The following is a 57,671-nucleotide window of genomic DNA, read 5'->3' on the forward strand; positions in this document are numbered from 1 at the left end:
AGTGAATATTAGGTGCTCAAAAAACAACGGATAGCTTTTAGTTTTTGCTTATAACTTTACTTTGGTAAGTTTAAATAAAGTAAAATTTAACCAATATTATGACGCTTTTAAAGGGAACTATCGCTATAGGTACGAGCGAGCAAGAGACGATGCTCACCTTACTTTTATAATTCATCCGAAACAAAACAAACACTTAATATTTTATAATATAGAAATTAAAACATTATAAATTTATATTGTTCTATATTTACTAGCATGAAAGAAAACGTGATTACTTAAAATGTAATTACCTTATGACATGTTTGCCGTGTAGGTCGAAAAAATACACGCTGCTATGCACTGCACAGTGAAAACTTAAAAAAAACAAGGTAACGGAGATAACTATGGCTCACCGAGTATCTAAATTACTTGCGGCAACAGGCGCAGTATTAACATGTATTTCTATTCCTTCGTATGCCGCTCTTAATGGGCTGACAGAACAAGATGAATTTAATATAAAACTTAGATCAATTTATTTTGACCGTGACTACGATAACGACGCAAGTGACGATTCAACTTTTGCTCAAGGTATAGAGCTCAATTACACATCGGGTTATATAAACGATTTAGTGAGTGTGGGTGTATCGACTTACACCGTGATGGATATTAATTCTACGGGTTCAGCCGCAGGTAATATTTTACCAGCGGGTAATGAGAGCGGTGGAGTTGACGATAGCTTTTCTAAATTTGGTCAATATTTTTTAGATTTTAAATTGGGCAACAACGGTCACGTTAAAGTGGGCGGGCAAAAAACCAAAAGTATGTTGCTTAAAAGCTCTGGGAGCCGGGCTATTCCTAATACTTTTAGAGGTGTTTTTGGTGATTACAAAATTGGCAACACTAAATTATACGGTTACGTTTACGACAAATGGAGCCGTCGACACGATGATAGATGGGAAGACTTTTCTACCGATCAATCGGCAACAGGCGCCATTAACGTAATTTGGGGCGTAGGTGCTACGCATAAAAAAGACAATCTAATATTAGAGGCTGAATATTTAAATTCTCACAATTATCTAAGTAAAATGGGATTAAAAATCAGTTACGACATTAAACTTGAGCAAAGTAAGTTAACCCTTTCAACTGGCATATTTACCTCACAAGATGATGGTGATTTATTTGTAACAGGCGCAGAGGGCGGCGATTTAGATGATGAAGATGCAACTGGCGCTTTAACAGGTTTAACTAAAAGTGAAAACGATGGATTTGCCTATTACTTAGATGCTGATTGGAAAAAAGATATTTGGAGTGTAGGTGCGGCATTTACTAAAGTAAGTGATGCTTGGATTGAAGATAATTTCAGTGGCGACCATGGTACAAACCCATTTCCAACTCGCTCATTGATTGGTGCCGATTTAACAAATCAAAACGAGGTAACGTGGCAGGCACGTTTTGGTATTGATTTAAAAGCAGTATCGCCAGGTTTAACAACAAAGTTTTACTACACAAGCGGTAGCGATGCTGAAAACTCTGCGCTGGGTAAGTTAGCTGGCACAGCTGACGAAAAATATTGGGCTGTAGATACGCGCTATAAAGTTGAGAAAATAAAAGGCTTAAGTTTGCGCTGGTTATTTGTAGATTATACAACCGAAAAGTTAGGCAGTGTTGATGGTGTTAAAGGCGACAGAGCCGACCACCGAGTTTATGTAGATTACACTATTAAATTTTAAAATGACGTTTAATAAGCCAATGCAAATTATACATTGGTTTTATTTCCTTTTTTAATTACCTTTATGATAAAACTAACAAATAAATAATAAAAATAAAGCTAATATATGTTTTCTCTTCAACAGTGGCAATCACAGGGTCAATTTACTCAAATTAGTGGCCATCAAATTTTTACTAAAACAGCTGGCGATATAAGTAAGCCTGCGCTGCTTTTGATACATGGCTTTCCAAGTGCTAGCTGGGATTGGGAAGGTATGTGGCAAACGCTTAGTGAACATTATTTTGTAATTACGCTCGATATGCTAGGTTTTGGTTTGTCAGATAAACCAATAAACGCTACTTATAAAATTACCGAACAAGCCGACTTATATACTCAATTTTTAAAAACGTTAAATATTAATGACGTACATATTTTAGCTCATGACTATGGCGATACAGTGGCTCAAGAGTTATTAGCAAGGCAAGTACATAATCAAAGTGCCATAACGATCAATAGTGTTTGCTTTTTAAATGGTGGACTGTTTCCAGAAGTGCACAAACCATTATTTATACAAAAGCTTTTACTTTCAAAGCTAGGTTGGATAGTGCCAAAATTAATGAATAAACAAAAATTTGGCAATAATCTACTTACTATTTTTGGTAAGAGTACACCGCCTTCAAAACAAGTGGTAGACACACTTTGGGAGCTGCTAATTTATAAAGATGGCTTAGCCGTAATGCCCAAACTCATTAGTTATATAAAGCAGAGGCAGCAAAACCGAGAACGCTGGGTTGGTGCCATCATAAATAGCAATATACCACTTACGTTTATAGCAGGCGCAGAAGACCCCATCTCTGGTAAGTACATGATTGAGCATTATAAAAAGCTTATTCCCAATGCGCGCGTACAAGAGTTTGTAGAGCTTGGGCATTATCCGCAAGTAGAAAATCCAGATGCAATTACGCAGGCTTATTTGAATTTTAGATATTGCAAATGAAAACGCGGCTACTAAATTAAGTGCCGCGTTTATAAATTTTAGAACTCTGAGTATTTGGTCTCTGAGCCTTAATATTTTTGCTTTGGCGCTTTTAATTGTTTTTCAAACTCATCTGAAAACAATATCGTGCCATCATCTTCCTCTGTAGGGAAGGCAGCAATAAGTAAGTCATCTTCCTCAAGACCCGGTGTCCAGCGACTAAACCAGTCAGCAAGTGGGATTGCTTTAGCGCTGCAGCCAGCCCATTCGCCAGTTGCCCATGCTTCTGCAAATTCACGAGTTGGCCAAACTGGCACACAGTCGTCATCTTCGTTGGCAAGCATAACGCAGCCATCATCATCGTTTAAAATCCATACTTGCTTGAACTGTTGTACGGTTTCGAACATATAGGCTAGGCGTTTTTTTGCTCCAAGTCCTAAAATTACTGCGTGTTCTTCGCTTAAATTTGGCGTTGTCATAATTAGCTCACTCTTAATTACTATTGATATTAATATATCTAAATTATATGCACACAAGTATATCGAGTTATATGACAGAGTGTTGAAAAGTTGCTATTTAATTTCAGCAATGCAGATCTAATTTGTAGATTGATCAGTATAATTTCTCACTAATTTGAGCGATCATTCAAAAATAAACTTGAATGTTTGCAAAAAGGCCACATTGTAGTAAGCATATACTTAATGAAGGATTGAAAAATGACAACTGATCTACTTGCTCCGTTTAAATTAAATAACACGATTGAGCTTAAAAACCGCGTACTTATGGCGCCACTAACACGATGCATGGCTGATGATAACTTAGTGCCAACACAAGATATGGTTGAATATTATGCTCGCCGTGCCGAAACCGGTTTAATTATTAGCGAAGCAACTATTATTCGTCCAGACGGACAAGGTTACCCAAATACTCCGGGTTTATTTACCAGCGAGCAAATTCAAGGTTGGAAAAAAGTAACTGACGCTGTGCACGCTAATGGCGGCAAAATGTTTGCACAACTTTGGCATGTTGGCCGTGTTGCACACCCTCACTTTTTTGATGGCGATGTACTTGCTCCATCGGCAATTGGCGTTGAAGGTTCTGTTCCTCGTATGCGTGAGCTTACATACATAACACCAAAAGCAGCCACTACTGATGATATTAAAAGTCTAGTTGCTGATTTCGCAAAAGCTGCTGAAAACGCAATTGAAGCGGGTTTTGATGGGGTAGAGATTCACGGTGCTAACGGTTATTTAGTTGACCAATTTTTACATTACGCTGCAAATACACGCAGCGACGAGTACGGGCAAACGCCTGAAAATATGTCGCGTTTTGCACTAGAAGTAACCGATGCGGTTATTGCAGCTGTAGGCAGTGATCGTACTGCACTTAGATTAACACCGGGTGCTTACTTTAATATGAGCGAAGATAGCCGCGATAAAGCGGTATTTGATTACTTATTAACAGAACTTGAAAGCAGAGAATTAGCGTACTTACACGGCGGTATTTTTGACGACAGCATGCGCTTTGACTCGCTTGAAGGCAAAAGCATCTCTGAATTTTTACGTGCAGGCTACAAAGGTACATTAGTAGGCGTAGGTAGTTATAGTTTTGAGTCAGCAAAAGAGGCTATTAACGATGCTAAGTTTGACTTAATCGCTATTGGTCGCCCACTTATTGCAAACCCAGATTACATTAGCAAAATTGCAAACGGTGAAGAGTTAGTACCATACAGCGATGAAATGCTAGCTGAATTGAAATAAATTACTATTTGTAATAAGTTCTAGAAAATAATTAAGACACCCAAAGTTAAACCTTTGGGTGTCTTTTTTTGTACATATTCCCGCCATAAATCTTCCATATTTGTTTAATTTTTATGTAAATAAAGTTCATCCTCGTTGTCATATTTAAAATTCATACTGTCCGCGTTTTCATATTTCATAATTAAAATCAAACGGGACAACAATGTACGCTTTAAAAAACAAATCGCTTTTGAGCATGGCAATTGCCATGGCGGTATCAACATCTACTTATGCTAACGACAACACCATAGAAGAAGTAACCGTGGTTGCTAAACCAACCAGCTACGCTAACAATGTTATTGAGCCTGCAATGCTTGAGCAACAAAGTTCGGTATCGAGCATATTATCGGTTATTGATAACTTACCAGGTATTAGCATAAATGAAGGTGATGCATTTGGTGGCGACGATTGGTCTACTACAATCACCATGCGTGGTTTTAGTATTGATGGGAACCAACAACAATTAGGTATGACCGTTGATGGCATTCCCAATGGTGGCTCTAATTATGGCGGTGGTGCTAAAGCTAACCGTTACCTAGATAGCGAAAACCTGGCAACGGTTGAAGTTGGTCAAGGTACGTCTGATATTAAGTCGGCTTCACTTGAAGCACTAGGCGGGACATTTAACTTTGTAAGTAAAGACCCAAGCCTTGAAAAAGGCACTACCTTTGCTTATACCTCAGGCAGCCACGATGCCACGCGTTATTACTTTAGACACGAAACAGGCACTGTTTTTGATAACACACAAGCGTACGTAAGTTACTCGCAAACAGATACAAGCCGCTGGATTGGTTCTGGCAGTAATGGGGGTAAAGACAACCAACACGCTGAGCTTAAGTTTGTATCTAATTTTAACGACTTAACACTTACTGGTCGTTTATCTTACGATGATGTAAGCGAGACAAACTATAACAGCGTAAGCCTTGAGCAGTTTGAACAAACACCCGATTGGGATCAGCTAACATGGAATTGGACGGGAGTTCCGCACTTTGACCAAATGTTTGCAGAAGGTTGGGGGACGCTCCGTGAAAATACCTTAGGCTATTTAAAATTTGAATATGCGATTTCGCCAACTTCATTATTAACCGTCAGCCCTTATTACCATAAAAATTCAGGTCGTGGCGATTGGATCCCACCTTACTTAACAACGCCCGTTGATGAAAATGGCGACCCAACAACCGAGGGCGGTACTAATGCAGGCTCTTATGGTTTTGCTGATAGTGAAGGCAATCCGCTTGCACCAAATGCCGATTGTACGCAAAGTTTGAGCTGGCCATGGGAGTCGGGTCCTGGTTTAAATCCTGCGTGTTACGATGCAACAGCAACGCCGGTTATGTCTTACCGCCATACGCATTACAACAAAGATCGCTTAGGTGTAACGGCAAATTACCAAGCTACATTTGGTGATCACGATATAGAAGCGGGCTTTTGGTATGAGCAAAGCGAGCGTGACGAGTCGCGTGATTGGCACAAAGTAATTGATGCGCGTATTTATCATCACTTTGATAGCACGCCTTACTGGACACAATACAAAAACACTTTTGATACCGATACATTCAAATGGTACCTACAAGACTCGATTAATTTTGGTGACTTAACATTAAATATTGGTGCAAAACAGTATTTAGTTGAATTACAAAAGTACGACCACTTTGCTAACGAAAGATCAGATAAAGTAGATAGCGACTCAGACGTGTTATTTAGCGGGGGTGTATTGTATCAGCTAAATAACAGCACAGAATTATTTGCCAGTTACAGCGAGAATTTTTCCGCAATAAAAGACGGTGTACTTGAGCGAGATAGCTCAACACTTACAAACATAGAGCCAGAAACTGCCGACAATATCGACTTTGGTGTACGTTACCAAGCCGACAGATTAACCCTTACAGCAACGGCTTACAGTGTTAAGTTTGATAACCGCATTACCTTTATTGCGCCTGGTAGTGGCACAGACGGCATTGATTATACGATTGGTACAAATGGCTCGTACGTAAATGTAGGAGGTATTGACTCAAGTGGGCTTGAGCTTGCAGCAAGCTATATGTTAACACCAAGCTGGAGCGTGTACTCGTCGTATACTAATAGCAGTTCTGAGTATTCATCCGATGATCCAAATGCATACGATTCACAGGGCGTAATATTAAAAGATGAAAGTGGTAATGAGGTAGTACCAAGCTTTAGAAAAGGCGACAGCATAATAGATTCATCAGAGGATTTATTTGTGGTATCTACCGATTACTTTAGCGATGGCTTTCGTGTTGGTTTATCGGCTAAATACACCGGTGAGCGCTTAGGCGCATGGCAAGACGAAGACACTCGCACGCGTAATAAAGTAGACGGCTACACCGTACTTGATTTTAATGCAGGTTATTCAACTGACGTAGATGCAGGCCCGTTTAAAGCCATTGACGTATCGTTTGTTGTTTATAACGTTACTGACAAAAGCTACTTAGCAGGTGGTACCGGTAACGGCGCTACTTATTACATTGGTGCGCCTCGCACCGCAGCAGTTACATTTACCGCTGACTTTTAATTAGGTTTTAGTAATTGAATTAAAATAAAGCCCATCATTGATGGGCTTTATTATATGAAAGGGCGCAAACGCGATGAAAACAATTATAAAAGTAATACTATTTAGCTTAAGTGTATTAGCGAGCAACTTTGCAACAGCAGCGCAAAATGTAGTGCTGATAACGCTTGACGGAGTACGCTGGCAAGAAGTATTTAATGGGGCTGATAATAGCTTAATTAATAATACTGATTTTGTTGAAAAGCCTGAGCATTTAAAGACCCAATTTTGGGCAAAAACAGCAAATGAGCGCCAGCAATTACTTATGCCTTTTTTAACGCAAGTAGTGGCTAAACAAGGCGTAATTATTGGCGATAGGACTAACGGCTCTACTATGTCGGTAAGTAACCCGTGGTATTTTTCATACCCTGGTTATAACGAAATACTCACCGGTGAAGTTGACGAAAATATAAATAGTAACAACAAAGTGCTCAACCCAAATAAAACTATTTTAGAGCGTTTAGATAATTTACCTGAGTTTAAAGGTAGCACAGCCTTATTTGGTAGTTGGGATGTATTCCCATACATTGTAAATACTAAGCGCAGTAACGTGTATGTAAATGCAGGTTTTATGTCAATTGAAGAGAATTTATTCACCGATGCGCCGCTGTTAAATGCGCTACAAAATGAAATTCCCAGTCCTTGGTATAACGTACGACTAGATAGTTTTACATATCGCTTTGCTAAAGCGTATATGTTGGCTAAAAAGCCTAAGTTGTTAGTAATAAGTTTAGGCGAAACCGATGACTTTGCGCATGATGGTCATTACGATCAATACCTTAAATCGGCAAGGCAAAGTGACGCCTTTATAAAAGACTTATGGGCAACCATTCAAACTACAGCGGGTTATAAAAATAACACCACACTAATTATTACTACTGATCACGGCCGTGGCAATAAGGCCAATGATTGGCAACATCACAGCTCTAAACGTGCACTTGCTGAACTAGAGTTAGGTGAAAATACCTACCCAGAAGGAATTGTTGGCTCTGAACATATTTGGCTTGCAGCCATTGGCCCCGCAATAAAAGGACGTGGCTTAATTAAAACTAAAAATGAGCTTAAACAAGCGCAAATAGCGGCTACCGTTTTAAAGGCTCTTGGGCAGAACCCAAATGAAATAAATTCAAATATGGCGCCTGCTATTAGCGAGATTTTAAAATGAAGAACCTATTAAAACCATTAACCCTATCTGCCTTGGTGCTGAGTTTGGTTATTAGCGCAAGTGTTACTGCTGCGCCATCTAAAATCCTGTTTGGTTCGTGTGGGCATCAAGATAAAAAAATACCCATATTTAATGCAATTAACAAAGAGCAGGGGGATTTGTTTATATTTTTGGGTGATAATATTTACGGCGATACCAACGATATGGATGTACTTGCCGATAAATACCAACGTTTAGGGGCAAAGGCTGGTTTTAAAACGTTGAAAGCGCAAACGCCTATTATTGCTATGTGGGATGACCACGATTATGGTCAAAACGATGCAGGTAAAGAGTATCCGCATAAAGAGCAATCACGCCAAATTATGCTTAATTTTTGGGATGAACCTGCAAACTCAGCGCGTCGCACTCGTCCTGATGGAATTTATACCTCGTACATGTATGGTGAAAATGAGCAAACCATACAAGTAATAATGCCTGATTTACGTTGGAACCGTGATGCGCTAAACCATGTAGGTGAGCTTGAATACTACACTAAGCGTAAGTTAAATAACCAAGGCCCGTATAGTCCTAGTGAAGTAAAGGGCGCATCAATGCTAGGTGAAGCCCAGTGGCAATGGCTTGAACAAGAGCTTAAAAAGCCTGCTGCAATAAAATTGATTGCCTCAAGCTTACAGCTTTTACCCGATTTTACAGGTTGGGAGTCATGGGCAAACTTTCCTGAAGATAGAAACCGTTTATTTGCATTGATTAAAAAGCATAAGGTAAATGGGGTAGTGATCATCAGCGGCGATACGCACTGGGGTGAAATATCAAAGTATCAGCAAAACCTTGATTACCCATTAATTGAGATGACCAGCTCTGGCTTAACTGAAAAGTGGAAAGATGTAAGCCCTAACAAACACCGAGTAGGGAATTTTACTCATAACGTAAATTATGGTGATTTAAGCATAGACTGGCAGCAAATTGACCCCACTATTTCACTTAAATTAAAAGGCATTGATGGCGAAGTAATAATGCAAAGTGACTTTAGTTTATCAAGTATTAGCCCTTATAAATAAACTCACTACTACGCACAGTATATAAAATAGATGCTGTGCGTATAAAATCTGTAAGTTAGTTCTTAACTCTCTGATTTATTAAAGCCAATTACCCGTTTGCGCTACCCCTAATATTGAAAATATCTTACACTGGTTTTATCTCAAGCAAGGTCAGTGTTATATGCTAAATATTATTCAATCAAACCGGATGGAAGCCCTGCAAGCGCAGTTCCACCAGCTATTAAAAATAAACCCATTGCAAAGTCCGTTCGACAAAGAGGTGGTGCTAGTGCAATCGCCGGGTATGTCGCAGTGGTTAAAAATAGGTTTGAGCGAAAACTTAGGGGTCGCAGCGCAGGTAGATTTTCCGCTGCCGTCGAGCTTTATTTGGCAGTTGTATCAGCAATTACTGCCAAATGTCCCTAAAGAGTCGGCGTTTAATAAACCTAACCTTGCTTGGAAACTGTTCGCAATTTTACCAATCTGCATTGATGAACCGCTGTATTTGCCGCTAAAAACTTATTTAGAGGGCGATATAGACGGGCAAAAAACCTTTGCACTGTGCGAAAAAATAGCCGATGTGTACGACCAATATTTAATGTACCGACCGCACTGGATAGCCACATGGGATAGCGGCAAAGATGAGCTTGATGACGTAGATGTAACCATTGCCCCATGGCAGCCTGACTTATGGCGACGCATTGTAAAACTAAGCCAAGAACTTGGGCAAAGCCAATTTCATCGCGCTAACATGCAAGGGCAATTACTTGCTGCACTTGAGACTATGGATAATAGCTTACTGCCACAACGCATTAGTTTATTTGGTATATCGGCGATTGCCAGCTCCCAGCTAGACGTATTTGAAGCGCTGAGTAAAAAAACCGAGGTTATATTATTCTTTTTTAACCCGAGTGAGCATTACTGGGGCGATATTATAGATGAAAAAACAGCAGCTAAAATAAGCGCTAAATACGCTAAAATGCCGCTGGTGGAAGCGCAACAAAAAAAACACACCAACCCAGATGAAGAATACTACTTTATAGGTAATCCGTTGTTATCGTCGTGGGGTAAATTAGGTCGCGACTATTTTGAGCAACTCGTACAGTTAGATGCCCGTTGGATTGATGGTTTTATTGATGTGTTTGACGACACCTTACTAGGGCAAGTACAAAGCGAGATTTATCAGCTTGCGTTTAAAGGTGAATCGCTGACCGATAACAAAGAGTGGTTTATAAACGACGAAGGTAAATTACCAATCAGCGCAACCGACACCAGCATTACGCTCAGCGATTGCCATACACCGCTCAGAGAAGTTGAGCGCTTGCACGACTACTTACTTAACTTATTTAATCAAAACCCAGCGCTTACCCCCAAAGACATAATTGTCATGATGCCCGATGTAGGCACTTACAGCCCTTACATTGAAGCCGTATTTGGCGGGGCACAAGGCAGCCGCTTTATTCCTTACGCATTGGCCGATTTAGCCATAGAGCAAGAAAAGCCTGTCCTTAGCTCATTTGCGAGTTTAGCTAACTTACCGTTTTCGCGCTTTGGTGTGTCGGATATTCTCGATTTATTACAAGTTACGCAAATAGCCGAAAAATTTGGGCTTGAAGCGCACGAATACGAGCAAATTCAATACTGGCTAGAACGTGTTGGGGTTAAATGGGGTATAAACGCAGCGCATAAAAGCAGCTTTGATTTACCCGCTATCGATTTAAATACCTGGCAACACGGGCTCAACCGTTTATTGCTTGGCATTGCCATGCGCGACGAACAATGCCCGTTTAACGGTATTTACAGCGCTGATGAAGTAGAAGGCATGGCGCTTGATACACTCAACAAGCTCGTGCACTTTATTGATGTACTGCAAAGCTTTAAAGAGCAGCTAACGCCTGATGACACGCTCACTAATAAAGCGCATATTTTAAGCGAGCTATTAAACGCCATATACGAAAGTGAAAGCGACGACAGCTGGGATTTATTAGTACTTCAAAACGTGCTCGAAGAGTTACAAAAACACCACGAAAACGGCGATTACAGCAAGGCGGTTTCGCAGCGTGTTGTTAGTTACTTAGTTAAACAAGGCATTCAAGAAAAAGGCGTAGGGCAGCGGTTTTTGGTTGGGCAAGTAAACTTTTGTACGCTTATGCCCATGCGCGCCGTACCATTTAAAGTGGTATGCATGCTGGGCTTAAACGATGCTGACTACCCGCGTAACGTACAACCCATTGGTTTTGACTTAGTGCCTTATTCTAAAAAGCAAAAAGGTGACCGATCACGTAAATTAGATGACCGCTACTTATTTTTAGAAGCGCTACTGAGTGCCCGCGACAACTTATACATGAGTTACATTGGTCGCTCGTGTTTTGATAACCAACCGCGCATGCCATCAACGCTTGTAAGTGAGCTGTTAGAATATATTGGCCGTAGTTTTGTATTAAACGAAAAGAGTGAAAAAACGCTGCCCGCATGTCTAATCAATCAGCAGCATTTACAGCCCTTTAATAGCCATTATTATTTAGCCGATGAGCAAGCTAATACTGTGCTGAGTAACCACAGTTACAACCCAATTTGGCTGCCAAGTGAGTCAATTAAACCAGAGCCAGTTATTGCACTTGATGTGACTGTGCCAGAGCAGCTAGATCTCGATGTGTTTATTAGAAGTGTGTGCAGCGCACAAGAGAGCTTTTATCAGCAAACATTAGGTTTACGCCTGCCACAATTTAACGAAGTAGCAAAAGACGAAGAACCATTTAGCCTAGATGCACTGCGCCGTTATTTTTACCTTGATGAAATACTTAAAGCCAATATAAACGAGCAACCACTGAGTACCGAGCAAATACTGCAGCGGGGTGAGTTACCTCAAGCCAATGTAGGCAGCCTCATATTTGAAAGTATGGAGCACCGAGTTGACGCGCTTGCAGGGCAAGTAAAAGAGCACATTAAAGGCGGGAAAAGTGAGCCGATAGAAGTTTTGCTTACCATTGAAGGCACCAAAATAGAGGGCTGGCTAAATCATGTTTATTTGCAAAAACAAGTGTTTTATCGCAGCGCCAGTATTAAAGCGAAAGATTTAATTAAAGGCTTTATTTATCACCTTGCAGCGCAAAGTATGGATCAACAAGTAGAAACATTGTTACTTGGGCTTGATAAGCAAATTACCTTTGCGCCCATAAGCAAAGCCGATGCCGATGCACTATTAGCCGATTGGTTTGAGTTATACAAAGCGCTGCGCGCAGAGCCTGTGCCGTTTTTTCCGGTAAGTGGTTATGAGTACGTTAAAAGCGGCGGCGATATAACAAAAGCAATGAGCAAATTTAGCCCGCAATACATTGGGCGAGGCGAGGGCGAAAATCCGTATATTCGCTTAACGGTGCAATCGCTAAACGATTGCCAAGACGAATTTATAAAATGGAGTGATAAATTGCTCACGCCTTTATTTGAACACGCAAAGGAGAGTGACCATGCAAGCGCTTAATCCTCTTACTATGCCGCTCATTGGTCAAAGTTTAATAGAAGCCAGTGCGGGTACTGGTAAAACTTATACAATTACGGGACTGTATTTACGCTACTTACTAGGTATGCAAATAGAAGGTGAGTTAAATACGCCGCTCAGTGTTGAGCAAATTTTGGTAGTAACCTTTACCGACGCTGCCACCCAAGAAATTAAAGACCGCGTGCGCAGCCGAATTATTGCTGCACGCGACGCACTGCTTGGGCAAAACCCAAACGACGAACTCATCGAAGGCGTAATTGCCAAAATTGACGATAAACACCGCGCGTTTGATTTACTCGATGCAGCTGCTAAATCAATGGACGAAGCCGCTATTTTTACTATCCATGGCTTTTGTCAGCGGATGCTAAAACAACATGCGTTTGAGTCGGGAGTGGCGTTTAATCTCGAATTTATTTTAGATGAGCGCGACATATTACTCGAAACCATTAAAGATTTTTGGCGTGCGTTTGTATACCCACTTAACAAAGAGCGCACCGATGCTATTTTAGATGTATTTGCCGCACCAGAGGCTTTATTCGCTCAAGTGGCGAGTATTTTAAACAAAGCCAATGCGCACATTACACCACAAATAAATTTAGATGATGTATGGAAGGCGCGTGACGAGTACATAACCCGTGTGCCTGCATTTAAAAAAGCGGTGTTAGAGCAAGAGTTTATAGGTGCTATTAAAAGCTCGGGTTTGAGCGGGTCTAAAACGTCAGCACGAAAAGGCAGCCTTGGTGCGCTTGAAGCATTTTGTTTAGGCGGCGATTTGTTTTTTGAATTTGGCACTAACAAGTATTCGTTTGAAGTGTGGAGTACAGAAAACTTAAGCGATGTGAGCAATTATAAAAAGAATCAGCCATTATTTGTGCATCCATTACTGAGTCAGTTTGACGAGCTTGCCGCCCTTAATAACACCATAAACCAAGGGCTTAAAATAGCAGTTATACAACATGCAGCACGCTGGGTAAAAGCCGCAATAGTTAAGCGCAAGCAAGAGCAAAGCGTGATCACCCCAGATGACTTATTGACCAATTTACACAGTGCGCTTAATAACGAGCAAGGCGACGTACTAGCGCAAAAAATTGCGCAGTTGTTTCCGGTTGCCATGATTGATGAGTTCCAGGATACCGATCCGATTCAGTACGGTATTTTTAGTAAAATTTATGGGCAACAAAATACTACGCTTGCCATGATAGGCGACCCTAAACAGGCTATTTATGGCTTTAGGGGCGCAGATATTTTTACGTACATTGGCGCAAAAGAAGCTGTACAGATTGATCAGCAATTTACGCTGGGGACTAACTTTCGCTCAAGCACCGATATAGTAAATAGCGTTAATAGTTTATTTGGCAAACACGCTAACAGCTTTATTTATAACGACGCCATACCGTTTAACGCAGTAGCTGCCAAAGGTAAAAAAGCGGATGACTCTTTTTTAATTGATGGCAAACCCGCTACCGCATTCGAATTTAATGTATTTGTGGATGAAGCCGCCGATGAAAAAAACAAACCAACTAACAAAGGTGTAGGGCAAGCGCATTTAGCCACTCACTTTGCTAATAAAATAGTGACCCTGCTTGAAAAAGCAAAACAAGGGGACGCGTGCATTGGCAGTAACCCTGTAAGCGCTGCCGATATTTGTATATTAGTACGTGACCGTGTTGAAGCGCAAATAATGAAAAAAGCGCTTAGCGAAGCCAAAATAGCTAGCGTGTATTTATCGCGAGAAAGCGTTTTTAGCCAAGAGCTTAGCCATCACCTACTTAACTTTTTAACAGCGCTGCATGGTCAATATAACGAGTCATTGCTGCGCGGTGTTTTAGCTGGTCCACTATTTTGTTTAAGTTATAACGAAATACATGCACTCGCCGATGATGAAAATAAATGGCAAGACTACTTAAACTTTTTTGCTCAACTTAGCCATATTTGGAACAAGCAAGGCGCTATGGCCATGCTTGAGCGCTTAATGGGCCATAACCAGCTTAGCGCTAAATGGCAAGGATTGGGATATAACGTTGAGCGTTGGCTGACTGACTTTAGGCATTTGGGCGAAATACTTCAGCAAAAACAAATAGAGCTTGAAGGCACGCTGCGTTTGCTGCGCTGGTTTGCACAAAAGGTAAGCCAACAAGACGGCGAAACAGTACAAGTACGCCTAGAAAGTGACGCCAACTTAGTTAAAATTGTCACTATGCATGCCTCAAAAGGGCTTGAATACCCTCTGGTATTTATGCCGTTTGCCAGTGGTTATCGCGAAACTAAAGAAGCGCTTTATCACAATAATGGCAAGCTAATTTACGATTTAAGTAAAGACGAAGATGCCCTGCAAAAAGCAGAGCAAGAGCGCCTAGCTGAAGATTTACGCCTGCTGTATGTAGCCCTTACTCGCGCTGTGCATTTTTGTGCGCTTGGTGTTTACAACATTGGGCAAGGGCAAAGTAGCCGCTTAGCTATGCAAAGTAGTGCACTAGGGCATGTGTTATTTGCAGGGCTTGAGCTTGCCAGTAGCCAAACATGGCGCACGCATTTAAGTGAGTTTTGCGACGCTAATAGCGCGATGAGCTATCAGCAATTTACCTCACAAACGTTATTAGAGCAGGGCACGCTTTGTTTTAGTAATGGCAAAATTGCGCAGCAAACATTAAGTGTTAATAGAGTAACGGCAAATATTGAGCGTAACTGGCGAGCAACCAGCTTTAGTGCGTTGAGCTTTAAAAAGCACAGCGACCAATTAGCCCCAGGGCGAAGTGATGAAGATCACGAAAAAGACGAGTTTGCAGTGCAAGAGGACGAACTACCATCACCTTATAGTTTTCCTAAAGGGCCAAAGCCCGGTAGCTGTTTACACGAAATATTTGAACAAATAGATTTTATTAGCCCAATAGTTCACCCAACTAATACCGAGCAAAACTTATCTGAGGTAGTTAAGCGCAGCCTTGAAAAATACCACATAGGTGAGCAATGGCGAGAAGTGGCTGAAAAGTGGGTGCTTGATGTTCTTGAGTGCCCCCTAGATAGCAGCTCTCTAGAAAACAACCTTCTTTCTTTGGGTGTGCTCACACCAAGTGATTGCCTAGTCGAAATGGAGTTTAATTTACCACTTGAGAGCTTAAGCGCACCCAAGCTAAACGAAATGCTGGTTAAACATTTTGGCTTTACGCAAAGTAAGCTTGAATTTTCGCACGTAAAGGGCTTGTTAAAAGGTTTTGTAGATTTAATATTTTGCTACCAAGGCAAGTATTATATTTTAGATTATAAGTCTAATTACTTAGGCAGTACGCCAGCTGATTACGAAGGCGATATGCTTGAGCAAGCAATGAGCAGTCATCAGTACCATTTACAGTATTTAATTTACACCGTAGCACTGCATCGTTTATTAAAACAACGTATAGCTGATTACTCAATAGAAACCCATTTAGGCGGCGTGTATTACACGTTTTTACGTGGGATGCCGGCAGGGCAAGGCGTGTACTTTAAAAAGCTAACTGTAGAGCAAGTAACTATTTTAGATGGCTTATTTAGCCAAGGAGCTATGCTATGAGCGATTTAAATGAGCAACCTGGCTTGTTTGACGATATAGACGAGACACTTAATAATGAAGCAGCAGAGCCTATTACCTCAAAAAATGTAGCACAAGATGCCCCATTAGAGGACATTGTGTTAAACAATACGATTACAGAGGTCCCGTTACTTGAGTATTTATTAGCGCAAAATCGACTACGTGTGGTTGATGTAAAGCTTGCCGAATTACTGTGTGCTAATGACATTGAGCAAACTCACAATGAACTGTTTTATATTATTTTATTGCTGTGCTTATCGCAGCAAAGCCAACATAGCTGCCTAACCTTAAATGAAGTTGATTGGAGTAATCCTTTTAACTTGCGCAAAAGTGACTTTAATAAACTCGATGGCAATGTACCCAGTACGCTAAGCCCGTTTAGTGATAATTTTAATGTGCGCACAGCGCTTAGTTATTTACAAAGCCATGAAAGCGTAGGCGAGAGTAAACCACTACAATTGTTTAACGAGCGACTTTATTTTGCGCGCCTTGCAGGTTATGAGCAAACACTCGCAGATAGATTATTAAGCATGAGCGAGCGAAAGCTCAATATTAATAATGAAATATTGGCAGAACTTTTAAATACCTATTTTCCTGCAGATTCTGCAATTGAAACTGATTGGCAAAAAGTGGCATGTGCGATTGCCGCCACCAAAGGCTTTAGCGTGATCACGGGTGGCCCTGGCACAGGTAAAACTACCACAGTGACTAAGTTACTGGCTATTTTGCAGTCGCTTTATAAAACCGCACCGCTTAGCATTAAGCTGGTGGCACCGACAGGTAAAGCCGCTGCACGTTTAAGTGAGTCTATTTTGGGCGCTAAAAATAAGCTCACAACGATTCCTGATGATATAAAAAAGCTAATCCCGCAAAGCGCTCAAACTATTCATCGCTTATTGGGCGTAAAACCGTTTACTAATAAATTTAGACATAACAAAAGCAATCCGCTGCATTTAGATGTACTAATTATTGATGAAGCCAGTATGGTCGATTTATCGCTGATGGCTAAATTAATAGAAGCATTGCCCGCGCACGCGCGATTAATACTCCTAGGTGATAAAGATCAGCTTGCCTCGGTAGATACCGGCAGTGTAATGAGCGATTTATGCCAAGGTTTAACACTTGGGCAAACGCCACGCTACTCGCAAGCACGTTGTGATGAGCTAAATAGCTTATGTTTTAATAATGAGCCTAAACTCGTATCGCAAAGCGTGAGTGAATTTAAACTCGCAGATTGCATTGCCTTTTTACAGCACAGTTATCGATTTGATGCACAAAGCGGCATTGGTCAACTCGCACTTGCGGTAAATACCAATAACACCGGTATTTTAAATTACGTAGAACAAGAAAGTGTTGAAGGGCGTTTTAACGATGTAATTTTAGATTACGACTTTGTAGCAAAACCGATTGAAAAGCTTGTTAAAAGTGCAGCCAGTCATTATGCAAAATACCTTAACTTAATTGCCCAAGGTGCAGATGTTGCACAGGTGCATACTGCTTTTGCTAGTTATCAGCTTTTAGCTGCGGTACGAGAGGGCGATTACGGCGTGCATAGCTTAAATCAGCGAATAGAGCGCGTATTGCAACAGCAAGGTTTAATTACCGTAAGCCCTAATACTCATCACTATACGGGTATGCCTATTATGGTGAGCCAAAACGATTACCAGCTTAAGTTATTTAATGGCGATATTGGTATTTTAATGCCCGATGAAAGTAATCAGCTCAAAGCCATATTTATTGACGAGCAAGGTAATCAACGAGCATTTTCGCCAGCACGACTCCCTGCACACGATAAAGTATATGTAATGACTATTCATAAATCACAAGGCTCAGAGTTTAGCTACACCGCTATGGTACTGCCACCGCTAAAACAAGCGCGCATGGGTATTAACAGGCAATTAGTGTATACGGGAATAACTCGTGCTAAAAACACCTTTGAGCTGGTAGCTGACAAAAAAGTACTGCAACTAGCAATGAATAAAAGCGTATCAAGAGCATCTGGTTTGTATGAAAGGTTACAATTTTAAGCTTAGTTTGTATTTTTGATTAATAATTTAGCTTCAAACTGCTTGTTATTTATCGCGTTATTATAAATATCTTCTATACTAAAATTAATTTTATATTGAATGTGTTAGTAAGGATATTAATGTTTTTTTCAAAAAATAAACAAAATGAAATAGCCTCTTTAAAAGCAGAACTCTATCCATTACAACAAGTGTGGGAAGGGCTTTACCGAGAGATGTTAGTACTGAACATTCTTTATGATGGCCGAATTTCGCACGCCAACGATAGATTTTTAGAAAACCTAGGCTACAGTGAAGACGATCTAACTAATAATTCTTTTGATGATTTTATTACAGATTCGTCTCGCCAATCTTCAGAATTTAAAAGCCTACAGCAAGCTATAAAAAAAGAAGGGCATTGGGGCGGTGCATTACAAGTTATGCGCAGCGATGGCAAAGCTGAATGGTTACGTTTAATAGTACATCCTGTAAAAGGGGAGCAAGATCAGTTGCTCTATTTTTCTATATTCGGGAGTGTGCTTACAAAAACAATTACGGCTTCTCGCGAGCAAAGCGACACTATTAAAGCGATATATCGCTCTATGGCGGTAATTGAATTTGATTTAGAGGGCCATGTGTTAAAAGCAAATGATCAGTTTTTAGCTGCAATGGGTTATCAAGAAAGTGAATTAATAGGAAAGCACCATCGCACATTTTGTGAGGCTTCAGAGTACAACTCCCAAGAATATCTGCAATTTTGGGCTAAATTAAGAGAAGGTAAGTTTATTGCTGAGCGCTTTAAGCGCGTAGATAAACATGGCAACATTGTTTGGCTAGAAGCGTCATATAACCCAATCTCAAATGACGCGAATGAGCTTTATAAAGTAATGAAGTTTGCAACTGTTATCACTGATCAAGTAAATCAAGAAATTGCGATATCACAAGCTGCCGAAATTGCTTATAGCACCTCAACCCAAACTGATAAAAAAGCAGAGCAAGGCGCGAGCGTTATACAAGATACAGTCGCAGTAATGACTGAGCTGGCTATTAACATGGAGCAAGCTGCAAATGAAATTTCAGCGCTTGATCAGCAGTCGCAACAAATATCGAGTATTGTACAAAGCATTAGTAGTATTGCTGAGCAAACAAATTTATTAGCATTAAATGCCGCAATTGAAGCGGCAAGAGCTGGCGAGCAGGGGCGAGGCTTTGCTGTGGTTGCAGACGAGGTTCGATTGCTTGCATCGCGTACCTCAAAAGCAACAGAAGAAATTGTAGAAGTTGTACAGCGCAACCAATCACAAACCCAAAATACGGTGGCTGTAATAGAAAAAGGTAAAGAGAAGGCAGAGCAAGGCTTGGCGTTATCTAAAGAATCTGGTGAAGTGATGCAAGAGATCCAACAAGGTGCACAAGAAGTTGTAAATGCGATTGGGCAATTTACCAGTGAACTTAAAGCTAACGGTTAGATTAGCTTCGTCCTTACTCTAAAGCGGGCACTTTCAATGGTATCCGCTTTAATCTTACTACCCTCAATATACCCCTTGAAACCCATCTAATAATTTCAAATATAACAACTATACCTCTATTAACTCATTAATCGGTATGAAATAAGTTTCTTCTCTTCCCTAAATGATAATAAGTTGTTGCATTTTTGTTCGTTGTTCCTAATACTAGAGTCTGTTGATCTTTCAAGGTTAAATTTGCAGCAGTCTGTTTGGTATTTAGGCAAGGCAGAGCCTAAGTAGTGTGGTTGTTCCCCATAAATAGGCGATAACGTAGCATTAATGCCAAACAGACGCTGCCCAAAGGGTACTTCCTAGAGGCTATTTACTCTTTGTTGCTCGTTTTTTACTTATTCTTACATGGATGTAAGCCAGTAGAGTAACGCAGGAGCAGTTACCGAGCCCACTAGGTTACAAATCTCGCGCCGTGATTAAATAGCCTCTAGTTTGAACAAATTTTAATCCGCAAAGAACAACAGACCCTAGTGAACACCTAAGCTGACAAGCTTATGTAAACCAACATGAATACCTTAAATGATAATAAAATATTAAGTACACAACATTAAGGAATTGTATGAACAACACAAAGCGCACACACAAATTAATTAAGCCAAGCCACCTAATTGGTGCGGGGTTAGCTATGTTAATGAGCTTTTCTGCAGCGAGTAAAGACTACAAAATTATATTAATTCATGGGTTACAAACTTCGCAAATAACAAATAAGTCGGGTAGTGATGTAATCAATGATGGTGAAACATATTGGCAATCGTACTGGAATAATCGTGCAGATGAGCGAATTGATTGGCCTGCTTATGAACGTATTGAAGGTAAAATTGCTACCGATTGGGTGTGGCCAAAGCTAAAGCAAATTTCACGCTCTAATTTATGCAGTGATGGCTGTGTATTTGTAACACATTCAACAGGAGACTTAGTTGCACGCCATATTATTGATAATCAAGAAAACTGGTTAGAAAACGAAGGCTTAGAGCCGCTTAATATTGTTGCTACGTTTGATTTAGCAGGCGCGGGTGGTGGAAGTGAGCTGGCTGACGTAGCTGTTAGTGCTTTAACTGGCGCATCATGGAACTTTGCGGTCGATGCAGCACTCAAATGGTGGCTAGGAAGTGATGTAACCGAGGCCGTTGGTGTATTACACGATTTAAAAGTGAATAATGCACGTAAAATATCTCCATTTCCTGATGCACGTACGCCACGTTTACGCTTTGTTGCCGATGGAAATGCATATTTGGGTTTAACGGGTGGTTTTTTAAAAGGCAATGATGATTCGGTTGTTGCATCGCACTCTTCATGTGGTGCCAGTTCGGCTGGCTCGTTTGGAAGTTGTAGCAGCAGTATTGATACAAATGGCCATTTAAAATCGCAAGGTGATGCAGTAAGTAGCTTTATGCCAAACCATTATCCAATGATGATGAGTGACAGTTATAGCCATAACGAAATACATAACGCGCAGCGAAAAGGTAATGTAACAATAGCCATGAATAACGTAAATGTGGAAGGTGACACTGTAGGTTTTAATACGTTTGATAAAACTACAGGTAGTTGGTTTTGGAAAAAACAATATCGTTATATTAAGGATTCAAATAATTTAAGCGCATCAGCACTTATTTATAATGTGATTCCATAACATACAAGGCGTGTAGTTAAAAACTATACGCCTTATAAAAGATTGAAATATAAAAATGAAAAAATTTTATGTCGTTGCTTTAATTATTAGCACTATTTTATTCTCGCTATGGTTTACAGGTAAAAATGATGCTCATAAAGTTGCTGAGCCAATAACACCTCAGGTTAAACACAGAGCGAGCGTAGCTGATTTATCGCCAGTAAAAGTGATCCCTATAGATGTACCTACAGCAAAAAAAACACAATCAAAAAAACAAATCGCGTTTAATGAAGACTTAACAAAAGCAGCGCAGCAAGTGGTTATGCAATATGAAAGTGCACTTAAATTTCCTCCTTATTCTCAGCCATTGAGTCCATTAGATGAAGATCGATTAAAGCCAAATCAATTCTACCCGGTATCGAGCCCTATTGATGAAAGTGGCGATGCTTTAACGTTAAGTCTTAAGCAATATCGTTTTGTATACCCAGAAGAAATAACAATAAAGATAAGCGCTCAAGGGCTTGGAAAAGTGGTCGTTGAGCTTGCAAATACAGATACAAAAGAAGTGTTAAATACCCATACAGGCAATGCGCGTGACGGTGAAGCAATTATAACATTTGAAGAGGATGAAGATTACCCTCGTAGCTTACAAGTGTTTGTAGAGGGTGATGTTGCCGGTAAAAAAGTTCCCGTAGTTGCACAAATTCAATATATGCCGCCTAGTGCAACTTTAACAGGTTTTGAAACTGCTTATGCACAAAACGAAAACATGATTTTGCCAGCTAACATAGCGGTAGTAAAAAGTGGTTTGTATCGTGTTAGGGCTAATTTATACAGTGGCGATACACCACTTGCTCATTTAGTATCTAAAGAGCGGTTAGCACAAGGAAGCCAAACACTTAATTTGAAAGCCCACTGGTCGGTATTACCACAAGGCATTACAGATATGCGCTTAAGCGACTTTGTTATTGAGAGAATGTCGCCAAGCCCAGGTGAGCGAAACAGCTTTGGGAATAGTGAAATAAGTCATTTTGATATTAACGATTTTTCGTACGATAGCTTGCAGCAATTACCATATCAGGCTAATGCACAAGAAAAGTTAAGTTTGGAATTTTTACAAGGCTTAGCTGAGAGTTAAAAATAGAACGCAATGCTGAATTGGTAAATTTAAGGGGGTTGTACATAAATACAACCCCCTTAAATTTGTTAGCTTAGATTTATAGTAACTACACTTGGCGCTTCTTGTTCATCAAGCTCATTAGCAACAGGCACTTTAGGAATATCTGGTTTATCAAGGGCTATATCGCCACCATCAATTACTTCACCTGTTTGTAAGTTTTTAAAATCAAACAAGTCGGCGTCAGCTAAATGTGAAGGCACTATGTTTTGCATTGCTGTAAAAATGCTTTCAATACGACCTGGGTGCTCCGCATCCCATTTAGCGAGCATTGTTTTTGTATGTTTACGCTGTAAGTTTTCTTGCGAGCCACATAGGTTACACGGAATGATAGGGTAACCTTGTACAAATGCGTATTGGCTTATGTCGCTTTCTTTACAGTATGCAAGTGGGCGAATAACCATATGCTCGCCGTTATCACTCATTAATTTAGCCGGCATACTTTTTAGCTTTCCGCCGTAAAACATATTTAAAAACAATGTTTCAATCATGTCGTCACGGTGATGCCCAAGGGCTATTTTAGTAGCGCCTAGCTCTTTTGCTGTGCGGTATAAAATACCACGACGTAAGCGTGAGCAAAGTGAACACGTTGTTTTACCTTCAGGGATAATATCGGTAACAATACTGTAAGTATCTTCTTCTACAATTTTGTATTCAACATTTAATTTATCAAGATACTGGGGTAAAACATGCTCAGGAAAATCAGGTTGTTTTTGATCAAGATTTACAACAACTAGGTCAAACTTTATAGGTGCTACACGTTTTAAATGTTGAAGCATTTCAAGCATTGTGTAGCTATCTTTGCCGCCAGAAAGACATACCATTATACGGTCACCCTCTTCAATCATATTGAAGTCCATAACGGCTTGACCAGTTTGGCGACGTAAACGCTTTTGCAGCTTATTTAAGTTAAATTGAGCTTTAGCTTGATCTGAGTGTGACAATTACGCCCCCTAGTAAAACAATACAGCAAAGTTATTTGCTAAAAATAAAGGGGCGTATTATACCCAAACCACCTGAATATGCGAGTTTAGGATGTAATTAAAATTGATTTAAACATGCCTTATTAACACGTAAAAATAACTCGCTTATAACTTGTACATAAGGCTTAAAATTAATCCTTTGCCATAGGGCTCACGTAACCATCGGGTTTGAGTGCCAGTACATCACAGTCTAGGCTATCAATTACATGCTCTGCTGTATTACCTACAAGAGCGGCACTTAAGCCCGTGCGACCTACGGTACCAATAACAACTAATTCGCTATTTAACCGCTTCGCTACATCAGGGATTACATCCTCTGGCAGGCCTTCTTCAATAAAACATTGCTCTGGGTTTAAATTAAACTCTGCAGCAAGTGCATTGGTTGATTCATGATGATGCTTTTTAACTGATTCGTTATAAAGTCCTGGGTTAAACTCAGGAATTTCGATGGCAATATTAATAGGAGTTGCAGGGTAGGCATTAACTAAATTAAGTTTTGCGTTGGCAAGTTCACATAAATATTGTGCGTCTTTAATAACGCGTTTATTAAGTGCTACATGTTCTTCGTTTTCACTAACCGCATTTACAGCAGCTAAAATATTACCGTTTGCTGGCCATGCCATTTCTTTTACAAATAATACCGGAGCTGGGCATTTGCGTACTAAGTGCCAATCGGTCGGGGTAAAAATAACTGATTTAAGTGCACCATGTTGATGTGTGCCTTTAATTACTAAATCGTACTTTTCATCAATTACAGTATCGATTATGGCTTCGTAAGGACGATTATGCCAAACCACTTGGGTTTCAATATTTATATCTTTGTAAGGGGAAACTAAATCGTTTAGCCATAGCTGGCGATCTTTTAGTACGGCATCGCGCATTGCTTCGCGTTCATCGCCAGATAGCATTGTCGTCATTTCGTAAGAGAAGTCGTAAACCGTCATAAAGGCGGTAATACTTGCGCCAGATTTTTTAGCTAAATCTATTGAACGTGCTAAACCGTGTTGATCATCTTTGGTGGGGTCAATAACCGCAATAATGCGTTTAATAGTGTTCATATGCTACTCCATTTACCTAACGGGTGTACATTTAGTGTAACGTAAATATAAAACAGTTAAAGGGGTAGCATATAAATTGTTGTTCTAAATCAAACTATTTAATTTAGCGAGGCTTAACTATCGCCGCTGTTTTAGCCAAGGCATCATTATCTAAAATTGTAATAAATTTACCCTCTACTTTAATTAAGTCAGCTTTTTGAAAACGACTTAATAAACGACTAATCGTTTCTACAGTTAGACCTAAGTAATTACCAATTTCGCCACGAGTCATTGTAAATCTAAATTCTTTACGCGAAAAACCACGCTCACCAAAACGCTCCGACAAGTTATAAATAAAACTAGCTAAGCGTTCCTCTGCTGATTTTTTATTGAGTAATAGCAGCATTTCTTGATCGTATGTAATTTCACTGCTCATTAAGCGCATTATTTGTTGGCGAAGTTTAGGTAATTTTCCTGATAGTTCATCAAGAGTATCGAATGGGATTTCACATACCATTGACGTTTCAAGTGCTTGCGAAAAACTAGGATGAGTCATTTTACTTATTGCGTCAAAACCAACTAGGTCGCCCGCTAAATGAAAGCCGGTAATTTGCTCATCACCTCGCTCCGATAACGTGTACGATTTGAATGAGCCAGAACGAACTGCATAAATAGCGTGTAAAGGTGCACCTGATTCGAATAGGTAATCACCTTTATGTAGCGGTTTTTTTCGCTCAATGATTTCGTCAAGTCTATCCATTTCTTGGCCATTAAGTGAAAATGGCAAACACAATTGACTAATACTGCAGTTATTACAGCTAATAGCACAATTACCTTTAGTGCGGCTTTGAGAGAAATCCATAATTTAATCCGTTTAAATTTTTATACATTGCTGCAAAAATAATATTTAGAGGTTAACACGTCCTGAAGATTAATGTACCAGCTTGTCTGTTGCAATAATCAATAAGTAAATACCGTACCAAATTATAACACTGCCTAATACAATTCGGGTCCATGGATGGTTAATAATAGTATTTAGTTTTTGAGCGGTAACGCCTAATGTGATCATCGCGGGAAAAGTACCCAAAGCAAAGCAAAACATAACTAAAGCACCGTCTAACGCACTTGGGCTAGTCATCGCCCATGTAAGCGCTGAATATACTAAACCACAAGGCAGCCAGCCCCACAAAGCACCGTAACCTAAGGCTTTAAAAGGAGAGTTAATAGGCATTAAATATTTATTTAGCTTAACAATGTGTTGCCACACCAAGGTTTTACCAATTTTCTCTAACCATTGCAAAGTAGGGCCCAAGCGCATTATATACACGCCAACGAGGAGCATAAAAATAGCTGCAATGAACGAAAGTACTAAAGAGAAGGAGGTGTTTTGCCTTGCAAATTGGCTGCTAATACCAGCAACAAGTGCGCCTGCAGCCATATAGCTCAGTGCGCGTCCAATATTATAAGCAAATGAATAGGTAAATGTTTTACGCTTGTCACTTGCCAGTTGTAATGAGCTTGCAATACCACCACACATAGCAATGCAATGACCGCTACCGATTAGTCCCATTAAAAATGCGCTGGTATAAAGAGGGTCAATCATTACTTTTGTTATGTTGCTCTTTGTCATCTTCAAACAAAATACTATGACCTTGCTTGTTTAAATCTGAAAACTGCTCGCTTTTTACAGCCCAAAAGAAAACACCAATAGCAATAATGACGAACAAAATGGCGATAGGGATCAAAATGTAAATTATGCTCATAACTTTAATAGCCTTAGTGAATTACTAATCACAATAATCGAGCTGGCAGACATGCCAATAACAGCCATCCAAGGAGCAACTAAGCCCAACGCTGCCAGTGGTAATATTGAAGCATTATACAATAAAGACAGCGCAAGATTTTGCTTAATAATACGTCTGGTTTGTTTTGCTACATTAAGTAAGTGACCAATGGAGGCTAAATCGCTATTAAGAAGCACTACATCGGCGCTATTTTTTGATATGTCTGCACCGGTTTCCATAGCAATAGATAAGTGCGCACTGGCAAATACCGGGCTGTCGTTTACACCATCACCTACCATTGCAACCACTTCGTTTTGTGAAGACCATTGCTCAACGGCGGTTTGTTTATCTTGTGGAGAACATCCAAATTGCACACTTTCAAGTTTAAGTTGCTTAGCTACTTTTTGCCCAGCATCTGACGCGTCACCGGTTAACATGTGACAGGTTAAGTTTTGCGATTGAAGTGAGTCTATGAGCTTTTTAGCATCGCTTTTTACTTTATCAACAAAGTAAAAGCGTGCAACAACTTGCTCATTTATATACAAGCTCGCTTGTGCATTCGATTTTTTGCTATTAAACCAACCACTTTTACCAATTGCGTAATGATTAGTTGCATCTTGTGCGCTAATTCCCAGCCCTGGATGTACTTCAACGTTATTAAGACTGCGGTGAGCTGGCGTAAACTCATCAAATGCACTGGCGATAGGGTGTTCAGAATAACGCTCTAGCATGGCTGCTATATCTAGCACTTGCGCTTTTGTATATTGTTTATCGATTATATCTACTTCATCAAGGCTAAATTTACCTTGCGTAAGTGTGCCTGTTTTATCAAATGCAAATAAAGTAATTTGTGAGAGCGTTTCGAGCACATGCGCTTGTTTTATTAATACGCCTTTGCGGGTAAGCGTTGCCACTGCACATGTGAGCGCGGTAGGTATGGCTAAACTCAGGGCACACGGGCAGGTAGCAACTAAAACCGAAATAGTGATCCAAAATGCGTGTTCAGGATCAATTTGGTACCAACCAATAGCTGTAAGTGAAGCAAATATAAGCAGGCACGCTATAAACCATTGCGCAACTTTATCTGTAATTTCAACCAGTTTAGGGCGCTTGGTTAATGCGTTGTGTTGTAAGCGTATAATTTGATTCAAAAGCGTATTTTGGCCAATTTTATTAATTTTTATTTCAATAACGCCGTCGTGGTTAACGCAGCCGGCGTAGACATTGTGGCCAATAAATTTAGTTACTGGTTGATGTTCGCCGGTCATCATTGACTCATCAACCGTGGTTTTGCCTTTAATGAGTTCGCCATCGGCAGGAATTGTCTCACCTGCTTTAATAAGTACTACGTCATTAAGTTTTAGTTTTTTAGCCGCTATTATAAGCTCTTCGCCACTTTCGTTAATGGTGCGGGCTGTTAATGGTAATAACTTTTGTAAATTGGCAGTAAACTCGCTCGCTTTTAAACGCGCTCTAAACTCAAGATATTTACCTAATAACAGTAAAAAGGTAAACATGCATACAGATTCAAAATACACTTCGCCGACTTGCATAAATGTGGCGTAACAACTTGCACCAAATGCGCCAAAAATAGCCAGTGATACGGGTAAATCCATATTGAGCTGTTTTGCTTTTAAGCCATTTATAGCATTGGTTAAAAAGGGCAGTGCGCTATATAAAATAACCGGGGAGGCCAGTACCAAGCTGATCCATCTAAAATACTGCTCAAAGTTACTGTCCATGCCTGAAAACATGCCAAAGTACATGGCGAACGCAAACATCATTACTTGCATGGTCATTAAGCCTGCAACACCTAAGCGGCGAATATAGGCTTTGGCAGTTTGTTGCTTTTGCTTAGCTTCAATATCTGATTGAAACGGGTAGGCTTTGTAGCCAATTTTAGCTAGGGAAGTAATAACTTCACTCAATGGGGTGGTGGTTTTGTCCCATTGAATCATCGCGCGGTTGGTCGATGTATTTACATCAACACGTTTTACTGTGTTTAAGTTTAAGAGTTGTTTTTCTATAAGCCATGCACAAGCGGCACAGGTTATACCTTCAACGCTCAATAATACCTCTGAGATATTATCGTTAGTGGCTATAAATTCGTCTTGAATGTCTTCGTTGTCATAACTTTTTATAAATGCGAGTTGCTCAGGTACCAGCTGTTCGACCTTTCCAGCACGAACCGTTCGGTATTTATAATAATCGGTCATACCTTGATCAACAATATTTTGCGCAACAGCTTGGCAGCCAATGCAACACATTGGCTGAGCTTTATCGTCAATTATAACGTTTGCGCTAAATCCGTTTGGCACACTTTCAAGGCAATGAAAGCAAGAGTTAGACATAGTTATTACTACTTATAATTAGGAGTAACTAAAACGGTTTGTTCAGTTGGTAACGTTATATTTTCTTTCATTTTCCAACTGCCATCGATTGGCTCAATAAAGACTGAGTAGGCGCCTTGTGTATACTCATTAAGTAATGCAGTAAATTCCTGATTGGCATTAGGAGTAAGTGTTGCTTCAAAGTCATGCGCTTTAATGGTGCGATGATAAAACGAGAGCTTTAATACATGCACGTTACTGCTGTCGCCTTTTGTAAACTTAAAGCTTACGCGGTCGTTGGTTACATTTAATTCGCCATGTAAATAAAGTGCTTTTGCTTTTTCAAACTTAGTCAGTTCTAAGTTTATTGCTTTACCTTTTTTGTAGTAGTCGTCAACAACCATATCTGGACCGTTACCTATTGCCGTAATAAATAAGCTAATACAGCCAATAATGGCAACTAACGGAAAAAAGATTAAAAACCAAGGCCAAAAATTTTTATACCACGGAGTAGGTTGCATAGTGTCTCTAAAATTAGTTTAGGAAGCGTTATTTTATAGGAATTATACGTAAAAGACTAAAAAAAAGCCTCACAGTGGAGGCTTTTTTGATCTGGATTAATCTATTGAATTAAATAAATTAATTTATAAACATTTTATTAACCGCGTGCTTATTTATCTTGCGATAAACTGTAAACATAGGCAGTTAATAAGTGAATCTTATCTTCACCTAAAATGTCTTTCCATGCAGGCATTACACCGGCACGGCCGTGGTTAAGCGTTTCTTCAACAGCACGTTGAGAACTACCATATAACCAAATGTTATCAGTCAGGTTAGGCGCGCCAAATGGTAGGTTATGTGCAACCGACCCTTTACCGTCAGCACCATGACATGCGGCACACATTGCAAACTTAGCGGCACCTGCGTCTGCGTCTTTTTGGTTAACAGTACGACCAGAAAGGCTCAGCACATGTGCTGTCATTTCTTTAACGCCTTGTTCGCCAAGAGCAGGACCCCAAGCTGGCATTGCTGCAATACGACCATAAAGAAGTGTTTCTTTAATTTTGTCAGGTGTTCCGCCATATAACCAATCTTTATCAGTTAGGTTAGGGAAGCCAGTACCACCACGTGCATCAGAGCCATGGCATTGCGCGCAGTTTTGTGAGAATAAACGCTGACCAATTTCAATGGCGACTTGGCCATCTGTTTGCTCATGTTTATTATCATTATCAAGTGCTATTTGCTGCGCTGCATCACCTTCAAATTTAGAACTAACTAAATCTAAAACGGGTACTTGTGCAAGTTTATTAAAAATAGGACCAAAGCGCTCTTCTGCAGCTTCGTACTCTTTATCAAGTTTTACAAAGCGACCATCCGCTTTTGCCTCTGCAACTGCTTTTTTAGATTCAGCTAAAGACGTAATACCTTGGTTAGAGCTAGTCCATTTACCAAAACCTTCCCAGTTACCTAAACCTGGGAAAGCTGCAAGGTAATATACCGACCAAACAAAAGTTGCGAAAAACATGTAAGTCCACCATTTTGGTAGTGGATTATTTAGCTCTTCAATGCCGTCAAATTCATGTCCACAGCTTTCACCTTCTTCTACGCCTGCATAGTTTTTTAAGTTCCAAACTAATAAGCCAAAGATGATGCATAAGCATGCAAGGGTTAATACAATAACCCAAATACTCCAAAAGCTAGTCATTTTTCAGACTCCTTTTCCTCGTTAGAGAGCGTGTTGTCATGTTTTTTTTCATCTTCAAAAATTGCATTAGCTGCGCTGTCAAAACGAGTTTTGCTTCGCTTGCTATATGCCCATGCAACAATCACAATAAACAATACTAAAATTACCAGAGTCAAAATACCTCTGTATGTTCCGTAATCCATAATTTTTTACTTCAAGTGGGTACCAAGTTGCTGTAAATACGCGATGAGAGCTTGGATTTCTGTTGCGCCTTTGCCATCATTCATAGCATTAACTTTATCAACATCTGCTTGAAGCTCTGCATCATCGCCATAACCTAACCCCGGATGTTTTGGGTTTTCTGGGTTAATAGCAAAAGTATCACGGAAAAGTTGTAGTTTTTTCAGAGTAAGGCTTGTATCAACCGTATTCTCTGCTAACCAAGGAAAGCCTGGCATGTTTGACTCAGGAACCACAGCACGTGGATCAACTAAGTGAGCATAATGCCAATCGTCCGAGTAGCGCTTACCAACACGAGCCAAGTCAGGACCAGTACGTTTAGAACCCCATAAAAACGGATGATCCCATACTGATTCGCCTGCTACAGAGTAGTGACCATAACGCTCAACTTCATCACGAAAAGGACGAATCATTTGTGAGTGACAGTTAGAACAACCTTCACGTACGTAAAGGTCGCGGCCTTCCATTTCTAAAGCGTTAAGAGGGCGTAAACCCTCCACTGGTTTAGTTGTATCGTCTTGAAACATTAGCGGAGTGATCTCAACTAACGCGCCGAAGCTAATAGCAAAAACAGTCAGAATAGCCATAAGGCCAACGTTCTTTTCTACTATTTCATGTTTGTTTTGTGAATTTTTCTTGCTCATCATCTCACTCCGTTATGCTAATTGTGCTTGCGCGTCTAGTTTCAGAGATTCTTTCTCAGCTGAAATAGTGCGGTAAACGTTATAAGCCATAACTAACATACCCGTTACGATGAATACACCGCCTACAAAGCGCATGATATAGAAAGGATGCGACGCTTCTAAAGACTGCACAAAGCTGTACATTAATGTACCGTCAGCATTCACTGCACGCCACATTAGACCTTGCATTACACCTGAAATCCACATTGCAACAATGTATAAAACAACACCTACAGTGTGTAACCAGAAGTGGGTATTAACTAATTTAACGCTATACATACGACCTTGCGCGAATAACGCAGGAATTAAGTGGTAAATAGCACCAATTGAAATCATAGCAACCCAACCTAGTGCACCTGAGTGTACGTGGCCGATTGTCCAATCTGTGTAGTGAGATAACGCATTTACAGATTTAATTGCCATCATTGGACCTTCAAACGTAGACATACCGTAGAAAGACAATGAAACAACTAAGAAGCGTAGTACTGGATCAGTACGTAGTTTATGCCACGCGCCAGATAGCGTCATAATACCGTTAATCATACCACCCCAAGACGGTACGAATAGGATAATAGACATAACCATACCTAAACTTTGCGTCCAATCAGGAAGCGCCGTGTAGTGAAGGTGATGAGGACCAGCCCAGATATATAATGAAATTAGAGCCCAAAAGTGAACTACCGATAAACGGTATGAGTACACTGGACGACCTGCTTGTTTAGGTACAAAGTAATACATCATACCCAAGAAACCAGCAGTAAGTAGGAAACCTACAGCGTTATGACCGTACCACCACTGAACCATCGCATCTACGGCACCTGCATAGATTGAATATGATTTAGTTAACGACACAGGCACTGCCATGCTGTTTACAATGTGTAGTACTGCAACAGTAATAATAAAGCCAGCATAGAACCAGTTAGCAACATAAATGTGCGACACTTTACGCTTGATTAAAGTACCAAAGAATACAATAGCGTAAACAATCCAAACCACAGCGATTAAAATATCGATTGGCCATTCAAGTTCTGCGTATTCTTTTGAGCTAGTAATACCGAGTGGTAATGTAATTACTGCTAATACAATAACTAGCTGCCAGCCCCAAAAAGAAAAGGCGGCGAGTTTGTCTGAGAAAAGACGCGTTTGACAAGTACGTTGTACGACGTAATAAGACGTCGCAAAAAGTGCACTGGTACCAAATGCGAAAATTACTGCGTTCGTGTGTAACGGACGTAGTCGAGAGTAAGTTAACCATGGTGTATCAAAGTTAAGTGCTGGCCAAGCTAATTGGGCAGCAATCAGAACCCCAATACTCATGCCAACGATGCCCCAAATCACTGTCATAATAGCGAATTGGCGTACAACCTTATAGTTATACTCAGTTTGTGATGCTACTGTTTGGCTCATTTTCTGGCTTCCGCTGCAATAAATGCGTTTAGAAATGAATTACCCACCTTTAAAAGTGGGGCCTACTATTTTCTCAAGCGTGTTATCTAAAACTTTCAATACATGAAAGCTTCAGAAAATAAACTTGAGAAACCCTTATTTTTTGCGGGTGAAATGATAAATTTTTTGGCCTAAAAAAGATAGGTCAATTACATAAAATTATGACATCAATCAATGTTTGTGAGCTTGTTGTTTATTTTTTGATACAGTTTGTGCCTAATTTGGCTTAATAGTAACACTCGCACTTGTTATTTGCAGTCGCGATTATTAGTATTTGTTTTTCTTTAGTGCGAAATTGTTATGCTTATATATAGATTAAGTTTATTCACGGCGGTATTTTTTTTATTAACAGCATGTGATTTTTCCAAAAATACAGATGAAAAGTTTCTAGAAAATGCCACATGCACAGCCAATTTGCCTTGTACTTTTTCAAATGATGTTAAAGTATGGTTAAGCGAGAAAACTCTTTCTCCCGAAACTCCATTTACTATTTTTAGTGATTTGCCAACAAACCTTACAATTGAAGATGCCAAGCTTAAAGGCATTACTATGTATATGGGTTACATTCCTCAGCAATTTAAAAAACATAATGGCCTGTGGCAGAGTAATACCATGGTTGGCATTTGTTCTGAGCAAAATATGCTCTGGAATTTAGAGCTAACAGTCAAAGATAATACAACCTCTTTAATACAAACACTAAATTACTCTTTTTATGTAACGTATTAGGCTTAATACCTAACTTTCATGCAATCCATTTACCATTAGCAATTTGCATTGTTATCCATACGATTATTTAAGCGAGAAGATCACTAAAACTGCTATTTGAATCAAGTAGCCAATATAAGTTTTTATAATATGAAACTAATTCAATAAAGACACAGTTTTAATTGTGGCTGAACAAAAAGTCTAATCAAAAAAACCGCAAAGTAGTCAGATAAAGCTATTTAAGCACCAAACATGCGTAAATTCGGTTAGTAATTAACATTTAGTTTTGCGGTTTTAATAATTTGCTGTGATTAACTTGTTAATTTATCTGAATTTGGTACACAATTCGATTAATTACATTGAATTACAAAGTTGACCAGTTTGGTTTCAACTGTGTTATTTAAGTATCTTAAATTGTTTATGCTATTGATATTTAAATGTATTTATTCGTTAACAATGAAACAAGTTGTAACGTATGTCCCCAAAAGAGTTGTTCTATTTTGTTGGTTGATAAAAAGCGTACTGGCGTTAAGTTTTCGTTCAGTTAAAAGCGCCTAAGTTGCCCATCTGACTCACTATTCTTATAACAAGTGAGCATTACCAATAAAGGTAAACTTCAACAAGTAGGGTTCTTTCATGAAAAAATCAACTCTTGGCTTAGCTGTAATTGCAGCAATACCAATGTTCTCAAGTGTGCAAGTTTTAGCGGCTGACGAAGCAGCTACATCAATTGAAAAAATTCAGGTGACGGGCTCTCGTATTAACCGTACTGATATGGAAACAGCAAGCCCAATCACAGTTATCGGTGATGACTTCATTGCAAAAAGTGGTTTCACATCTGTTGCTGACATACTTTCTACTCAGCCATCAGCTGCTGGTATTAGCTTAGGCGCTTCAAGTAATAATGGTTCAGGTGGTTCTGCGACAGTTAACTTACGTGGTATGGGTTCGCAACGTACACTGGTATTATTAAATGGTCGTCGTATGGTTTCTTCAGGTACCGGCGCAGATTCTTCTGTTGATTTAAATACCATTCCTGTAGCAATGATCAAATCTATCGAAATCTTAAAAGACGGCGCGTCTGCAGTATATGGCTCTGATGCTATTGCTGGTGTTGTTAACATTATAACAAAGAAAGATTTTGAAGGTTCAGAGCTAAACGTTGAAGGAAGCCGCACTACAAAAGGTGATGGCAATAACTACGGTGTTAGTTTATTACACGGAATGAATATTGCCGATGGCAACTTAGTTGTTGGTGCTCAATACTCAAACCGTGGTGAAGTAATTCAGTCGGATCGTCGTTTTGTAGAGCCTGGCGAGTCTTCATTTATCCCTGAAGGAACACTGGGCGGCAGAACTTACCAGGGTAATGGTGTTTTTGCAGATAGAACTACTTCATACGACTTCACAACATCAAGCTATGCTCAAACACCTAATGAGCTATACAGCTTATTTACTAGTTTTGACAAAGAGCTAGACTCAGACACTACATTTAATGTTGATTTGATGTATACACGTCGTGAATCTAATCAACAACTTGCACCACAACCAGCAAGTATTGATTTAAGTACTTCTAGCTTGGATTCAACTTACACAGATAGCTTCCGTGACGCAGATACAGGCGATCTTGCTGACTCTTTAGAGTACAGAAGAAGAATGGTTGATGCTGGTCCTCGTATTTATGAGCAAGAAACTGACACTTACCGTGTATCTGTTGCATTACAAGGTTTATTAGATAACGATGCAAGCTGGGATGTAAGTGCAACTTACGGTCGTAATGACTCAAAAGATAAAGTTCAAAACTCAATTAATGCAAGTCGAGTTGAAGAAAGCATTTATGCAAACCAAGCTCTTTGGTTCAGCGGTGATTCTTTAGATCGTAGCTTATTAACATCTAACGATTCAATTTATACTGAGTCAAACGAAGGTGGTAACGAGCAATTTATTCTTTCAGCTGGTTACAGCGCAGTAACAGAAAGTGATATTGGTTACGCAATCGGTGTAGAAAACCGCTTTGAAAGTGGTTACTACACACCAGATCTAATTACTCAGCTTGGTGAGAGCACAGCTGCACAACAAGATCCAACTGAAGGTGATTTCTCAGTACAGTCTATCTATTTTGAAACATCTATGCCGGTATTAGAGACTGTTACCCTTGAAGGTGCTGCTCGCTACGATAACTACTCTACCTTTGGTGGCGAAACAACGTGGAAACTTGGTGCAACGTGGAATGTAACTGAAGAGTTTATGGTTCGTTCTGTATTAGCTACTGGCTTTAGAGCACCAAACGTATCAGAACTGTTTGGTGGTAACTCAGGTTCGTACGATTACCTAGCTGATCCATGGGGCAACGAACAAGATGCTCAAATACTTGTAAACTACACAAGTGATAACGATCTTAAAGCCGAAGAAAGTCGCTCTTTCACTTTTGGTATGGTTTGGGAAGTAGCTGACGGTTTATCAACAACTCTAGATTACTGGAAGTTTGATATTACTAATGCGATTACTCGCTTAGATGTTCAAAACGAAATGAATAGCTGTTTTGCAGGTGACTCAGAATCATGTTCATCAGTAAACATTACACAATCTGGTGACTTATCTAACCTAAGTTCAGCACTAACTAACGTAGGTTCTCAAGAAACGTCAGGTGTTGATTGGAATATTAGCTACTCTGCAGATAACTACCGTATAAACCTTGATACAACTTATTTAATTAAGTTTGAAGAAGATGACATTAATTACACAGGTACTATTGATGGCAACATCGGTGGTTACTCTAAAATAAAGTCTAACCTTTCAGTTAATTACGATCTAACTGATTCATTAAATATCCTTTATAACGCAAGATTCCTTCGTGGAATGGATGGTGACTACTACGGTGAAAACTTTAGTACTGACAACGTTATTTACCACGATATTTCAATGAGCTACAACTTGAATGATGCATTACGATTTACTGGTGGCATGAACAACATTTTCGATAAAGAGCCTGAGAAAGTATTAGGTGGTAACGATATGGGTACTGTTCCAGAAGTTTATGATGTAATTGGTTCACGTGTTTTTGCAAGTGTAAACTACAAGTTTTAACTAGCACATTAATCGTATTAAGGCTCAGTATTTACTGAGCCTTTTTTATTGAACAAAACAAAGGAGACAAGTACACTAAAAAGATATTTTAGAAGGAGAACTGATTGTTAAAACAAGATGAAAACTTATCTTTTGTCATTGAACCAGAGCTAACTCCTCGTTCTGAACAGCGCATAGATCTGTATTTTTCTATCCCTAATGAAATGGGGATTAATCCGCAAACGCTTACCGAAGAATCTTACTTTAATAACCACTTTAAATCACATTTAGCATACAACGCTAACAATATACACTTGCCATTAGTACGAAGCCGTTTTGTTAGTAAAAACAAAGGTGAGCAGCAAGATTACCGTCAAAACCTTAATTTATTTTGTTACCAAGTGCGTTTAGCCCTTGATGCCGACATTAAAGACGCGTTAAAAATTGATGAAGCAGAAGACTTTTATAAACGCGCTAACGAAGTATATGAACAAAGTGAAGGGCTTTTAAAAAAGCTGCGTCGCTACACACCAGATGACGAAAAACTACTTCCATTTTTTACCAATGCTGACAACTATTTAAGTTGGCATGTTGAGCAATCATTTTTAAAGCTTTTAGATGAAGGCCCACGTAGTAGCGATTATGCAAAAGAGCGTAACGATTTACTGCAGTTTTGTAAAAACGAAAATACGTACCGAGCAGAGAAAAGCTACAATTCTGAAACCACCATGCAAGACGCAAATCGAATAACAAATAAAATGCGCTTGTTACAACGTTTAATTGAGCATGGCGTTATATTACAGCGCCAAACGCGTTTTCTTAACAGCTACCTTAAACGATTAGTTAAAGGCACTGTAACAGCTGTTATCATGGCATTTGTGATGGTTGTGATACTTAATGCCCGCTCAACGTTTACTGAAGTCACCGCGACGCTTATTTTAATTTTGGGGGTCATTTACGGACTACGTGAAATATTTAAAGAAGACATTACACGTATGATCTGGCGAGCTATTGTACAAGGGCGACCTAAGTGGCGATTTAGTTTTAAAAATAGTATTACCAAAGACAAAATAGCGAGTCAGCTAATTTGGCTTGAATACACACGCTTTAAAAAAATACCTAAAGAAGTTAGATCTATTTTTTCAAAGCGTCGTCAGCAAAATAAACAAGCCGCGCAGTGGTTACACTTTGCAAGTGAGACACGTGTTAGTGCCAAAGAATTTTTACCCGGTTACGATACACTGCAACAAACACTGCAATTTAGTCTTGCACCATTTGCGCGTTATTTAAAGCGTGGTGAAGGGAAGTTATATCATTTAGATAGTAATAAAATTTCTAAGCAGGCGGTTGAACGGCGTTATCAATTAAACATGGTGCTTGTGCTAACTGAGGAAGATAGAACACTCTACCAACGCTATAAAATAACGTTAAATCGTAGTAAAATCGTTAATATTGAGCTTATCTACTCCAAAAAATGAATTTTAGTAATTAAAAAAGGGACTGATAAAATCAGTCCCTTTTTTAAATTTATTTATTAGCTAAACCATGTTTACTATATAAAGTTACTTTGTTTGATACTAGCGTGATCTCGATATTTTTTGCTTCGTCGCCCCACACACAATTAGTATGCAGTGTTTTTTCAACACAATTATCTGCACTTCCCAAAATGGTTTCAACTTCAGTCTTATCCATACCTACTTTGATTTTTTCGTAACTCTCAAGACTTACCTTAGAACAAGCCGCAAGGCTTAATGTAGCTGCGATGATAAGGAGTTTTTTCATTGTTATATCCTACTTAGTATTAATGTTTGAATTTTCTGATTTGGACGATCATGCCCATTCGTGGGTGGTCAAAGTAATGTACTTCACCACTTATTACACGTCTAAACTGAGAAAAGCGGGCTGACTCTATATCGCCATTTTCTAGTTTTTGGCTAATATCAAAATTAGCTGTAATGTATAAATAATGTCGTAAGTGTATTTTAAATAAACCGTCTAGTTCCCATTCTGCTTTTGATTGGTTTGGGTCGTTAAATAGTTCAGGTTGTGAATTTAATAAACTTATAAAATCAGGATTTGAATAGCTAGGGGTTACGTTGGAATCACTTTTAAGGTGTTTACCTGCTATTAAATGCATACTTGGAGCACGCGATTTACTTGCGCCTTCAAAGCGCCAGCCAGTATGTAGAATAGGTGTTAATCCTTTGCGATCTAGCTGTCGGTACTGCGCTTTAAATTGCAGTTGTTCTGGCGCTAATAAATAAGTTTGCTGCATATCATCTTTAGCAGGTGCTAGAGGTGTTATAGGTAGCTCATCGTAGCTTTGTAGGTAGTTTGTACTGTCACCGCATACACCCGATTGCGGGTTTGAATTAACTAATGAGTCGGTAAAAGAGCGTTTTTGAAAACGCTCATCACCATCTATACAGGCTTGCATTGCTTGCTCTGTATAAAGAGGGGTCATTAAATCTAGAGAGTTTTTATCCTCAATAGCTTTGTGCTTAAGTGTAAAATCTTCTTGCAAATACGGAGCAGGGCGCTGCTTAAATACAAGCACCTCAACCTCAAACCAGCGTTCTGCAAATGCAGTGCTGCTAAACAAGCAGCATAAAATAACTAGCGATTTTTTTAGCAACATTAATGGCTAACCTTTTTTTCGAAATCTGCAATCATTGCAGTGACCATTTTTAAGCGTTCGCGAGCGTTAGCTTCACTAATTGCAAAGCGCAGTTTATTTGCGCCATCCATTTTGTACACCTTAGGCGCACTTTGTATCAAACCAATGATGAAGCTAGGGTTAACCTTAGTATCTTGGCTAAACTCAAAGTAACCACCTTTTGGATTTGCCTCAATTTTTGTTATCCCTAAATTACTTGCCTGCATTTTTAATAGTTGTAGGCTAAATAGGTTTTTAGCGGCATCAGGCAGTAAACCAAAGCGGTCTATAAGTTCTACCTGTAGTTCATCCATATCATCAAGGTTAGCACAACTAGCAACTCGCTTGTACATACCTAGGCGTGCATTAACATCGTGTATGTAATCATCAGGTAATAGTGCAGCCAGTTTTAAATCTACTTCGGTTTGTTTTTTAAGTAGATTTTCAAGCGTTGGCTCTTTTCCTTCACGTAGCGCATTTACGGCTTGCTCAAGCATTTCCATGTACAAACTAAAGCCGATTGTTTGCATTTGACCTGATTGATCGTCGCCAAGTAACTCACCGGCGCCACGAATTTCTAAATCGTGTGTAGCAAGGGCAAAACCCGCGCCTAAATCTTCCAACGATTCGATTGCTTGTAAGCGTTTACTCGCGTCTTTAGAGAGTGCTTTAGGGTCACCTGTGAGTAAATAGGCATACGCTTGATGATGGCTTCGACCAACTCGTCCACGTAATTGGTGTAATTGCGCAAGGCCAAGTTTATCTGCTCTATCCATAATAATGGTGTTGGCTGTCGGTACATCGATACCGGTCTCGATAATCGTGGTACATACCAGCACGTTGTATTTTTGATGATAAAAGTCAGTCATTATTTGCTCAAGCTCTTGCTCGCGCATTTGACCATGGGCTGAGGTGACGCTTGCTTCAGGTACCCATTCACTAATTTCTTGCGCAACACGGTCAATAGTTTCCACATTGTTATGCAAAAAGTAAACTTGGCCACCACGTTTAATTTCACGCAGTACAGCTTCGCGTATTAGTTCTACATCGCGTTGGCGTACAAAGGTTTTTACCGCTAAACGTTTAGCCGGTGGCGTTGCGATTATTGATAAATCGCGCATTCCGCTCATGGCCATGTTAAGTGTACGCGGTATTGGCGTTGCAGTTAGTGTGAGTATGTCTACATCGGCACGCAGAGCTTTAATTTTCTCTTTTTGGCGAACACCAAAGCGATGCTCTTCATCAACAATGAGTAAGCCTAAATCGTTAAATTTAATGTCTTGTTGAATAAGTTTATGTGTGCCAATAACTATATCGAGCTTACCGTTGGCCATTTTCTCAAGCGTGTCTTTTTGTTCTTTAGTAGAGTTGAAACGCGAAAGTACACCAACTTCAATAGGAAAATCAGCAAAACGGTCTTTAAAGTTTTCATAGTGTTGTTGAGCTAGCAAGGTGGTAGGCACTAAAATTGCCACTTGCTTATCATCGTTAACCGCTACAAAAGCAGCGCGCATGGCCACTTCTGTTTTACCAAAGCCCACGTCACCACACACTAAGCGGTCCATGGCTTGCTTTGATTGCATATCACCTAACACCGCTTCTATGGCGTTGCGCTGATCGTCAGTTTCTTCAAACGGGAAGCTATCGCTAAATTGGCGATATGCAGGGGCGTCTAGAGTAAACTTATTACCGGGTTTTGCTTGGCGCTGTGCATAAATGTCGAGTAATTCGGCGGCTACATCGCGAACTTTTTCAGCCGCACGTTTTTTTGCTTTTTCCCATGCATCTGAGCCAAGCTTATGCAGCGGGGCGCTAGCTTCTTCACCGCCAGAGTAACGGCTCAGCATATGCAATGCAGACACTGGCACGTAAAGTTTAGCTTCACTTGCGTAAGTAATCGTAACAAACTCAGTAATTACACCTGCGGCATCAATTGTTTGCAAACCTTGGTAACGGCCAACACCATGATCGAGATGCACAACAGGTTGGCCTTCTTTAAGCTCAGCTAAATTACGGATTAGCGCATCTTGGCTGGCTTCGTACTTGTGCTTGCGGCGTCTGCGTTGAGATACTTTAATACCTAGCAGTTCTTGCTCGGTAATAATAGAAAGGCTTGGTTTAGTACCAAGTACTACACTTTGTTCAAGCGGGCTTACTATTAAACCTACATCACTCGCGCTTTTTGTAAATTGTTCGAGTGTTTCAAATTCTTTAAATTTTAAACCGCTTGGTTTTAGAATGCTCAGTAATGATTCGCGACGACCATCGGATTCAACACTGAGTAATATGCGGCCTTTTTTCTTTTTTTGCTCTGCTACATAATTTATAAACGCGGCATAAGGTTCATGCTGCTTATGATCAATTCTAATCGCTGGTAGCTCGCTAACGCTTAAGTTTTTATTGCCCGCTTTAGTACCAAGCTTTGCAAGAGATAAACGAATACGTGCAAAATTGCCTAAATTAGAAAACAGCTCTTCAATAGGCTGATAAAGCGCATTGGGTTCAAGTAATGGACGAAGTGGGTCAACTCTGCGGTTCTCATAGCGTACATTTACATCGTGCCAAAAGGTGTCTGCCGCGTGCTCTAAATCACCCAGCTGCATAACAGTTGTCGTATCTGGCAAGTAGTCAAAAATAGTTGCTAGCTTTTCAAAAAACAACGGCATGTAGTATTCGATACCGGCAGGCCAGTTACCTTTGCTTACTTGCATGTATACAGAATCTTGCTGCGAGCTTGCACCAAATTTTTCGCGGTAGCTTATTCTAAAACGTTCAATATCAGCGTCGTTAGTAGGAAATTCATGCGCTGGAAGTAGCTCAATTTTATCTACTTTTTCATCAGAACGCTGCGTTTCTACATCAAATAAGCGAATTGTGTCGAGTTCGTCATCAAAAAAATCGAGTCTAAATGGATGCGGGCTGCCCATTGGATATAAGTCAACGATAGAGCCGCGTATAGCGTATTCGCCGTGCTCCATTACTTGTTGAACATTTAAATAACCGGCTTGTTCTAAGTTGTCACGAAAGTTATGTGTGTCTAGCTTGTCGCCCACTTTAAAATTTATTGTTGAACCGTAAATAAACGAGGCCGGGGCTGTGCGCAACATTAAGGTAGATACAGGCACAATTAACACACTTTGTTGTTCTTTTTTTAAGGTGTTTAAAGTGGCTAAACGGGCTGAAATAATATCTTGATGGGGAGAAAAGTGATCGTATGGCAGAGTTTCCCAATCAGGAAATACCATTACTGGGTTATCGGGTAATAAATATTCTAATTCTGTTTCAAGGCGCAGTGCGCTTGGTGTATCAGGCGTAACAATCAAGACTAAGTTGTCTTGTTGTTTAGCGCCTTCAGCAATGGCAATACTTAAACCACTTCCGCTTAGCTGGCCCCATTGAATTTTATCTTTTTGAGATTTTACCCAAGGCAAGGCTGCCCATTGCTCAAACGCCATTTATTACTCCATTTATAGTTGGCTCTTAGCAAGTAAGAGCCATCTTGAGTTAAGTTTACTTAGTCTCGGTATATTTTTGTTAGGTCTTTATAGTGATCAATTCGTCGGTCACGCAAGAACGGCCAGATACGTCTTACGTTTTCTGAGCGTTTTTGATCAATTTCAACCACTAAAATTTGCTCATCAGTATTATTAGCCTCAGCTAATAATTCACCTTGTGGGCCTGCAATGAACGAATTCCCCCAAAACGCAATACCATCGCTTTGCGCACTTGGGTCACTTTCATGACCTACGCGGTTACAGCTAATTACCGGTACACCATTGGCAACAGCATGGGCACGCTGACTAATAACCCACGCATCTTTTTGACGAGTTTGCTCAGCAATGTCGTCGTTAGGATCCCAACCAATAGCGGTTGGGTAAATTAACACTTCAGCGCCTGCCATTGCCATTAAGCGGGCAGCTTCAGGAAACCATTGATCCCAACATACTAGCACGCCTAATTTACCCACCGAGGTTTGAATAGGCTCAAAACCGATATCACCAGGGGTAAAGTAGAATTTTTCGTAAAAACCTGGATCATCAGGAATATGCATTTTGCGGTATTTACCCGCAATACTGCCATCTTGTTCTAATACAACCGCGGTGTTGTGATAAAGGCCCGTAGCGCGTTTTTCAAATAAAGAGGCCACAATAACAATGCTTAGCTCTTTAGCAAGCTCACCTAAGGCGTTACTGCTAGGGCCTGGAATGGTTTCGGCTAAATCAAATACGTCAACATTTTCGGTTTGGCAAAAATAGAGGCTTCGGTGTAGCTCTTGGAGTACAACCAGTTTTGCACCTTTTTGAGCGGCTTCACGAATGGCACTCATTGATTTTGCCATATTGTGCTGAGCGTTATCGGTATTGCTTTGTTGCACTAACGCAACGGTTAATTTTGCAGGGCTTGTCATTGTGCTGCTCCAGCTAAAAATCCACGAGGTAATTGCATTGTAATACAGTGCAGGCTGCCAAATTGTTCAATAATTGGTTGGCAATTAACGCCAATAATAGTGTGTTGTGGGTATGCTTTTTGAACTTGTGCTAGAGCACGTTCATCATTGGCATCATTATACGTTGGCACAAGCACAGCATTATTAATAATTAAGTAGTTAGCGTAGGTAGCCGGTAAGCGTGTTTGCTCATCGTCATACGCGGCTTTTGGCCACGGTAACTCAATTAAGTTATATGGGGTGTTATCGGCAGTTTTAAAGGCTTTTAGTTGTTTTTCCATTGCATCAAGTGCGCTAAAGTGCTCATCAGTTTTATCGTCACACTGCACATATACAAGGGTATTATTTGGAGCAAAGCGCACTAAGGTATCAATGTGGCTGTCGGTGTCATCACCCGCTAAATAGCCATGATCAACCCATAAAAAACGTGTTGCTCCCAAGTGCTCTTTTAAAAGTATTTCTATGTCAGCAGGGTTTAAATCTGGGTTACGGTTTTTGTTAAGCAAACATTCGCTGGTTGTTAGCAACACACCATGCTCGTTTATTTCAATACCGCCACCTTCAAGTACCATATCGAGCGCTTGATATTGGTTGTTTGTGCTACTTAGCTCTTTTACCAAAGTACGATTAATTTGATTGTCTAATGCGCTTTCAAATTTATTGCCCCAACCATTGAAAGTAAAATCGTATACTTTTAACTGCTCTGGTGAATCAATAGCGGCGCAAGTAAGCGGACCATGATCGCGCGCCCAGGTATCGTTGGTAGGCGTTACTACAAAATGAACACGATTAAGAGAGATGTTAGCGCTATTTAGCAATGCTGTAATATGCATTTTTAAGGCACTGTTATGCGCCACAATAACAAGCTGTTGCTGCGTTGTTATATGCTTAGCAAGCTCAATATATACAGGTTCTACACGTGCTAAATTATCAGCCCAATCTGTGTCTTTATGAGGCCATGTAAGCATAACAGCGTCTTGCTCGGCCCATTCTGGTAAAAGTCTAAAGTTCATGAATTTTATATACTAATTAAGATGACGCTAGTTTAGCATTTTACATAAAGATGTCAGCTAATTATCACTGTTTAGATCGGCTTGGTTTTGATCAAGTTCTTGACGTTTTTTAAGTTGGCGGGTTTGAGCATGTAAACTTGCTCTAACAATAAGTTCTTGGTCAGTGGTTCTAATTGCGGTAAAGAGCATGGTGTATTGATAATGCTCGCTATCTTGTTTTTCTACTGCCACAACTTCGGTGTAACAATAAACCGCAGAGGCTTCGTGGTGCAAAAACAGTTTTGTTCTAAACGCTTGGCCAATTGAGTGTACTTCGGGTGATGTAAAGCGAATACCGCCACCGCCGTAGCTATCACATTGTATTGCATTATCTTGGGCTTGTTCTGAGGCCAAAATATGGCTCATTATTAAATCTATTTTACGTGACTGCGCTTGTAAAAATGTAGCTAGCTCTTGTGCTATATCGCCCAAGTTACGCAGTGGTCGTAACGAGCTTTGCTCAAGTTCACTTACTTCATTTGCTAATCTAAATAGTGGGGGGATATCGTCTTCTAGCTCAAGCTGCGATTTAGGAACTTGTCCGTTCGATACGGCGAATAAATTCACTCTTATACTTTCATTAATTTGAAAGTACTGTTCAAACTCACCTAATCTTTCACTATTCATTATGTTCTCCACCACGTATTTATTTAATAGTAGCGTTGTGAGTACTAAATTGCTAGCAGATAAAATAACTCATAGTGGGCTAAATGCTTTGTTTACATTCAATTTTTAACATACTGATTATGAAAATAAATACACTAAGACATATTTAGGGGTAGTTATAAAAAAGCGGCCAATGTCATCCTAACATTGGCCGCTTGGGTATTGATTCATCAGCGCATACTTATTTAAGTAGAGCGGCTAATTCATGTAAATCTTTCACAACGTGATCTGGTTTTTTAGCTAATGGGTAAAGTGCTTTACCTGGGCGTGCAATGAAAGTGGTTTGTAAGCCTGCTTCTTTTGCGCCAGCAACATCCCAGCCATGGGCTGCAACCATCATAGCTTCATTTGGTGCTACATTTAGCTTTTTAAGTACCCATTCATAAGCACGTAAGTCTGGTTTGTAAATTTTAATATCTTCAATGCTGTAACGTGCATCAAAGTAAGACATTAAACCAGCGCTTTCAAACTGTGCCTTTACACCTTTGTTTGAAGAATTTGTAAGGCTTACTAATTTATAGCCCTGAGCTCTAAGTTTTGCCAGTCCTTCTTTAACATCGCTGTGTGGAGGAAGCGTTAAAAGAGGCGTAACAATAGCTGTTTTAGCTTGTTCACTTGTAATATCAATATTGTTGTTTTGAGCAACCATAAGAAGTGATGCCACCCCAATTTGCCCAAAGTCGTGATAACTACCGCTTACTGTATCTACTAATGAATGGTGCAGCATAGTCGAAAACCATAGTGGTAATAAATCTTCACGCCCGCCTAGTGCTTTACCAATAGAGGTACGCATTGACGTTAAATCAAGTAGGGTTTCGTTTACATCAAAAATAAGCACTTTGGGCTTTACTTGTTCTTTTGGTTCATCAGCGACTGCATAACCAGATACAAGGCTTGTGCCTACAAGTAGTGAAAGAGTAAGTGTTTTTAACGATTTTAAAATAGACATTAGTTATTCTCCGATTCAAGTGCTGCCATAATATCAGTAGGTTCTGCGCGTAGGGTGTAGTCTTCGTTTAAAAATGCGTATGTAATAACACCTTCTTGGTTTATCACATAAGTAGCCGGTAGCGGCAATTTAAAGCTTTTATCGCCGTAGTAGTGTTCAAAATCAATACCAAATTGTGTGTATAACGCTTGAATACGCTCATCAAGTGTAAACAATAAACCAAATTGTTCAGCTACTTTATTACTAACATCTGAAAGCACGTCAAACTCAAGATCGTTTTTTTGTGCAGTTGAGAGAGTTTCATCAGGCAGTTGTGGTGATATTGCGACTAACTGAGCATTTTGAGTTTTAAATTGCGGTAAGTAGTCATTAAGTGCTTTTAGCTCTAAATTACAATATGGGCACCAGCCACCACGATAAAAGCTAATAATTACCGGGCCTTTTTTTAATAAATCCGCAAGCTCAATGTTTTCGCCGTTATGGTTGGCTAGGCTGAAGTTTTCTACCTTTTGACCAATTTGCAACGCATTGTCTTTAATATGCTGTGCAATAAGCTCTTCGTTTGTAGTGTTCATTAATGCTAAAACGTCAGCCGGTAACTTGGCATCTTTTTGTACGTTATAGGCATCTATTTGCGCTTTTAAACTCATGATTGAACCTCAATAATTAGACTATTTGCAATTATAGTGTTTTACATATTTAAATAAACATTGCAAAACTGAAAGCTTCATTCGAAAATGTTAAACATTGAAAAGTGCACAATGGCATCTTTATGTATAATTTAAGCGACCTAGAAACATTTATAGCAGTAGTTGAAAATAAAGGGGTGCTTGCTGCTGCGCGCGAGCAGCGTTTATCGCCTGCAACGGTAAGCCATCGCTTAAGTAAATTAGAACGTGAGCTTGCAACAGTACTTGTTTTTAGAGATAGCCGACGAGTACGGTTATCTCCCGCAGGTGAAATATTTTATACGCGAGTTGGCGCTATAATGGAGGCGCTGCACGACGCTGAGCATAGTATTGGTGCGCGTAGTTCATCTGTGAGTGGTTTATTACGCGTGACTATGCCCCCTTGGATTTTTTCAAAATACGTAATGCCAAGACTTAATGAGTTAGAGCAGGCCTATCCTGAACTAAAACTTGATTTTTTAATTACTGATCATTTTGTAAATGTGGTTGATGACGCACAAGATTTGGCAATTCGTGTAGGACAATTAAATGATTCCGGTTTACTGTCACGAAAAATAGTAAACAACAAACGTATACTTTGCGCAGCTCCTAGCTACATAAAAAAATATGGCATGCCTAAAAGCTTAGCTCAATTGAGCGAACACTATTGGGTTTGCCTGCCGTGGCAGCGCCAATTAAAGCTTTTTGATGAACAAGGTAAAACACATACTTTTAATGCAAGAACACGCTTTACTATTTCTAATTCCGATAATATGACTCAAGCAGCCATTGCAGGTCATGGCATTGCAATTAAATCAATGATAGCTATTCATGAAGATATTAAAAATGGCATTTTAGTTGAAGTTATGCCCGGTGTCATGGCACAAGATGATGCACCAGTTTGGTTTTTGCGTCCGCAAAATAGCTTAACTACCCGCAAAACCGATGTATTTTATGACTTTATGAAATCACTATTTTTGAGCTGCGAATAAGCGTTTAAATGAGCGTTTTACTCCAGTTAAAAACAAATAACCAGTAAGTTCGGCAAGTAAGGCAACTATAATAGCTGCAACAATGGCGGCTATAATAGAGTCTTTTTTTAAAATGATTTGACCTTCAAAGCGTTGCCACACTTGTTGCTTTACATCACTCATGCCACTGATCATAGTAAAAATATATGGAGATTGCGCAAACCTATTTACAGCGATTTGTAAGTCTTGTTGTCGTGTGTAAAGTGTACTGATATTACTTGCACCTTTATTCACAATCCCATCATCAATATTTTTATAGTGTTTAATTAGCTTATTTAAATCATTATTAAAATACTTAGCTGCATCGCTTTTAAAAGGCGCAATAGCATTATTAGCTTCAATTAATTGGGCTGATAATGCTTGGCCAAAATCGCTTACAAATGCAGGAATTTGCACTCCAAGTAGTAAACCGAATGCAAAGAAACTAAGCCGGATGTAATCTAAAAATTTACTCATTTATCTTCCTATCCATTTAAATAACCCAGAATTAACATTTGAGCTTGTTTTTATATCAAAAACTCGTAACCTGTCGGTAATAAAAATAACAACAGGTGGATGTTAAGGATGACGAAAAAAGTAAAATTCACGTCAACATTTGTTGATATATCTAAACAGCTCAAACGTTTTGTATCGCGCATTGTTCAACCCGACGATGTAGAAGATATTGTGCAAGAAACCTTTGTAAAAAGCTACGAAGCTGATTTAAAGCAAGATATACAGTTTACCCGCAGTTACATGCTTAAAACAGCAAAACACTTAGCACTTAACCATATAGCTAAGTGGGACAACAAATTTAATGATTCGTTAGAAAATGATAACGAATTACCCGTATTACTCAAATCAATGAAGCTTGAGGATGAATACACATCTAAAGAGCGCTTTTTACTTTTTTGTAGAGCTACTGAGCAACTAAGCTCATCGATTCGTAAATGCTTTATATTAAAAAAAGTTTACGGCATGAGCCAAAAAGAGATCGCAGACCAAATGCAGTTAAGCCAAAGCACTGTTGAAAAACACATTGCCAAAGGATTGTTACAAACCATGTTGTACATGCGGGAACATGAGCAAAGTCCACAAACAAACCCTAAAGCTCAAGCACACCCTATCTCAGTTAAGAGGGTCGCAGAATGAGTAATGTTCATCAATTTAATTCAAAAGATTTAATTTTAGAAAAGTCATGTGATTGGATAAGCGCGATTGATCGTGGTTTAACTGATGATGAAAAAGAGCAATTTAAATTATGGATGATGCAAAGCATCGCCCATCAAGACTCTATATACGAGCTTGCTCAGCTTTGGGATGAGCTTTCGGTATTAAATGAATTAAGTCATTTATTTCCTCAGCGTAACAATACTAAAGCATCAAAAAATAAGTGGATGTTTTCTTACTCAATTGCAGCGAGCTTATTTGCAGCGTTAATGGTATGCAGCTACTTATTAATTAATTTAGAAAACGGCTATAACCAAGAGCTTGCAAAAGTTAACTACACTAAAATTTACAAAACAAAAGTAGGCGAGCAAGCAACGTATGTATTGCCAGACGGCACTATAGTGCAGCTTAATACTAATAGCTTGCTAGAAGTTGCTTATAGCAAAGGCCGCAGGCAGTTGTTACTTAGTCGTGGAGAAGGGCGTTTTAACGTAGCAAAAGATGCCACGCGTCCGTTTAGTGTTATGGCCGGCGACAAAAGCTTTACTGCACTCGGTACCGTGTTTAATGTACAGCGTAATACCTCATCAGATTTAGAGCTTGTTGTTACCGAAGGCAAAGTGATGATCACCGACCCTAGTGTAGCGGTTGACGCAAATGACTTTAAAGATTATCAGCTTGCAGATAACAGCACGCAAAAAATTCGTCAAATTAATGCCAATATTGTTACCTCAGGCGAAAAAGTAATTATAGAGCAGAGTGTTACCAAGCCAATTACCCAGCTTTCAATGAACGACGTACAACGCGATTTGGCATGGCAAAATGGCATGCTTATTTTTAATGGAGAAGAGCTAAGCGATGCTTTAAATGAAGTAAGTCGCTATACCGCCACACGTTTTGAGCTTTCATCAGCCGAGCTCGCCAGTATTAAAGTAGCTGGGGTATTTAAAGCGGGTGACGTTGAAGGTTTACTTGAGAGTTTACAAACTAATTTTTCGATTGATCATGAGCGTTTAGGTGAGCATGTAGTAACGCTAAAACACCATACAGAATCATAAGTAGACGTTATGCAAATCAAACTAATGTTAGATAAAGTTGCATCAATAAAGATTGAACGTAAAAAAAACATTAAAAAAAAGAAACAAAGCCATAGAGGATTTTTGTTTGTCAGCTGTTTATATAAGTTGCGCAGTAACCAAACGCATTTATTGAGTGGATTTAGTGTGCTTGTACCGGCTATTTTTAGCTTGAGTGTACAAGCAGCAACTCAAACCACTGGGCAAATGGTGCAATTTGATATAAAAGCGCAGCGAGCAGACAAAGCCTTAATTGAATATGCTAAACAAACAGAGCAAACCGTGGTGTTTTCTTATGAGTTGGCAAAGCAGTATGACGCAAATTCAGTTTATGGATTTTACACTCAGCTAGATGCTCTAGAGGCATTATTAGGTGGGACTGAACTCGATGCGGTTGTTGATCAAAATGGTTTACTGAGTATAAAACTCAAACAAATCAACAGGAATGATAACAACATGATGAAGCTTTCAGCGGTCAGTGCAGCAGTATTACCAGCTTTACTTGCAGTAAATTCGCAAGGTGTAAACGCAGCAGAAGAAGTCGCTCAAGAAAAAATTGAAAAAATTGCTATTGTCGGTAGCCGTGTAGCAGGACGTTCAGTTGAAGATTTACCCGTTCCAGTAGATATCTTAAGTGCAGAAGCGCTTGAAAATACAGGCCAAACAGAAGTTGGTCGTATGCTACAGTCTATCGCCCCTTCATTTAACTTTTCAAGCTCTGCAATTAGTGACGGTACTGATGCTTTAAGACCTGCGACACTTCGCGGTTTGGGCCCCGATCAAACATTGGTTTTAATTAACGGCAAACGTCGTCACCAAGCAAGTATTATTCATATTAATGGCTCTGTTGGGCGTGGTACCGCAGGTACTGACATGAATGCAATTCCAGCTTCTGCAATTAAACGCATTGAAGTATTACGTGATGGCGCTGCTGCTCAGTATGGTTCTGATGCAATTGCAGGTGTTATTAATATTGTGCTTAAAGATGGTAGCGAAGGTGGCAAAGCGGCTATTAACTACGGTCAATATTCTGAAGGCGATGGCGAAACCATTAACCTTGATTTTAATAAAGGCTTTGCGCTAGGTGATGACGGTTATTTAAATACAACTATCAATTACCGTGACCGTGCACCGACTAACCGTGCTGGTTTACATGGCTCTTGTCAGTTTTATGGTTGTACAGAACTAAGTGACGGCACTTTACTTGCTGGCGATCCGCGTGAGCTGACAGCCGATCGTGATACTTTTAGAATTGGTGATGCTGATTCTCAGCAATTTGGTTTAACAATTAATACCGGTTACGAGTTAGGTGATGGCGAGCTTTACGGCTTTATTACTTACTCAACACGTGAAAATGAGTCGGCTGCATTTTTCCGTCATAATGCAAATGCAGGTGGTAACCCAGTACTACAAGATAACGATGCGACGATTCCATTAGGTTTCTTACCAAAAATTAATACAACTATCGACGATATCTCGTACAACTTTGGTTATAAAACTGAGTTTGATAACGATGCAAGCCTTGATTTATCTTACACCTATGGTGAAAACAGCATTGATTACACGACAAGTGACACTATCAATGCCTCATACGCTAACTTTTTACGTTATGACCAAGGTTTAAGTGCTGCTGATATTCGTACAACTATCCCACGTGAAGCGTACGCTTACGGCATGGAATTATCACTGCAAACAATCAATATTGATTTTACGCAAAACTTTGATGATTATTCTTTAGCAATGGGTGCAGAAATCCGTACTGACGAATATCGCATTTTAGAAGGTAATGAGTACGCATACCGCGATTACGATACAACCAACGGTGTAAGTATTTACAACGGCTTAAGTGGTGGTGTTGGCTCTGAAGATGCATCAGGTGGTTCACAAGGTTTTGGTGGTTCAGCTCCTGCGTCATCAGTTGATGAATCGCGTGATGTAATTTCATTTTACATAGATGCAGAATCTTATGTGATTGAAGATGTAATTTTATCGGGTGCACTTCGCTACGATAACTACAAAGGCTTTGGTGATACAGTAAACTTTAAGCTTGCTGGTAACTGGTCTGTAACCGACGATATTTCACTACGTGGTGCATTAAGCTCAGGTTTTAGAGCGCCTTCAATGCAGCAGCTTTACTTTAATAACGTAAGTACGCAATTTGTTGTTGGTACTAATGGTAATTTAGTTGCAGAAGAGGTTGGTACATTTAGAAATGATTCAACACTTGCGCAAAGCTTAGGTATTCCAAAGCTTAAAGAAGAAAAATCACAAAACCGTAGTTTAGGTATTGTATATAACGTTACAGATAATATTAATGTAACCGTTGATTACTACTCAATTGATATTGACGACCGTATTGTAATTAGTGACCGCTTAGGTAAAGGTTTATCTACAAGCCTTGATGCTGCACTAAATAGTGCGGGTGCTGGCGTAGGTCAGTTCTTCTTAAATGGTGCTGATACAGAAACTCGTGGTGTTGATTTTGTAGCAACGTGGAACACTGAAGGTTTAGGCGGCACGCTTGATTTTACACTTGCAGCTAACTTTACTAAAACAGATGTTGTATCGTTATTTTCGCCTGCTGGCTCAAGCCTTGAGACAGTAAACGTAGACGATATATTTTCAGCGGAAGACATCTCTATTATTGAAGAGTGGCAACCAGAGGATCGTATTAACTTAAGTGCGCTTTATCAACGTGACGATTGGACAGTTAACCTGTCACTTAATCGCTTTGGTGAGTACACAGTAGAAGATGGTGGTCGTCAAACGTATGGCGCAGAAATTTTAACTGACGTTAAAGTTAACTACTTCGTTACTGAAGATTTGTCGGTAAACATTGGTGCAAATAACTTGTTTGATGTTTACCCAGATAAAAACGAAATAGGTAACTCTCGCTCAGGTACTATTGTGGATGCTAGTGGCAATACAGTAATAAGTAGCTCAGGTGTGTTTGACTACTCACGTCGTTCGGCTCCATTTGGATTTAACGGTGCTTACTACTACGTAGGTGCAGAATACCGTTTTTAATTAATAACCTCCCTTTCGTTATTTAACTCAAAGGGCCGTAAGGCCCTTTTTTTGGTTTTATCTTGGGCTGTTTTATTTAGAAATCAAACTTATTGAATAATCATCGTATTGCTTAATATTATTCATTACACTCATTAAAGTATTATGTGTACTGTTTTCGTCTGCGGTTATAAGTACCGAACTTATTTCATATTTAGCCGCGAACATCGCTAAATTAGTCGCAACTTGCTCTAAATCAATTAACCTCCCTGAAAAATATACTCCGTTACTTTCATCAATTCTAAATAAAGCATTTTTAACAGGCTTATCTATTTGAGGGTTGTCGAGTGGTCGGTTTAATTCAATAGCCACAGGTTTTACAAAAGATGTAGTTACAATAAAGAAAATTAGCAATATGAACACTATGTCTAACATCGGGGTCATATCTACATCAGCATTATTTTGCAGTTTAGTTAGGGCGTGTGAATCGTCCCTAGAAAGAGCCCAAAGGGCAGCGCATGTTTGGCCTTTATGCTGCGTTATCGCCTATTTATGGGGAATAACCACACTACATAGGCTCTGCCTTGCATAAAAACCAAACATACTGCTGTAAATTCAACCACCAGAGATCAACACGCCCTAGCTTACTTTTCATATTGGACCTTATTTTTAATTAAATGCTGCGGCGCGACAGCAAGGTTTTAGGTACCTATTAACAAAATTAGCACAGCAAAAACAAAGCGTGGTTAAATAAATATTCTAATAACATTAAATATTTGTATTCATTATGTATTTAAAATGTGGCGAAATAAGGTGGTGTTTATAGCAATCTGCTTATATGGGGTCTATATGGCATCGTTATAGTGTGATTTAATTCGTTAAATTGCTTAAAGATTTATGCAGATTGGTATTAGAGGCAATAAAAAACCCAGCGCTAGGCTGGGTTGTATTTATGCGTTATGTAAGCTTACTGCTTTTGCATACGGCTCATTTCTGCATGGCAGCTTTGCATTGTTAATAATGTTTTAGCCAGTGCAGCTTCGCAATCAGCCGGTTGTGGTTTATCCATAGCGGCTTTAATTTCTACAAGCGTTTTATCTTCTACTTCTTCAAGCTCTTTTACATACGTGCTGTCGTTATGCGAGGTGAATGTAGTAAGTAAGGCTGTGTATGCACGTCGTGCTTCAACTGCGAAAGATGAACCATCTTCGCGTTCGCCTTTTTCATTAATTGCATATGGCTGCAAGCGCTCAACACTCACTTTTCGGGCATCTATCATACGCTGAAAAAGTGCGCCAATAGCAGGGTCTTCAACTTTTTCCTGTGCTTTTTGATAAAAGTCGATGCCGCTGTTCATAACTTGAATGATGTCAGTAATATGATTTACTTCTGATCCTTGATGGGTGTTCATAATGACCTCTTTTATTAAATGAATGTATAGTTCAATTTAATAAAAGCAATGTATGTTCCACGTTTTTATTTTTATGTAGTTATTTGATTTTATTGGTTTAATTTAATTTCAGAAAGAGGCTAAGTTAATGAGGAAAGTATTAACCTAGCAATTTTTACATTATATTGTGTAATAAAGTTATTTTAGCTCTTCAGCTACTTCAGCTACTTTTTGGCGTAACCAGATGTGGCTCGCATCGCGATGTAACAGTGGGCTCCAAATCATATCAAGCTCAAAAGGAGGAATTGGAAACGGTGGCTCTAAAATTTTAAGCCCCGGATCATCTAAGTATATATTTGCGGCTTTTGAAGGAAGGGTCGCAATCAAATTTTTCTCTTTAGCTAAATGAATCGCTACATGGTAGTTACGCGTAAAAGTGGCAATGTTACGATGTTTACCAAAGTGGGCAAGTGCTTCGTCAACCCAACCAAGTTTTTGCACATCTTTAGGGTCCATGCCCACGCCTACACCAAAACCTGTTTTACTCACCCATATATGGCGCGCTTTTAAGTAGCTGTCGAGGCTAAAGTTTTCAATAATAGGGTTGTCGGCCTTAACTAAGCAGCAAAAACTGTCTTTCCAAATACGTTTATGATGAAAAGACTGAGGTAAGTTTTCAAAACGGTTGATTGCCATATCTACTTTACCGTTTTCTACGTCATGAAAGGTTACATCACTTGGTGTGAGTATATCTAAAGTAGTATCGGGGGCTTCTTCGTGTAGTTTACTTAAGAGCTTTGGCGCTAACGTACTTGCAGCGTAATCACTGGCCATTATTCTAAATACACGTTTACTCTGGCTTGCCTCAAATTCTCTATTAGGTGCTAGGGTTTCTTCAAGCGTCATTAATATGCCACGAATAACGGGTTGTAACTCTAAAGCGCGCTCTGTCGGGACCATACCATCGCTGGTACGAACTAAAATAGGGTCGTTAAATAAGTTACGAAGACGTTTAAGGCCATTACTCATTGCGGGCTGCGTAATACTCAATTGATTAGCAGCGCGTGTTACATTGCATTCTCGAAGCAATGTATCGAGATAAACGAGTAAATTTAAATCTATTTTACTTATATTCATTGTGTGTCCTTTGCGTCTACCAGTGATGGATAAATCGCTGTGCTGTCGGGTAAGGGTAAATATGACTTACCTGCCCATTTTTTATATTTTGTTGAGCCTGCTTCCAAAAGCTAACATCTATAAGCTCTGGATGAGTGCTGAGGAAAAACTTTTTATACATAGGATTAGGCATTACAAATGTACATAACTGCTCTGGGAATACATCTTGTGGTGCAACAGAGTAACTTTGTTCATCCATTAAATAATCGTCGTAGCTCTTTGCTTTTGGTAATGCTCTAAAGTTCATATCTGTTAGGTATTGAACTTCATCGTAATCGTAAAAAATAATACGTTTGTGCTTACTTACACCAAAGTTTTTTAAGAGCATATCGCCAGGAAATATATTAACGGCAATCATTTCTTTTAGAGCTTGCCCGTATTCTTCAATCGCGTCTGCGGCAATTTCTTCATCAGCATTTTCTAAAAATAAATTGAGTGGTGTCATGCGCCGTTCAATATATAAATGCTTGATGATCAACCATTCGCCTTCAATTACCATTGATGAGCCAATTGTTTTATGTAATTGCGCAAGTAAATTACTATCAAAACGTGCCAAAGGAAATACGACGTTAGAATACTCTATGGTATCGGCCATTCTGCCAACGCGATCATGGTTTTTTACTAGTTGATAACGCTTTAATACGGTATCACGGCCGAAGGGCTTACTTTCACCAAATTTGTCTTTTATTACTTTAAAAACATAACCAAATGAGGGAAGGGTAAATACCATCATCACCATACCGGGAGTACCCGGTGCAATTGTAAACTCATCATTAGAGTGAGATAAGTGATTTAAAAACTCTCGATAAAACTCAGTTTTACCCTGCTTATGAAAACCCACTGCGTTATAGAGCTCAGCAAGTGTTTTGTTTGGCATAAGCTGATTCAAAAACCGGACAAGTGCTGAAGGTGCATGAGTCTCTACCATAAAGTAGGCGCGGGCAAAGCCAAAAATGACACGCATTTGAGATGATTTAGTTAAAAGTGCATCTAAATATAATCCGTTATCTTCATCGTGCAATACGGCGATTATAAAAGGCTGAACCCCACTTTTTGAAACAACACGACCAACAATATAAGCTGCTTTATTACGATAAAAAGGTGTGTGCAAAATATCAAAGCGCATTTGCCAAGGTTGGTGATGTGTATCGGGTGCTTGTTTATAAAAAGCTTTAACAAGAAGGCGAATATCACGCTCTAAATTTACAAATGGGGCTTTAAAATCAAAATGATTAATAATGCGTTTTATTGTTGGCTTTAGGCCATCAACTACTGGAAAGTATGTCCTATATTCGGCCTCAACAGGTACTGAAGGAGCATCTTTCAAAGTTGCTTCTACAAATATAAAGTCATTATGAAAATAGCGCCTATGGTACAGCCGGCAAAATACAGAATTATAAAAGGTTTCGGCGAGTTCTGCTTGAGGGTGGAAACATAAAAAGTGCTGATATATCTTTTTAACTTCGAGCCATAGGCTTTCATCTAATTGCTCTGTAGGGGTTTCTTTTTTTAGCGCTTGTGTGGTTTCGTTAACACGATCATCATAATAGCTGATACGCAAACGGCTGATATCATTAATTGCTTGCCAATCTTTTTTTGCAAAGGCGAGAGGGGCTTTGGCCGTTGTTTTTTGAAATAGCTGATAGTGCCTTTTAAAACCCGTTAAAATTAATTCAGCAATATGGCGAGGCTGCATTTGCACTCCTTAATAGTCCCTAGAGCTTATACTCTATTGTGTTAAGGGTATGTTATTTTAAGTTTAAAACCAAGATAAATATTACTTGCTAATTAAGAGTGATTTATTTGTATTGAGCTATCTTTTTTTCGAGAATTTTAATTTG

Annotated in this window: 45 protein-coding genes (1 of these 45 running past the window's edge); 19 read left to right on the top strand and 26 right to left on the bottom strand. The window is 39.5% G+C overall.

Annotated elements, in window-relative coordinates; all coding sequences use genetic code 11:
- Nucleotides 1-383: 383 nt before the first annotated feature.
- The gene (locus CXF64_RS02190) at nt 384-1,709 is read left to right on the top strand and encodes an OprD family outer membrane porin (RefSeq protein ID WP_024590477.1); all 1,326 of its coding nucleotides are present in this window, start codon (nt 384-386) and stop codon (nt 1,707-1,709) included.
- 105 nt (nt 1,710-1,814) lie between these two features.
- On the top strand, nt 1,815-2,684 hold the full coding sequence (locus CXF64_RS02195) for an alpha/beta fold hydrolase (RefSeq protein WP_024590476.1): 870 nt from the start codon (nt 1,815-1,817) through the stop codon (nt 2,682-2,684).
- A 68-nt stretch (nt 2,685-2,752) separates the two neighbouring features.
- Here CXF64_RS02195 and CXF64_RS02200 read toward each other — a convergent pair whose 3' ends face one another.
- On the bottom strand, nt 2,753-3,142 hold the full coding sequence (locus CXF64_RS02200) for a DUF2750 domain-containing protein (RefSeq protein ID WP_007585609.1): 390 nt from the start codon (nt 3,140-3,142) through the stop codon (nt 2,753-2,755).
- Between the two features lie 237 nt (nt 3,143-3,379).
- Between CXF64_RS02200 and CXF64_RS02205 the strand changes: the two genes are divergently transcribed.
- From CXF64_RS02205 to CXF64_RS02250, 10 genes are all read left to right on the top strand, one after another.
- A complete protein-coding gene (locus tag CXF64_RS02205) occupies nt 3,380-4,423 on the top strand; it encodes an alkene reductase (protein ID WP_101216168.1) in 1,044 nt (347 codons plus the stop codon).
- Between the two features lie 202 nt (nt 4,424-4,625).
- Complete coding sequence (locus CXF64_RS02210; protein WP_101216169.1) at nt 4,626-6,995, top strand: TonB-dependent receptor domain-containing protein; 2,370 nt, start codon at nt 4,626-4,628, stop codon at nt 6,993-6,995.
- 73 nt (nt 6,996-7,068) lie between these two features.
- Complete coding sequence (locus CXF64_RS02215; protein WP_024590473.1) at nt 7,069-8,196, top strand: alkaline phosphatase family protein; 1,128 nt, start codon at nt 7,069-7,071, stop codon at nt 8,194-8,196.
- The gene (locus tag CXF64_RS02220) at nt 8,193-9,254 is read left to right on the top strand and encodes an alkaline phosphatase D family protein (protein WP_024590472.1); all 1,062 of its coding nucleotides are present in this window, start codon (nt 8,193-8,195) and stop codon (nt 9,252-9,254) included. The genes CXF64_RS02215 and CXF64_RS02220 overlap by 4 nt, the downstream gene beginning before the upstream one ends.
- A gap of 160 nt (nt 9,255-9,414) precedes the next feature.
- Nucleotides 9,415-12,714: an exodeoxyribonuclease V subunit gamma gene (recC, locus tag CXF64_RS02225; RefSeq protein WP_024590471.1), complete on the top strand. Its 3,300-nt coding sequence runs from the start codon at nt 9,415-9,417 to the stop codon at nt 12,712-12,714.
- Nucleotides 12,701-16,279, top strand: a complete 3,579-nt coding sequence (recB, locus tag CXF64_RS02230) for an exodeoxyribonuclease V subunit beta (protein WP_101216170.1) — start codon at nt 12,701-12,703, stop codon at nt 16,277-16,279. Before recC ends, recB begins: the two co-directional genes overlap by 14 nt.
- Nucleotides 16,276-18,324, top strand: a complete 2,049-nt coding sequence (recD, locus tag CXF64_RS02235) for an exodeoxyribonuclease V subunit alpha (RefSeq protein WP_101163323.1) — start codon at nt 16,276-16,278, stop codon at nt 18,322-18,324. Before recB ends, recD begins: the two co-directional genes overlap by 4 nt.
- 119 nt (nt 18,325-18,443) lie before the next feature.
- Nucleotides 18,444-19,769 carry a methyl-accepting chemotaxis protein gene (locus CXF64_RS02240; RefSeq protein WP_101163322.1) on the top strand — a complete coding sequence of 442 codons (1,326 nt, stop codon included), beginning with the start codon at nt 18,444-18,446 and terminating at the stop codon, nt 19,767-19,769.
- 610 nt (nt 19,770-20,379) lie between these two features.
- A complete protein-coding gene (locus CXF64_RS02245; RefSeq protein WP_007585627.1) occupies nt 20,380-21,450 on the top strand; it encodes a hypothetical protein in 1,071 nt (356 codons plus the stop codon).
- Between the two features lie 55 nt (nt 21,451-21,505).
- A complete protein-coding gene (locus CXF64_RS02250) occupies nt 21,506-22,567 on the top strand; it encodes a hypothetical protein (protein ID WP_101216171.1) in 1,062 nt (353 codons plus the stop codon).
- A gap of 68 nt (nt 22,568-22,635) precedes the next feature.
- Here CXF64_RS02250 and ttcA read toward each other — a convergent pair whose 3' ends face one another.
- The 11 genes from ttcA to ccoN form a co-directional block, all read right to left on the bottom strand.
- Nucleotides 22,636-23,550: a tRNA 2-thiocytidine(32) synthetase TtcA gene (ttcA, locus tag CXF64_RS02255; protein WP_007585631.1), complete on the bottom strand. Its 915-nt coding sequence runs from the start codon at nt 23,548-23,550 to the stop codon at nt 22,636-22,638.
- A 170-nt stretch (nt 23,551-23,720) separates the two neighbouring features.
- Nucleotides 23,721-24,647 (bottom strand): universal stress protein UspE, encoded by a 927-nt coding sequence (gene uspE / locus CXF64_RS02260; RefSeq protein ID WP_007585634.1) that lies wholly within the window; start codon nt 24,645-24,647, stop codon nt 23,721-23,723.
- Nucleotides 24,648-24,750: 103 nt separating this feature from the next.
- Entirely contained in the window at nt 24,751-25,488 is a 738-nt protein-coding gene (locus tag CXF64_RS02265) for an FNR family transcription factor (RefSeq protein WP_101216172.1), read from the bottom strand.
- A 69-nt stretch (nt 25,489-25,557) separates the two neighbouring features.
- The gene (locus tag CXF64_RS02270) at nt 25,558-26,229 is read right to left on the bottom strand and encodes a sulfite exporter TauE/SafE family protein (RefSeq protein ID WP_101216173.1); all 672 of its coding nucleotides are present in this window, start codon (nt 26,227-26,229) and stop codon (nt 25,558-25,560) included.
- Complete coding sequence (gene ccoS, locus CXF64_RS02275) at nt 26,222-26,389, bottom strand: cbb3-type cytochrome oxidase assembly protein CcoS (RefSeq protein ID WP_002963071.1); 168 nt, start codon at nt 26,387-26,389, stop codon at nt 26,222-26,224. Before ccoS ends, CXF64_RS02270 begins: the two co-directional genes overlap by 8 nt.
- Nucleotides 26,386-28,761 carry a heavy metal translocating P-type ATPase gene (locus CXF64_RS02280; RefSeq protein ID WP_101216174.1) on the bottom strand — a complete coding sequence of 792 codons (2,376 nt, stop codon included), beginning with the start codon at nt 28,759-28,761 and terminating at the stop codon, nt 26,386-26,388. Before CXF64_RS02280 ends, ccoS begins: the two co-directional genes overlap by 4 nt.
- Before the next feature lie 8 nt (nt 28,762-28,769).
- Complete coding sequence (locus CXF64_RS02285; RefSeq protein ID WP_101216175.1) at nt 28,770-29,261, bottom strand: FixH family protein; 492 nt, start codon at nt 29,259-29,261, stop codon at nt 28,770-28,772.
- A gap of 149 nt (nt 29,262-29,410) precedes the next feature.
- The gene (gene ccoP / locus CXF64_RS02290; RefSeq protein WP_101216176.1) at nt 29,411-30,445 is read right to left on the bottom strand and encodes a cytochrome-c oxidase, cbb3-type subunit III; all 1,035 of its coding nucleotides are present in this window, start codon (nt 30,443-30,445) and stop codon (nt 29,411-29,413) included.
- Complete coding sequence (locus tag CXF64_RS02295) at nt 30,442-30,627, bottom strand: cbb3-type cytochrome oxidase subunit 3 (protein ID WP_010554061.1); 186 nt, start codon at nt 30,625-30,627, stop codon at nt 30,442-30,444. The genes ccoP and CXF64_RS02295 overlap by 4 nt, the downstream gene beginning before the upstream one ends.
- Before the next feature lie 6 nt (nt 30,628-30,633).
- Nucleotides 30,634-31,308: a cytochrome-c oxidase, cbb3-type subunit II gene (gene ccoO / locus CXF64_RS02300; RefSeq protein WP_010554062.1), complete on the bottom strand. Its 675-nt coding sequence runs from the start codon at nt 31,306-31,308 to the stop codon at nt 30,634-30,636.
- 12 nt (nt 31,309-31,320) lie between these two features.
- Nucleotides 31,321-32,754, bottom strand: coding sequence for a cytochrome-c oxidase, cbb3-type subunit I (gene ccoN / locus CXF64_RS02305; RefSeq protein ID WP_007585649.1), 1,434 nt, complete (start codon nt 32,752-32,754; stop codon nt 31,321-31,323).
- Between the two features lie 339 nt (nt 32,755-33,093).
- Here ccoN and CXF64_RS02310 point away from each other — a divergent pair, with 339 nt between their 5' ends.
- The 3 genes from CXF64_RS02310 to CXF64_RS02320 all read left to right on the top strand — a co-directional run bounded on the left by CXF64_RS02310 (nt 33,094) and on the right by CXF64_RS02320 (nt 38,042).
- On the top strand, nt 33,094-33,519 hold the full coding sequence (locus CXF64_RS02310; RefSeq protein ID WP_007585651.1) for a hypothetical protein: 426 nt from the start codon (nt 33,094-33,096) through the stop codon (nt 33,517-33,519).
- Nucleotides 33,520-34,134: 615 nt separating this feature from the next.
- On the top strand, nt 34,135-36,585 hold the full coding sequence (locus CXF64_RS02315; RefSeq protein WP_007585660.1) for a TonB-dependent receptor: 2,451 nt from the start codon (nt 34,135-34,137) through the stop codon (nt 36,583-36,585).
- Nucleotides 36,586-36,689: 104 nt separating this feature from the next.
- Complete coding sequence (locus tag CXF64_RS02320; RefSeq protein ID WP_007585662.1) at nt 36,690-38,042, top strand: hypothetical protein; 1,353 nt, start codon at nt 36,690-36,692, stop codon at nt 38,040-38,042.
- A gap of 49 nt (nt 38,043-38,091) precedes the next feature.
- Here the strand turns inward: CXF64_RS02320 and CXF64_RS02325 are convergent, their stop codons facing one another.
- The 8 genes from CXF64_RS02325 to CXF64_RS02360 form a co-directional block, all read right to left on the bottom strand.
- Complete coding sequence (locus CXF64_RS02325; RefSeq protein WP_007585664.1) at nt 38,092-38,346, bottom strand: hypothetical protein; 255 nt, start codon at nt 38,344-38,346, stop codon at nt 38,092-38,094.
- A 19-nt stretch (nt 38,347-38,365) separates the two neighbouring features.
- Complete coding sequence (locus CXF64_RS02330) at nt 38,366-39,202, bottom strand: peptidoglycan binding protein CsiV (protein WP_101163971.1); 837 nt, start codon at nt 39,200-39,202, stop codon at nt 38,366-38,368.
- Nucleotides 39,202-42,675: a transcription-repair coupling factor gene (gene mfd / locus CXF64_RS02335; RefSeq protein ID WP_101216177.1), complete on the bottom strand. Its 3,474-nt coding sequence runs from the start codon at nt 42,673-42,675 to the stop codon at nt 39,202-39,204. Before mfd ends, CXF64_RS02330 begins: the two co-directional genes overlap by 1 nt.
- Before the next feature lie 59 nt (nt 42,676-42,734).
- Entirely contained in the window at nt 42,735-43,628 is an 894-nt protein-coding gene (locus CXF64_RS02340) for a carbon-nitrogen hydrolase (RefSeq protein ID WP_024608294.1), read from the bottom strand.
- Nucleotides 43,625-44,680 carry an agmatine deiminase family protein gene (locus CXF64_RS02345; protein WP_101216178.1) on the bottom strand — a complete coding sequence of 352 codons (1,056 nt, stop codon included), beginning with the start codon at nt 44,678-44,680 and terminating at the stop codon, nt 43,625-43,627. Before CXF64_RS02345 ends, CXF64_RS02340 begins: the two co-directional genes overlap by 4 nt.
- Nucleotides 44,681-44,737: 57 nt before the next feature.
- The gene (locus CXF64_RS02350) at nt 44,738-45,346 is read right to left on the bottom strand and encodes a PilZ domain-containing protein (RefSeq protein ID WP_007585675.1); all 609 of its coding nucleotides are present in this window, start codon (nt 45,344-45,346) and stop codon (nt 44,738-44,740) included.
- A 220-nt stretch (nt 45,347-45,566) separates the two neighbouring features.
- On the bottom strand, nt 45,567-46,334 hold the full coding sequence (locus CXF64_RS02355) for a haloacid dehalogenase type II (RefSeq protein WP_024590458.1): 768 nt from the start codon (nt 46,332-46,334) through the stop codon (nt 45,567-45,569).
- A complete protein-coding gene (locus CXF64_RS02360; protein WP_007585680.1) occupies nt 46,334-46,984 on the bottom strand; it encodes a peroxiredoxin-like family protein in 651 nt (216 codons plus the stop codon). Before CXF64_RS02360 ends, CXF64_RS02355 begins: the two co-directional genes overlap by 1 nt.
- 122 nt (nt 46,985-47,106) lie before the next feature.
- Between CXF64_RS02360 and CXF64_RS02365 the strand changes: the two genes are divergently transcribed.
- Nucleotides 47,107-47,994: a LysR family transcriptional regulator gene (locus CXF64_RS02365; RefSeq protein WP_101216179.1), complete on the top strand. Its 888-nt coding sequence runs from the start codon at nt 47,107-47,109 to the stop codon at nt 47,992-47,994.
- Here the strand turns inward: CXF64_RS02365 and CXF64_RS02370 are convergent.
- Nucleotides 47,974-48,489 carry a DUF2937 family protein gene (locus CXF64_RS02370; protein ID WP_024590457.1) on the bottom strand — a complete coding sequence of 172 codons (516 nt, stop codon included), beginning with the start codon at nt 48,487-48,489 and terminating at the stop codon, nt 47,974-47,976. The genes CXF64_RS02365 and CXF64_RS02370 overlap by 21 nt on opposite strands.
- Nucleotides 48,490-48,597: 108 nt before the next feature.
- Between CXF64_RS02370 and CXF64_RS02375 the strand changes: the two genes are divergently transcribed.
- From CXF64_RS02375 to CXF64_RS02385, 3 genes are read left to right on the top strand one after another with little or no spacing between them, the layout of a single operon-like run.
- Nucleotides 48,598-49,164, top strand: coding sequence for an RNA polymerase sigma factor (locus tag CXF64_RS02375; protein ID WP_002961494.1), 567 nt, complete (start codon nt 48,598-48,600; stop codon nt 49,162-49,164).
- Nucleotides 49,161-50,240 (top strand): FecR family protein, encoded by a 1,080-nt coding sequence (locus CXF64_RS02380; protein WP_007585689.1) that lies wholly within the window; start codon nt 49,161-49,163, stop codon nt 50,238-50,240. Before CXF64_RS02375 ends, CXF64_RS02380 begins: the two co-directional genes overlap by 4 nt.
- Nucleotides 50,241-50,249: 9 nt before the next feature.
- Nucleotides 50,250-53,285, top strand: coding sequence for a TonB-dependent receptor plug domain-containing protein (locus CXF64_RS02385; protein ID WP_101216180.1), 3,036 nt, complete (start codon nt 50,250-50,252; stop codon nt 53,283-53,285).
- A gap of 72 nt (nt 53,286-53,357) precedes the next feature.
- On the opposite strand, the gene CXF64_RS02390 is transcribed toward CXF64_RS02385, so the two are convergent.
- The 5 genes from CXF64_RS02390 to CXF64_RS02410 form a co-directional block, all read right to left on the bottom strand.
- Nucleotides 53,358-53,732 carry an ExbD/TolR family protein gene (locus tag CXF64_RS02390; RefSeq protein ID WP_269801063.1) on the bottom strand — a complete coding sequence of 125 codons (375 nt, stop codon included), beginning with the start codon at nt 53,730-53,732 and terminating at the stop codon, nt 53,358-53,360.
- Nucleotides 53,733-54,231: 499 nt separating this feature from the next.
- Entirely contained in the window at nt 54,232-54,675 is a 444-nt protein-coding gene (locus tag CXF64_RS02395; RefSeq protein WP_007585695.1) for a ferritin-like domain-containing protein, read from the bottom strand.
- 177 nt (nt 54,676-54,852) lie between these two features.
- On the bottom strand, nt 54,853-55,791 hold the full coding sequence (locus CXF64_RS02400) for a LysR family transcriptional regulator (RefSeq protein ID WP_002961484.1): 939 nt from the start codon (nt 55,789-55,791) through the stop codon (nt 54,853-54,855).
- Nucleotides 55,792-55,807: 16 nt separating this feature from the next.
- Complete coding sequence (aceK, locus tag CXF64_RS02405) at nt 55,808-57,526, bottom strand: bifunctional isocitrate dehydrogenase kinase/phosphatase (protein ID WP_101216182.1); 1,719 nt, start codon at nt 57,524-57,526, stop codon at nt 55,808-55,810.
- 103 nt (nt 57,527-57,629) lie between these two features.
- Nucleotides 57,630-57,671 carry the 3' end of a DUF4124 domain-containing protein gene (locus tag CXF64_RS02410; RefSeq protein ID WP_101216183.1) on the bottom strand. 441 nt of this gene lie beyond the right edge of the window, so 42 of the gene's 483 nt are visible here — the last part of the coding sequence; its start codon lies beyond the right edge, outside the window; it ends in the stop codon at nt 57,630-57,632.

It is taken from the genome of Pseudoalteromonas sp. GutCa3 (assembly GCF_002836155.1).
GTDB lineage: Bacteria > Pseudomonadota > Gammaproteobacteria > Enterobacterales > Alteromonadaceae > Pseudoalteromonas > Pseudoalteromonas arctica.

What these genes read in the sequence shown, in the direction of transcription:
- CXF64_RS02190 (WP_024590477.1), top strand. Translation starts at nt 384, where the DNA reads ATGGCTCACCGAGTATCTAAATTACTTGCGGCAACAGGCGCAGTATTA.
- CXF64_RS02195 (WP_024590476.1), top strand. Translation starts at nt 1,815, where the DNA reads ATGTTTTCTCTTCAACAGTGGCAATCACAGGGTCAATTTACTCAAATT.
- CXF64_RS02200 (WP_007585609.1), bottom strand. Translation starts at nt 3,142, where the DNA reads ATGACAACGCCAAATTTAAGCGAAGAACACGCAGTAATTTTAGGACTT.
- CXF64_RS02205 (WP_101216168.1), top strand. Translation starts at nt 3,380, where the DNA reads ATGACAACTGATCTACTTGCTCCGTTTAAATTAAATAACACGATTGAG.
- CXF64_RS02210 (WP_101216169.1), top strand. Translation starts at nt 4,626, where the DNA reads ATGTACGCTTTAAAAAACAAATCGCTTTTGAGCATGGCAATTGCCATG.
- CXF64_RS02215 (WP_024590473.1), top strand. Translation starts at nt 7,069, where the DNA reads ATGAAAACAATTATAAAAGTAATACTATTTAGCTTAAGTGTATTAGCG.
- CXF64_RS02220 (WP_024590472.1), top strand. Translation starts at nt 8,193, where the DNA reads ATGAAGAACCTATTAAAACCATTAACCCTATCTGCCTTGGTGCTGAGT.
- recC (WP_024590471.1), top strand. Translation starts at nt 9,415, where the DNA reads ATGCTAAATATTATTCAATCAAACCGGATGGAAGCCCTGCAAGCGCAG.
- recB (WP_101216170.1), top strand. Translation starts at nt 12,701, where the DNA reads ATGCAAGCGCTTAATCCTCTTACTATGCCGCTCATTGGTCAAAGTTTA.
- recD (WP_101163323.1), top strand. Translation starts at nt 16,276, where the DNA reads ATGAGCGATTTAAATGAGCAACCTGGCTTGTTTGACGATATAGACGAG.
- CXF64_RS02240 (WP_101163322.1), top strand. Translation starts at nt 18,444, where the DNA reads ATGTTTTTTTCAAAAAATAAACAAAATGAAATAGCCTCTTTAAAAGCA.
- CXF64_RS02245 (WP_007585627.1), top strand. Translation starts at nt 20,380, where the DNA reads ATGAACAACACAAAGCGCACACACAAATTAATTAAGCCAAGCCACCTA.
- CXF64_RS02250 (WP_101216171.1), top strand. Translation starts at nt 21,506, where the DNA reads ATGAAAAAATTTTATGTCGTTGCTTTAATTATTAGCACTATTTTATTC.
- uspE (WP_007585634.1), bottom strand. Translation starts at nt 24,647, where the DNA reads ATGAACACTATTAAACGCATTATTGCGGTTATTGACCCCACCAAAGAT.
- CXF64_RS02265 (WP_101216172.1), bottom strand. Translation starts at nt 25,488, where the DNA reads ATGGATTTCTCTCAAAGCCGCACTAAAGGTAATTGTGCTATTAGCTGT.
- CXF64_RS02270 (WP_101216173.1), bottom strand. Translation starts at nt 26,229, where the DNA reads ATGATTGACCCTCTTTATACCAGCGCATTTTTAATGGGACTAATCGGT.
- ccoS (WP_002963071.1), bottom strand. Translation starts at nt 26,389, where the DNA reads ATGAGCATAATTTACATTTTGATCCCTATCGCCATTTTGTTCGTCATT.
- CXF64_RS02280 (WP_101216174.1), bottom strand. Translation starts at nt 28,761, where the DNA reads ATGTCTAACTCTTGCTTTCATTGCCTTGAAAGTGTGCCAAACGGATTT.
- CXF64_RS02285 (WP_101216175.1), bottom strand. Translation starts at nt 29,261, where the DNA reads ATGCAACCTACTCCGTGGTATAAAAATTTTTGGCCTTGGTTTTTAATC.
- ccoP (WP_101216176.1), bottom strand. Translation starts at nt 30,445, where the DNA reads ATGACTAGCTTTTGGAGTATTTGGGTTATTGTATTAACCCTTGCATGC.
- CXF64_RS02295 (WP_010554061.1), bottom strand. Translation starts at nt 30,627, where the DNA reads ATGGATTACGGAACATACAGAGGTATTTTGACTCTGGTAATTTTAGTA.
- ccoO (WP_010554062.1), bottom strand. Translation starts at nt 31,308, where the DNA reads ATGAGCAAGAAAAATTCACAAAACAAACATGAAATAGTAGAAAAGAAC.
- ccoN (WP_007585649.1), bottom strand. Translation starts at nt 32,754, where the DNA reads ATGAGCCAAACAGTAGCATCACAAACTGAGTATAACTATAAGGTTGTA.
- CXF64_RS02310 (WP_007585651.1), top strand. Translation starts at nt 33,094, where the DNA reads ATGCTTATATATAGATTAAGTTTATTCACGGCGGTATTTTTTTTATTA.
- CXF64_RS02315 (WP_007585660.1), top strand. Translation starts at nt 34,135, where the DNA reads ATGAAAAAATCAACTCTTGGCTTAGCTGTAATTGCAGCAATACCAATG.
- CXF64_RS02325 (WP_007585664.1), bottom strand. Translation starts at nt 38,346, where the DNA reads ATGAAAAAACTCCTTATCATCGCAGCTACATTAAGCCTTGCGGCTTGT.
- CXF64_RS02330 (WP_101163971.1), bottom strand. Translation starts at nt 39,202, where the DNA reads ATGTTGCTAAAAAAATCGCTAGTTATTTTATGCTGCTTGTTTAGCAGC.
- mfd (WP_101216177.1), bottom strand. Translation starts at nt 42,675, where the DNA reads ATGGCGTTTGAGCAATGGGCAGCCTTGCCTTGGGTAAAATCTCAAAAA.
- CXF64_RS02340 (WP_024608294.1), bottom strand. Translation starts at nt 43,628, where the DNA reads ATGACAAGCCCTGCAAAATTAACCGTTGCGTTAGTGCAACAAAGCAAT.
- CXF64_RS02345 (WP_101216178.1), bottom strand. Translation starts at nt 44,680, where the DNA reads ATGAACTTTAGACTTTTACCAGAATGGGCCGAGCAAGACGCTGTTATG.
- CXF64_RS02350 (WP_007585675.1), bottom strand. Translation starts at nt 45,346, where the DNA reads ATGAATAGTGAAAGATTAGGTGAGTTTGAACAGTACTTTCAAATTAAT.
- CXF64_RS02355 (WP_024590458.1), bottom strand. Translation starts at nt 46,334, where the DNA reads ATGTCTATTTTAAAATCGTTAAAAACACTTACTCTTTCACTACTTGTA.
- CXF64_RS02360 (WP_007585680.1), bottom strand. Translation starts at nt 46,984, where the DNA reads ATGAGTTTAAAAGCGCAAATAGATGCCTATAACGTACAAAAAGATGCC.
- CXF64_RS02365 (WP_101216179.1), top strand. Translation starts at nt 47,107, where the DNA reads ATGTATAATTTAAGCGACCTAGAAACATTTATAGCAGTAGTTGAAAAT.
- CXF64_RS02370 (WP_024590457.1), bottom strand. Translation starts at nt 48,489, where the DNA reads ATGAGTAAATTTTTAGATTACATCCGGCTTAGTTTCTTTGCATTCGGT.
- CXF64_RS02375 (WP_002961494.1), top strand. Translation starts at nt 48,598, where the DNA reads ATGACGAAAAAAGTAAAATTCACGTCAACATTTGTTGATATATCTAAA.
- CXF64_RS02380 (WP_007585689.1), top strand. Translation starts at nt 49,161, where the DNA reads ATGAGTAATGTTCATCAATTTAATTCAAAAGATTTAATTTTAGAAAAG.
- CXF64_RS02385 (WP_101216180.1), top strand. Translation starts at nt 50,250, where the DNA reads ATGCAAATCAAACTAATGTTAGATAAAGTTGCATCAATAAAGATTGAA.
- CXF64_RS02395 (WP_007585695.1), bottom strand. Translation starts at nt 54,675, where the DNA reads ATGAACACCCATCAAGGATCAGAAGTAAATCATATTACTGACATCATT.
- CXF64_RS02400 (WP_002961484.1), bottom strand. Translation starts at nt 55,791, where the DNA reads ATGAATATAAGTAAAATAGATTTAAATTTACTCGTTTATCTCGATACA.
- aceK (WP_101216182.1), bottom strand. Translation starts at nt 57,526, where the DNA reads ATGCAGCCTCGCCATATTGCTGAATTAATTTTAACGGGTTTTAAAAGG.